This is a genomic window from Streptomyces sp. NPDC029014, assembly GCF_055564695.1.
Genome location: NZ_JBVHVT010000048.1, coordinates 1 through 56506, shown reverse-complemented (window position 1 = coordinate 56506; position 56506 = coordinate 1). Strand labels below are relative to the sequence as shown.

Below are 56506 nucleotides of genomic sequence, written 5' to 3'. Positions count from 1 at the left end.
GCGACCCGGGGCGGGACGGCCAGTAGGCCGGCGAAGGCCTCCGCCGCGCCCGTGAGCGGGACGCGGGAGAAGACGGCGAGGGGCCGGTGCCACGGCGGGTCGAAGGAGAGCAGCGTGCAGTCCTCGCCGAGGGCGCCCCGGGCGGTGTGGGCGGGGGCCATGACGACCCCGGTGCCGGCGGCGGCCATGCGGACGGCGGTGGAGGTGTGCTCGGTGCGCAGCACCGTGCGCGGGGTGAAGCCGACCTTGCCGCACGCCCAGTCGAGGAACGGCTCGCCGTGCACGACCGGTTCCATGGCGCAGCGGATCCAGTCGCGGTCGGCGAGTTCGGCCAGGCGTACGGAGCCGTGGCCGGCCAGCGGGTCGTCGATGGGGACGACGAGGACCAGTTCCTCCCGGCCGGCCGGGACGACGGGGCCGGTCCACTCCTTGGGCTCCGGCCCCACGGCGAGGTCGGCGACTCCGCGGTCCAGCTGTTCCTCCAGGGCCTCGGTGGACGCGTACTCGCGCAGGACGAGCTGGACGCCGGGGTGGCGGCTGTGCCAGCGGGCGGCGACGGCCGGGAGCAGCCCGACGGCGACGGAGTGGACGGTGGCGACGTGCAGTTCGCCGCCGGCGGCCCCGGCGGCGGCGCGGGCCGCGCGGCGGGCCTGGCCGGCGCTGCGGACGGCGAGCTGGGCGTGCGGCAGGAAGGCGCGGCCCATGGGGGTGAGGCGGACCCCGCGCGGCATGCGTTCCAGCAGCGCGCCGCCGACCGACCGTTCCAGGGCCTTGATCTGGTGGGAGAGGGCGGGCTGGGTGACGTGCAGCGCGTCGGCGGCTCGGGTGAAGGAGGACTCCTCCACGACCGCCAGGAAGTACTCCATCTGACGCAGGCTCATGGACGGGAAGCATAAGCGTCCTGCATGGGTCCGAGAAGATCATTGCCTTGGACGGCAGGCGGGGCCGGGCCGCAGGGTGGGGGGCATGAACACCGCAGATGTGATCGTGATCGGCGGCGGCACCGGCGGGTACGGCACCGCCCTGCGCGCCGCGGCCCTGGGCCTGGACGTCGTCCTCGTGGAGCGCGACAAGGTCGGGGGGACCTGCCTGCACCGCGGGTGCATACCGAGCAAGGCCATGCTGCACGCGGCCGAGCTCGTCGACGGGGCCGCCGAGGCGCGGGAGCGCTGGGGGGTGCGGGTGGCGGTGGAGGGGGTGGACTGGCGGGCCCTGACCGCCACCCGGGACGACATCGTCGCCCGCAACCACCGGGGGGTGGAGGAGCACCTGCGGCAGGCCGGGGTGCGCCTGGTGCAGGCCTCGGCACGGCTGACGGGCCCGCGGTCCGTCCGGACGTCGGACGGACGGGAGTTCACGGCGGCGCGCGGCATCGTGCTGGCCACCGGGTCGCGACCGCGCGTCCTGCCGGGGCTGGAGCCCGACGGGCACACGGTCGTCACCAGCGACGACGCGCTGTTCGCGCCGGGGCTGCCGGGGTCGGTGCTGGTGCTGGGCGGTGGGGCGATCGGCGTGGAGTACGCCTCCTTCCACCGGTCGATGGGGGCGGAGGTGACGCTCGTGGAGGCCGCGGAGCGGATCGTTCCGCTGGAGGACGCGGACGTGTCCCGGCATCTGGGGCGGGGGCTGCGCCGGCGCGGCATCGACGTGCGGACCGGAGCGCGGCTGGAGGGTGTCGAGCGGCTCGCGGGCGGGGGCGTGCGGGCCGTCGTGCGCGGTCCGCGCGGGGACGTCGAGGAGGTGGCGGCGGAGCGGCTGCTGGTCGCGGTGGGCCGGGTTCCGGTGACCGACGGGCTGGACCTGGCGGCGGCGGGACTGGCCGCGGACGCGCGGGGGTTCGTGGCGCCCGCCGACTGGTCCCGGCTGGAGACGGCCGTGCCGGGGATCCACGTGGTCGGTGACCTGCTGCCGCCGCCCTCGCCCGGGCTGGCGCACGCCTCGTTCGCGGAGGGGCTGCTGGTGGCGGAGACCCTGGCGGGGGTGCTGGCCGCGCCGGTGGACTACGCGGCGGTGCCGCGGGTGACGTACTCGGCGCCGCAGACTGCCGCCGTGGGGCTGACGGAGGCGCAGGCCCGCGACCTGGCGTACGACGTGGTGGTGGGCTCGATGCCGCTGACGGCAGTCGCCAAGGGGATGGTGCACGGGCAGGGCGGGACGGTGAAGGTGGTCGCGGAGCGGGGCGGGCGGGTGCTGGGGGTGCACCTGGTGGGGCCGCACGTGTCGGAGATGATCGCGGAGAGCCAGCTGGTCGTGGGCTGGGACGCGGAGCCGTCCGACGTGGCCCGCCACGTCCACGCCCACCCGACGCTGTCGGAGGCGGTGGGCGAGGTGTTCCTGACCCTGGCCGGCCGCGGCCTGCACCAGCGGTAGTCGGCGGGATGCCGACCCCCGCGGGGGAGGCTTTGGCCAGGGGATATCGGGAAGTGTGGGGCGCGCGGAGCAGTAGGGGGCGTGCGCGGCGGGCATTGCATCAGACGTGACCCACCTCCGCGATTTGCGCTACCCCACACCGCACGAACTCGCGCTGGCCGCCCGCGCTCTGGCGGACGAACACCCCCGCCGGATCCGACTGCGCCAGATCGGGAGTTCCCGGGGCGGGGAACCCCTCTGGCTCCTGTCCGTGGCTGCCGCGGACGGCGGCCGGCCGCAGGACCGCTGCGTGCTCGTGGTGGCCGGCGCGCACGCCAACGAGCCCGTCGGCGGCGCCACCGCCCTCGCCCTGGCCCGCCGCCTCGCCCCGGCCGGGCAGCCCGGGACGCCCGGGACGCCCGGGACGCCCGGGACGCCGCCGGACGCCGCCGACCGGACCTGGCACTTCCTCCTGTGCGCCGATCCCGACGGCGCCGCCCTGCACCGGACCCCGCGCCCGGACTCCCTGCTCGACTACCACCGGAACTTCTACCGGCCGCCCGGCCCCGAGCAGCCCGAGTGGGCGCCGTCCTTACTGCCCCCGGACCGGCTGCCGCCGGAAACGCGGGCGCTGACCGGCCTCATCGACGAGCTGCGGCCGATGCTCCAGGTCTCCCTGCACGGCACCGACCTCGGCGGTTCCTGGGTGCAGGTCACGCGGAACATACCCGGGCTCGCCGAGCCGTTCGCCAAGTCGGCCGCCGAACTGCGGATCCCCGTGGAGACCGGGGCCTCGGACGCGGTCGGCTGGCCCTCCCCCGGGCCCGGGATCTTCGTGATGCCCCCGCGCGGGCACGACGCGGCCGGGGCGTTCCACCCCGAGGACATCCGGCTCAGCACCTGGTACCGCACCCACCGCTACGCCGGCACCACCGCCATCGTGGAAGTCCCGATGTGGGCCTCCGACCTGGTGGACGACCCGGCCCCGCACCCCGACCCGCGCGGTGCGCTGCGGCTCCTGGCGGACCGGCTCGCCGGGGACGCCGCGCTCGTCTCCGCGGTGCGGGACCGGGCCGCGGACGCACTGCCGGGCGCGGCCCCGGACGCCGCCCCGCTGCTGCGCGCCGTCGACTGGACGCTCGGCCTGATCCCCGGGATCACCGCCGAGTGGACGGGCGCCGGAGCCCCCGCCGAGGCCTCGACGGCCCGCATCGCCAGCATCGACGCCTTCGGGCGGCGGCTGTCCCTGCGCGCGGCCGCGATGCTGCTGCGGGTGCTGCACGCCCAGGACCATCCGGCCGCGCCCGGCCTGGACCGGCTCGTCACCGGCTGGTGCGCGGAGTTCGCCACCCGGTTCCACGCCCGCCGGGTCCCGGTCGCAGACCAGGTGGAGCACCAGACGCGCACCGTCCTGGCCGCGTACGCCCGCCTCGCCGACGCCGAACGCGCCTCCCCGTGACGCCGGCACCGGCCGGCGGGCCGTACGGGTCCGCCGGCCGTACGGGGGCGCGCCGGGCCCTGCGGCCGTACGGGCTCCACGATCCCTACGGTCGCACGGGCCCCGCGGGCTCGACCGGCCCCGCGGGCTCGACCGGCCCCGCGGGCTCGACCGGCCCCGCGGGCTCGACCGGCCCCGCGGGCTCGACGGGCTCGACGGGCAGGGAGTAGCGGCGCTTGGCGAGGCTCCGGGCGCCGAGCCGGTCGTAGAACCGGATCGCGCCCTCGTTCCAGTCGGGAGTCTGCCACTGCACCTGGGTGAGGCCGCGTGCGCGCGCGAGCGCGGCCACACCGTCCATCAGCGCGGCGCCGAGGCCGTGCCCGCGGGCCGCCTCGGCGAGGTAGAGGCAGTCCATGTGGAGGTAGTGGCCCGCGTCCCAGAACGTGAACTCGGCCGAGCAGGCGGCGTATCCGACGACCCGGCCCTCCGGGTCCTCGGCCAGCAGCACCCAGGCCCGCGCGTCCTCGGCGAACAGGTGGGGGCCGAGCCGGTCGGCGAGGCCCGGGGGCCGGGGCGCGGACTTCTCGTAGGCGATGTGCTCGTGGACGAGCTCGACGAGGCGGGGCAGGTCCTCGGGGCGCGCGGGGCGCACGACGGGCGGGTGGGGCGTCTGGGATGCGTCGGGCGTGTGGTCCATGCGCACCATCTTCAGGGGGTGCGCCCCGTTCCGGCGCGCGCCGCCCTTTCCCCGTCCGCCGGTACGGGCTAGACCGTCGACAGGCGGAAGGACATGCGGCCGAAACCGACCTGGTCGCCGTCCCGGACCACGATGGAGCCGGTCACCCTGCGGCCGTTGACGGTGGTGCCGTTCGAGGAGCCGAGGTCGGTCAGGACCCACATCCCGTCGCGCATGCCGAGTTCGGCGTGCACCCGGGAGACGGTCTCGTCGGTGAGGCGGAGCCCGTTGCCCGGGTCGCGGCCGATCCGCAGGGGTTGCGCGCCCGGGTTCGGGAGCAGCAGCTTCGGCAGCCGTTCCGCGTGCCAGGCGCGCCGGACCCCGGCGGACACGGCCGAGACCCGACCCACCCAGCCGAACAGGCGGCGGGTCCAGGCGGCTTCCTTGTCCCGGCCGTCGAGGTCGGCGACGAGGACGGCGAGTTCCTCGGAGCGACGGGCGACGAGGGCGAGCTCCATCCGGCGCAGGAAGGTGTCGTGCGACAGCTTGCCGAGGGCGGCTCCCTCGCGGAGCTTGCCCAGGGCGAGGTCGCGCTCCGCATCGGAGAGGCGCGGCGCGGGGTAGGCGGGGAACTCGAAACTCGACGTCACAGGGTGATTGTCGGCCCGTCAGGGCCGGAGTGTCCAGAAGTGCCCCGGCCACCGGCAATGATGGGTACGACACAAGGCAAAGCTCACGTTCCGGTACCGCCGCAGACGAGGGAGCCGCCCGTGCATTTCGAGGTGTGGGCACCGCAGACAGACCGGGTCGCCCTGCGGCTCGCGCACGCCGGAGCCGGGGCCTGGGCCGTGTACGACATGGAGCGCGATCCCGACCGGGACGGCTGGTGGGCCGTCGCCGCCCCGGCCGCCGACGGGGACCGGTACGGGTTCCTGCTGGGCGACGACCCGACCGTACGGCCCGATCCGCGGGGGCGGCGGCTTCCGGACGGGCCGGACGGCCCCTCGGCCGTCGTGGACGTCGCATCCCTGGCGCCCGGGGCGCCGGCGCCCGGCATCCGGCTGCAGGACGCGGTCCTGTACGAGCTGCACGTGGGGACGTTCACCCCGGAGGGCACCTTCGACGCGGCCGCCGCCCGCCTCGGCCACCTGGTCGCGCTCGGCGTCACGCACGTCGAGCTGATGCCGGTCTGCCCGTTCCCCGGCCGGCACGGCTGGGGGTACGACGGGGTCGCGCCGTGGGCGGTACACGAGCCGTACGGCGGCCCTGCGGGGCTCGCCCGGTTCGTGGACGCGGCGCACGCGGCCGGACTCGGGGTGGTGCTGGACGTGGTCCACAACCACCTGGGGCCGTCCGGCAACCACCTCACCGCCTTCGGCCCGTACTTCACGGACACCCACCACACGCCCTGGGGTGCGGCGGTGAACCTGGACGCGCCCGGCTCGGACGAGGTCCGCGCGTACTTCACCGGCAGTGCGCTCGCCTGGCTGCGCGACTACCGGATCGACGGGCTGCGCCTGGACGCGGTGCACGCACTGGCCGACGGCCGTGCGCTGACCTTCCTGGAGGAGCTGTCCGCGGCGGTGGACGCGCTCGCCGCCGAGACCGGCCGGCCGCTGTTCCTGATCGCCGAGTCCGACCGGTGCGACCCGCGGACCACCGCCCCGCGCACGGAGGGCGGGCAGGGCCTGCACGCCCAGTGGAACGACGACTTCCACCACGCCGTGCACACGGCGCTGACCGGCGAGTCCCAGGCCTACTACGCCGACTTCGCCGAGGCGCCGCTCGCGGCCGTGGCGAAGACCCTGACCCGGGCGTTCTTCCACGACGGGACCTGGTCGGCGTTCCGGGGCCGCACCCACGGCCGGCCGGTCGACCGCCGCCGCACCCCCGCGCACCGGTTCCTCGGCTACAGCCAGACCCACGACCAGATCGGCAACCGGGCGCAGGGCGACCGGCTCGCCGCGTCCGTCTCCCCCGGACTGCTGGCGTGCGCGGCGGCGCTGGTGCTGGCCGGGCCGTTCGTGCCGATGCTGTTCATGGGCGAGGAGTGGGGCGCCGGCACGCCCTGGCAGTACTTCACCGACCATCCCGACCCGGAGCTCGCGGAGGCGGTCCGCACCGGCCGGCGGAGGGAGTTCACCGCCCACGGCTGGCAGGCCGGTGACGTCCCCGACCCGCAGGACCCGGCCACCCGGGACCGGTCCTGCCTGGACTGGGCGGAGCCGGAGCGCGACCCGCACGCGCGCCTGCTGGCCTGGTACCGGACCCTGGTCGGGCTGCGCCGCAGCCACCCTGACCTACGGGACCCGGACCTGGCCTCGGTGCGCGTGGCGTACGACGAGGCGCGGCGCTGGATCACCTTCCGGCGGGGCGACGTACGGGTGGTGGTGAACCTCGCCCCCGAGCCGGCGGTGATCGCCCTGGGCCGCAACGGGGTCCAGGTGCTGGCCTCCTGGGCCCCCGTCGATCCCCCGGACCCGGAGGGCCGCGTCCACGTCCCGGCCGAGTCGGCGGTCCTGCTGGCGCCGTAGCCCCGCCGGTCAGTTCGGGGCCGCGAGCCGGGCGGCCAGGGCGGCGGCCGCGGGCGTGGGCGTACGGGGGGTGAGGAGCTCCGTGCGGTGGACGAGGCGGGGGTCGGCCAGGGGTACGGCCACCCCGGCCGCGGCGGTCACGGCTACCCGGCGGGGCAGCAGGACCAGGCCGTGCCCGGCGGCGGCCAGGGCGCACAGGGCGTGCAGGTCGGTGCCGTCGTAGCGCAGGGCCGGTGCGGTGCGGACGGCGGCGGGCGGTGCGAGGGCGGCGTGCGGGGCGTCGAGCCAGCGGGCGTCGGCGAGGTCGTCCAGGCGGAGGGCGGCCCGCCCGGCGAGGGGGTGCCGGGCCGGGAGGAGGACGGCGAGGGGCTCCTCACCGATGCCGGTGACGGTCAGCGGGGCCACGTCGGGCAGCCGCAGCGGGTCGCTGGCGGCGGCGAGGCCGTCGACGAGCCCGAGGTCGCAGCCGCCGGTGGCGACGGCGGCCGGCACCTGGTCGGGCGGTACGACCCGCAGCTCGACCCCGGTGGCCGGCAGGGCGGCCAGCAGCCTCGGCCCGACGGCGAGCGGCGACACGGCGAGGGTGACCCGGCCGGGCGGGGCCGCGGCCAGCCGGAGCACGTCGGCCCGGGCCGCGTCGAGCCGCAGCAGCAGCGGTGCGGCGTGCTCCAGCAGCCGCAGCCCGGCGGGGGTGGGGGCGACGGGCCGGCGGGTGAGCAGGTCGGTGCGGAGGTCGCCCTCCAGGGCGGCGATGTGCTGGGACACGGCGGACTGGGTGTAGCCCAGCTCGCGGGCGGCGGCGGAGAAGGAGGCCAGCCGGGCCACGGTGACGAAGGTGCGCAGGAGGTGCGGATCCATGGTCATCAGCTTTATCAGCTTTGCTTATGGAGCATCCAGGAACAATCGTTGGTGCTGAAGTGGGGGTCGCCCCCAGGATGATCGCCATGACCAGCAACGGCACGACCGACATCGCCACCGCCACGATCCCCGAGGTGACGCCCGTCGCCCGGATCGCCCTCGTCGGCGACCGCTCCCCGCACGTGACCTCCCACACCCGGATCCCGCTCCTCCTCGACGCCCTCGCCTCCCGCGACGGGCTGGTCCTGGACGCGTACTGGATCTCCACCGCGGAGGCGGAGGCCGAGGCCGCCGCCGGGGCCCTGGCCCGCTTCGACGCCGTCTGGGTGCTGCCCGGCAGCCCGTACGCCAGCGAGGCCGGGGCGCTGGCGGCGATCCGGGTGGCGCGGGAGGAGGGCATTGCGTTCCTCGGGACCTGCGGCGGCTTCCAGCACGCCCTGCTGGAGTACGCCCGCGCCGTCTGCGGGCTGTCCCACGTCGCACACGCCGAGAACGACCCCGGCGCCGAGGACCTCCTCATCGGCCCGCTGGCCTGTTCGCTCGTCGGGCACGAGGGGGTCGTCCGGGTGGAGTCCGGCTCGCTCGCCGAGTCCGTGCTCGGCGCGGAGCGCACCACCGAGCGCTACCACTGCACCTACGGGCCCGCGCCGCGGCACCTGCCGGCGCTCACCGCCCACGGCCTGCGCCTGTCGGGGCACGACGAGGACGGACAGCCGCGGATCGCGGAACTGCCGGGCCACCCGTTCTTCCTGGCCACGCTGTTCCAGCCGGAGCTGTACGGCGACGGCAGCCGGCCGCACCCGATCGTGAAGGCGCTCGCCGCCGCGGCCGTCGCGCACGCCGCCGCCGCGCCGACCGCGTGACAGCGCGGCCGGATATCGCGTCGCAGGACCCCCCGTCTGATCGGCTATGCTGTGCGTGCACATCGAACGGGCGGTCCGCCGCCCGTCGTGGTGGGTGTAGCTCAGTTGGTAGAGCACCTGGTTGTGGTCCAGGTGGCCGCGGGTTCGAGTCCCGTCACTCACCCTTCAGTCCCGTAGGGGCACGAGGTCTTCTCCCTCGTGCCCCTACGGGCTTTTCGTACGTTCCGTATGTTCCGTACGTTCTGCGCGTGCTGCGCGTCGTGCGCTAGGCGTCGCCGCCCCGGTCGGAGCGGAGGAACTCCTCGACCGCTGTGACGAAGGCCACCGGGGTCTCGTGCGGCGGGTAGTGGCCGGCCCCGGGGAGCGGGAGGACCCGGCAGTTCGGGTACGTGACCTGCCAGGTGGCGTGCATCACGTCGGGACTCAGCGCGAGGTCGTACTCGCCCGCGAGGACCAGCACCGGGACGGTGCTGCCCTTCACCGCCGCCGACAGGTCCAGCGACTGCCAGCTCGACAGGTACGCGGCGAAGGCCTCGGGGCGGGAGACGGCGACCGAGTGCGCGACCATCCGGTCCAGCCAGTGCCGGCTCGCGCGGTGGCCGGTGACCAGGTCGAGGATGACCCGCCGGTTCTCCGGACTGGCGGCGGCGCCGTGGAAGAGGGCGTGAGTGGCGTCGTCCATCTCGTACGGGCCCGCCGGGACCGGGTTGACGCCGATCAGCTTCTCGACCCGCTCGGGGGCGCGGGCCAGGACCTGCTGGACGGCCTTGCCGCCCATGGAGTGGCCGATGAGGGAGAAGGTGGCCCAGCCGAGCTCGTCGGCGAGGGCGAGGACGTCGTCGGCGATCTCGGCGAGGTTGTAGCGGCCGGGGACGTCCCGGCGGTCGCCGTAGCCGCGGTAGTCCGGGAAGGCGTACGAGAAGCCCTCCGGGTCGAAGAAGTCCAGCACGGAACCCCAGTTGGCGGAGGTGCCGAACCAGTCGTGCAGCACGATGGCGCGCAGCGGTCCGGTGCCGATCCTGCGGTGGGCGATGGCCAATGCGTTCTCCCTGTGTGACGGAGGTGGCGGAAACCGACGCCGTACGTACTGCCCACCGGGCCCGCGCCCACACCGCTCCGCCGCCGTCGCACGCCGGCAGCCGCCGCCCCGGGACCGTCAGGTCCTTGAGCGGCGGCCGTCGCGCGGTGCGCAGGGCCGGGTCAGACGGTCTTGAGCGCCGGGTCGGAGACGCCCGGGACGCCCGTCTCCACGTGGCCCGCGAAGCGGCGCAGGAACGTGGCGTCGCGGTCCGAGACGACCGTGACGTCGTACCAGCGGGACGAGGACTGCAGGTCCATCGTGTGGGAGACGGTCGCGCCGGCCGCGACCCGGAGGGTGCGGGTCGCCGCGCCGTCGTAGGCGTTGGTCACCGTGAGGTTGACGGCGGCCGTTCCGGAGTTGGTCAGGGTCAGGTTCAGGTTGCCGGTGGCGGCGTCGTGGCGGGTCGTCACCTCGGGGCCGGTCTTCTTCGCCGGGCCCTTCCACGTCCGCAGGAACCCGTTGGGGCCCCAGACCGTGAGGTCGATCGTGTTGCCGGTGGAGCTGCTCGTCGACCAGGTGTCGGACAGGGTCCTGCCCGCCTCCACCGTGTACGGCCACGGCCCGTCCGTACGGTTGCCCGAGGTGCTGTGGAAGTGGGCGCCGAGGGTGGGGCCGGACGAGAAGGTCAGGGTGAACTTGCCGGTGGAGACGGTGGCCCTGCCGTCCACGTACGGGGCGTAGCCCAGGGCGCGGGTCGGCTTGGAGCCGGCCTCCTGCCGCGGCAGGGCGCCGGCCGCCGGCGGGACCGGGTGGTAGGAGGGGTGGCGGTTCTTGTCCGCCGGCACGTACCCGGCCGTCGACGGGAGCGCGGCGGGCGCGGAGTCGGCCCTGGTGAAGTCGAAGGCCGAGGTCAGGTCACCGCACACGGCGCGGCGCCAGGGCGAGATGTTGGGCTCCTGCACGCCGAAGCGCTTCTCCATGAAACGGATCACCGAGGTGTGGTCGAAGGTCTCGGAGCAGACGTAGCCGCCCTTGCTCCACGGCGAGACGACGATCATCGGGACGCGCGGGCCGAGCCCGTACGGTCCGGCCGCGTAGCCCCCGCCGCCCGCGTACAGGTCCCCCGTGACGTCGGCCGTGGACAGGCCCCACGCGGAGGACGCCGGCGGGTACGGCGGGACGACGTGGTCGAAGAAGCCGTCGTTCTCGTCGTACGTGATGAACAGGGCGGTCTTCGCCCACACCGCCGGGTTCGCGGTCAGTGCGTCCAGGACCTTCGAGATGTACCAGGCGCCGAAGTTCGTCGGCCAGTTCGCGTGCTCGCTGAACGCCTCAGGGGCCGCGATCCAGGAGACCTGCGGGAGGGCGCCGTTCACCACGTCCGCGCGCAGCCGGTCGAAGTAGCCTTCGCCCGCCTTGGCGTCGGTGCCGGTGCGGGCCTTCTCGTACAGGGGGCTGCCGGGCTGGGCGTTGCGGAAGGAGTTGAAGTAGAGGAGGGAGTTGTCGCCGTAGTTGCCGCGGAAGGCGTCGTTGATCCAGCCCCAGGAACCGGCGGCGTTCAGGCCGTCACCGACGTCCTGGTACACCTTCCAGGAGATCCCGGCCGCCTCCAGGCGCTCGGGGTAGGTCTTCCAGCCGTAGCCGGCCTCCTGGTTGCCGAGGACGGGGCCGCCGCCGGTGCCGTCGTTGCCGGTGCAGCCCGTCCACAGGTAGTAGCGGTTCGGGTCGGTGGCGCCGATGAAGGAGCAGTGGTAGGCGTCGCACACGGTGAACGCGTCGGCCAGGGCGTAGTGGAACGGGATGTCGTTCCGGGTCATGTACGCCATGGTGGTGGCGGTCTTCGCCGGCACCCACTTGTCGTACTTGCCGTTGTTGTAGGCCTGGTGGCCGCCGGCCCAGTCGTGGTTCAGGCCCTCCAGGAACTGCATGCCGAGGTCCGGCACGTCCGGGTGGAAGGGGAGGACGTCCTTCGTGCCGTTGGACTGGTAGAAGACGGACCTGCCGTTGTCCTGCACGACCGGGCGCGGGTCGCCGAAACCGCGGACGCCCTTCATGGTGCCGAAGTAGTGGTCGAAGGAACGGTTCTCCTGCATCAGCACGACGATGTGCTCGATGTCCTGGAGGGTGCCGGTGGTGCCCTGCGCCGGGATGGCGGCCGCCCTGGCGATGCTCTCGTTCAGCATCGCCAGGGCGGCAGTGCCGCCGGCGATCTGGAGGAACCTGCGGCGGTTGAGTTCAGCCATGGGGATGACGACCTCTACGGGTGAGGGGGACGGGGAGGGGTGACGGGGAGCCGAGGGGCGACCCAAGGACAGCGGCCCCGGGGTACCGGACGGAGAGCAATCCGTGACGCCCCGCCGTACGCCGGGAGAACGCAAAGCCCCCCCGGCCCCGGCGGCCGCCCGGAGCTGCGAACCGGCACCGCCGGGCCGGTCGGCACGGCGCTTCCCTCGGTGGCGTGTCCTACGGGCCAGGGCCTGGCGCCCGTCCAACAGGGCTTCGGGCTTGCGCTTTCCGTTGCGGCAACTTCTACGGTCATGTGTGTGGCCGGAGAGACCGGCCCGGCGAGGGAGGCACCGGCAATGGCCTGGTCGATCGCGGAGGTGGCGCGGATGTCCAAGGTGACGTCGCGGACGCTGCGGCATTACGACGAGATCGGCCTGCTGCCGCCGGCATGGATCGGGAGCAACGGGCACCGCTACTACGAGGAGGCCGATCTGCTGCGGTTGCAGCAGATCCTGCTGATGCGGGAACTCGACCTGGGGCTGCGCGAGATCCAGGCGGTCCTGGACACCCGGCTCGACCAGGTGGCCGTGCTCCGTGAGCACCACCAACGGCTGCTCGCGGAACGGGACCGGCTGGAGACGCTGGCCCGTACGGTCGGCCGCACCATCGCCGAACTGGAAGAAGGTGAGGACAAGGACCACATGACGAAGATCAACAAGCCGGAGAACCTGTTCGAGGGGTTCCAGCCGTCCTCCGAGGCCGAGGCCGAGGTACGGGAGCGGTGGCCGCAGGCGTGGGAGCAGTCCCGGCAGGCCGTCGAGGCGATGACCTCCGAGGACACGGAGCGCTGGCAGCGTGAGGTGACGGCGCAGATGATCCGTATGGCGGAGTTCATGGTGGCCGGCACGCCGGTGTCCGACCCTGCGGTACAGGCCGAGGTGGACGCCAACTACCAGGGCGTCTGCCGGTTCTGGACCCCGACCGCGGCCGCGTACAAGGGAGTGGGCCAGACCTATGTCGACGACCCGCAGATGCGGGCCAACTTCGACAAGATCGCCGACGGTCTCGCCGTCTACCAGCGCGATGCGATGACCGTCTACGCCGATGCCCGGCTGAGCTGAGCGCACGCGACCAAAGGCTGTTCGGCGGGTCACGAGCGCGGCCGGAGGCGAACGGCTGCGACGGCAGTACGCCCTGTCGCCGCTGGGGTGATCAGGCCGGGTGCGCGGGTGACCGCCACCCGGCCGTGAGGCGCGAACGCGGCTCGACGACCGGCATGGACCGGCCGAGAGCCTCGTCGTGGCGATGCTGAGTGGGCGGGGTAGGTTTCCTTGGAATGCGCGGCCGACGCCTTCGAGCCCCGGCGGCATGCTGATGGGCCCGGCAGGTCGTCGCGTCAATGCCGACCATGGTCCAGTCGATACGTTCCTCGGCGTCGGCGTCGGTCTGGACGGCACGCAGGACGTTCTCCCAGGTGTCGTCCGCCGACCAGCGTCGATGCCGGTCGTTATCCGGGCGTTTCGTGTTTCAGCGGGGCAGCGAGTTCGGCGGTGCGACGAGCCGAGCCCGTTCGTACAGTTCGCGCGCCGCGCGATTCTTCAGATACGGACGAATGCGGCTGTACATGGCGGCGACACTCCGGTCGCACTGGCCGGACTGAACGAGTGGGTACATCTCCAATGTCCGCCCCCACGTTTCACAGGCCGCCTCCAAGTGTCCGACCTCCAGTTGCCGTTCGGCCAGTACGGACAGATAGCGAATGCTCGTCCGCCTGAACGTGCCGGGGCGTAGCCGGTCCGATTCTCCGAGCGACTCGATGGAGCCCGCCACGTCGCCCAGTTCGTAACGGACCTGTCCCACGTGATACGCCAGCGAGGAAGGGCTGTAGGACCCGAACGTCTTGTACTGTGACTCGGCCTTGTCCATGGCGACTTCGGCTTCTCTCATGCGCTGCAGGGCGCAGACGCCTATCACCCTCTTGAGCCGCCGCGTGCGCCTGCTGTCCGGTGAGGAACGCTCGTATTCTGGGACCGGCCTGCGGGGAAGCGGAAGCGGCAGCATCAGCAAGTCTCAGCGCCATTCCGTGTACGCCCTCATCGACGGCCATGTACCCCGTGAGGTACAAGAGGTCAGACGCAGCGGCCATCATGGCCTTACGGACCTCGTCCGGAGCGTCAGCGGACAGATACGGGGCAACGGTGTTGACGAGATAGGCGGCAGCCATCGGACGGGCCGTCCGTCCGCCGAATTGGTCGTCAATGTCCGAGAGGCGCTCCGTCATGACGATGACCGACTGAACGTCGGACATCCCGATGCGCCGGGCCTCGCCTTTTCGGACGGCATCCATTCGACCGACCACGTCAGGCCAATTGGGTACGGTGAGGGCAACGGCGAACAGGCCTACTCCGAGCACGCTACGGCGCGAAGGGTCCGTGTCCTGCCTCCCCAGGTCCAGCAATCCTTCCACCGTACCGGGGAGCAGGCAGGACTCCTCGGAGGAAGGTGTCGGGAAACCCGCCTCACTGTTCGTGATGGGGCGGCCCGATTTCCTGGCCAGCGCTTCCAGGATCAGCGGCCGCACGTCGTCTTTGGGCATGTGCCCCTTGAGCCACTGGTGCACCGATGGTTCAGGGTACTTGAGGGGTTTTCCTCGCCCGGTTCCCAGCTGAGTGAGCACGCCGGACGGCCGGGGTCGCCGAGGTAGACGAGGGGACAGCGGGAATGACCAGGACGACCGCGGACACGGACGCACGTAGGGACGAGTACATGACGTTCGCGCCGGCCGGTGAGACGTGCCCCGAGTGCAACGAGCCGATCGGAGGCCTTGAGCCTTGCCGACGGGGAACCGTGGAACGGCAGTCCGGCCCGCCCACGGTCGTCTACCGGCACCGCGAGTGCGCCAGGAAATACCGGCGGACCGCGTGACCCCTGTGAAGCTCGCAGACAGCCCGTACGGCCTGTTTCCGATCCGGAACGGCCGACCCTCGGAGGTCGGACCGCTTGGGATCCCGCCCCTCCCGTGCTGGAAGCCGACACGCGCGATGGGGGGGTGCACGACGGTGCGCGGACCGCTTCCCCGAGGTTCGTCACGTCACGTCACGTCGCGTACACGTCCGCCGAGTGGGCCGACCTGACGGCCGCCGTCAAGGCCGGAGAGTACGACCTGAGCACGTGAGAGCAGGCCCAGTGACGAAGTGCCCCCGCTGTGACGCCGAGTGGGCCGTCGACCCCGAGAACGGGTCGCCGGGGTGCGCGCGGTGCGGGGAGTTCTCCGGCCTCTCGCTGCCCGGCTGCCCGGGCTTGTGGTGGTGGCGCAACGCTGCCACTCGTCGCCCGGTCCGGCGGCGCGAGCACTGAGCGGGACCACTCCGCAACGACCCCGGCCGTGGACCCTCCCCGGATGCACGGGCGGGGCTTCCTGCTGGTCGGACCCGCCCCGTGTTCCGTCCGAGGCGCGGCTCTCCTGCAACAGAGTGACGACGCCCTTGATGTCCTGATGCTGTCGGGGGACGGGGAGCCGAGGGGCGACCCGAGGACAGCGGCCCCGGGGTACCGGACGGAGAGCGGTCCGTGACGCCCCGCCGCACGCCGGGAGAACGCAAAGCCCTCCCGGCGGCCGCCCGGATCTGCTGGAATGACCTTCAGGACACATCGCGCGGGGGGCACGGGGGCATGACGGGGACGGGCACGGGGACCGGCTTCGGGCATGCCCTCGGACTGTCGCGCGCGCTCACCGGCCTGCCGGTGGCTCCGCTGGTGGAGCGGTACGGGGAACTCGCCGCCGCGCAACAGGGGCTCGGTCTCGGCCACTTGGGAGAGTTACTGGTCCCGCCCGGCGGGCGGCTGCGCGTCCTGGACGGGGTCTTCGCCGTCGAAGGCCCGGGCCGGCGGCGGCACGTGGGGGCGGCGGTGTTGCGCGGGCCGGTCGCGGCGCGCGGCGGGCCCGCTGCCGCGGGGCTCGTGGAACGGCTCGCCGCGCTACAGGAACGGGATCCCGCCGCGCTCCGCCGGATCCTGCTCTACCAGCTGGTGCAGCTGCTGCACGACCACCCCCGCGGGAACCGGCCCGAAACTGCCGCCGCCCTCGGGATCGACCCCGCGGAGGCGGCCGCCCTGGCGCAGGCCGCGGCCGGGCGGGCCCGGCTGGACGCGGCCGGACGGGCCGCCGCCGAGGGGCTGGAGGACGCGTGGGCGCAGGGCCGGATCCGCGCCGCCGCCCTGTGCGCGGCCGCACTGCCGCCGGCGGCCGGGGACCGGCTGCTGACGGACCGGCTCACCGGGATCGCCGCGCGGGTGCGGGACGCGGACGCGCTGCTGGAGGAGGCCCGGGCCCGCGAGGACGTCGGGGACCGGGAGGGGGCCGCGGCCCGCTACGGGCGGGCCGCACGGCTGGCCTGGGACTGCCCCCGCGCGGTCCGCGGCCTGGTCCGCACCCACACCCCGTCCCACGGCCGCCTGACGGCCGCCCTCGCCCCGACGGGGGAGGTCGAGCTCCGGCACCTCCCGCCCGTCGAGGACGAACCCCCGGCTGCGGCCGGGCCCGCCGCACCGGTTGACGGCGCAACGGCCGGGGCTGCCGGACCCGCAGGGGCTGCCGGACCCGCAGGGGCTGCCGGGGTGGGCGGGGCTCCTGAGGTGACCGGGGTCCGTGGCTTGTCCGGGGCTTCGTGGCGGGTCGTCAGGCTGACCCGCGGCGAACCGCTCACCGTTCCGCTGACCCAGATCCCCGGCGACCCGGCGGACGGCCCGGTCACCGACCTGCAGGCCCCGCTGACCCGCGAGGTCCGCTACGTGGCCCTCCCGCGCGGAACCACCGCGGCCGAGCGCGGCGCACCATCGGGCGCCGCTCCCGGTCGCGCGACCACCGCCGCGGCCGACGCCGCTGCCGACGGCGCGGCGGCCGGGGAGGTCGGGGAGGTCGGGCCGTTGGTCAGCGCGGTGCTGCTGGTCGCGCCGGAGGTGGGGGAGCTGGTCCTCGCCGACGGGCGCGCCCGGATCGAGGCCTCCTGGTTACGCCCGGCCGGGGCCGTCGGCGTCGAGGTGACCCTGACCGGGCCCGACGGCCGCACCGTGCCGCACGGGCCCGTGATACCCGGCTTCACGGCGGCCGCAGCCACGGCCGCCCGCGCAGCCTCCGGGAACCCCCGGCCGGGCCGCCCGGCTGCGGCTGCAGGCGCCGCCCACGGCTCCGGCGGCGCGGGGGCGGATCCCGCAGCGCCCGACACGCACCCCGGCGGGGGCGGGAGCGAAGGGGTTCGGGTCGGCGGGCTCGCGGCGGGGCCGTACGCCGTGCGGGTCCGGGCGCGGTACGCCGGGGTCCGGGGGGACGTGTCGTCGGTCGGGGTCGAGCGGGACGTCACCGTGCACGCGTGGCCCGAGGCCGTCGTCGGCCTCGGTGCGCGGGCCCGGGACGGCGGCGGGCTGCGGCTCCACTGGACCGGGGGGGCGGGGGCCGACGTACGGATCGTGCAGTGGCCCGGCGCGGCCCCCGCCGAGGGGACCGAGCTGGCCGCCGACGCGCTGCCGCCGGCACTGCCCTGGGTGGACGCGGCCGGGGCCGCGGACCCGCCGCCCGGCACGCTGGCCACCGTCAGCGCCGTGGCCGTGCTCGGCGAACGCGCCCTGGCCGGGCCGAGCACCGCCGTCGAGGCCCCTCAGCCCGTGGTCGGGCTCGCCGCCCACCGGACCACCGCCGGCCGCGCCCGCATCACCTTCGACTGGCCCGAGGACGCGGGCCGGGTCGTCGTCGCCACCGCCCCCGCGGCCGGCGGCGGTCCCGGCGAACCCGCCGAACACCCCGTCGTGCGCGCCGTGTTCCTGCGCGAGGGACTGGAGCTGCCCGTCGGGCCCGGAGCGGTCCGGATCACCGCGTACGCCGCCCCCCGCAGCTCCCTCGCGACGGTGGCCGCCCCCTTCGGCGACGCCGGTCAGGTGCTGCTGGCCGCCGACGTCGCCATCGCCTACCAGGTGCTGCCCGGGCAGCGGCGGATGCTGCGCCGCGGGCCCTCGGTACTCCGCGTCACCCTGCTCGCCCCCGGCGGCGACCCCGGGACAGGCCTGCCCGACTTCGTCCTCGTGGCCGGCGCCGGCGGGGGCACCGCCCGCCCCCACCGGGCCGCCGAGGGCACCGAACTGTGCCGCGTCACCGGCAGCGAACTCGCCGCCGCCGGGACCGTGGAGCGCGAGATCGCCCCCCACCCGCCCGCCGCCGGCCCGTATGCCGTACGCGGTTTCCTCCTCGGCGGCCGTGCCGCCTCCGTCCGGCTCGACGAGCCCTCCCTCACCTCCCTGGTGGTCCGCTGACATGACCTCCGTCGTCTGCCCCTACTGCTTCGACCGCTCCTCCGCCGCCCGGCTGCCGTTCCGCTGCCAGATGTCCGCGACCGGGGTGCGCGGGGGCAAACCCTGCACCGCCGAACTCGACACCGTGTGGGCCGAGTTCATGGGTCCGAGCGTGCCGCCCGCGCTCACCCTGCGCGGCCCCGTCTTCCCCGGCCCGCGCGGCCTCGCCGGCCGTCTCGGCGTCGGCGGCGCCTCCCGCGCGGACTGCCCCCACTGCGGGGTGTCCACCCCGGTCCGCGTCTGCCTGCGCTGCCACAGCGACTTCCCCAGCGACTACTGCGACCAGGACACCCGGATCATCGCCCTGCTCGGCCCGAAGGCCTCCGGGAAGAGCACGTACGTCTCCGTACTGATCAACGAGCTCCGCAACCGGGTCGGCCGGGCGTACGGAGCCTCGATCACCGCGATGGGCGGCGAGACCCAGCGCCGCGACCGGGAGATGGCCGAGGACCTGTACGACCGGCTGCGGCTGCCCGAGGCGACCAGGCCGGCGGCGCTGGGCTTCAACGACCCGCTGCTGTACCGGCTCAGCCTGCCGCTGCGCCGCCGGCTCCTCGGAGACGGCAGCCGGCACACCGCGCTCGTCTTCTTCGACGCGGCCGGCGAGGACCTCGGCAGCGCCGAGGCCATGGACCGCTACACCCACTACCTGGCCGCCGCCGACGGCATCGTCCTGCTCGTCGACCCGCTGCAGATGCGGGCCGTACGGGACCAGCTGCCCGTGGACTCCGGGCTGCCGCTGCCGACCGTGGAGACCCCGCCGCAGCAGATCGCGGCCGACCTCGCGGCGCAGCTGCGCGCCCACGGCCGGGGCAGCAGCCGGGGCCGGGTCACCACCCCGGTGGCCGTCGCCGTCACCAAGACCGACTCCCTGTTCTCGCTGGTGGGCCCGCACTCCCCGCTGCGGCGCAACGCCGACCACTCGGGCGGTGCGGTGGACGACGAGGACCGACTGGCCGTGCACGAGGAGATGCGCGCCCTGCTCGACAGCTGGGACTCGGGGGCGCTGTTCCGGCAGCTGGAGCGGGACTTCGCGCAGCTGTCGCTGTTCGGGATCTCGGCGCTGGGCTCCCCGCCGCCCGCGGGGTCCCCGTCCGACGCCCCCAAGTCCGGTCCGCAGCCGCTGCGCGTGGAAGACCCGCTGCTGTGGCTGCTGGGGCTGGACGGGCTGCTGCGGCGCGCCCCGGCCGCCAGTGGTGCGGGCGTCGGCATCCGGCGTACGGGATCGGGAGGAGAGGCGTGAACCTCGCGCAACTGCACTACACCTCGGCGCCGCCCGGCCCGGACGGCTCGGGCTTCCGGTTCACCGCGGTCAGCCCGGGCGTGCCGGTGTCGCTGCTGCGGGAGGCCGAGCAGCTGATCGGGTACGAGCCGCCCCGGGACGCCCCGCCGCGCCCGGGCCCGGAGCAACTGCTCGCCTTCCCCCAGGCGTTGAGCCTGAACGTGCTCGCCGACGGCAGCCGGCTGCTGGCCCGCTCCGTGTACACCGGCGCGGACTACAGCGGCCGCTGGGGCAACTTCCACGCCCACGCCGTGCACCTGCCGCAGCCCGCCGGTCCGGACCGGCCGGCCGAGGGACCGCTGCCGATCACCTCCTGGGGCTCCCCGCAGTGGGCCGACGAGAGCCCGCCGGCCGGGGCGCCCCTGCCGCCCCTGGCTTCGGTGCCGGCGCCGGGGCCGCTGGACCGGCGGGCGCTGGCGGAGTTCGTGACCGCCCGCGGGCGCTGGCTCGCCGGTTTCTTCGCGGACGTGCGGCGGCTCGGCGAGGATCCGGCGGCCCCGCAGATCGTCGTGGTGGAGCCGGACAGCGAGGCCGCGGCCCGCTGGATCATGCTGGCCTGCAGCGTGCTGCCGCACCAGCGGGGCCAGTGGCTGACCTTCACCACGTACACCCGCCGGCCTCAGCTCGCCCGGCAGCAGATCGTCGGCGTGCTCCCGGACGACGGGCTCGGCCTGGCCGGGCAGGAGCACCGCTACCGGGTGTACGACGCCGCCCGGGCGGCGGGCCCCGCCCCGGCACCCGACGCCTGGGCTCAGACCGCGGCACGGATCTGGCGGGCAGCGCGGCAGGAGCTGTTCGCGGAGGTCCGGCAGCTGTCCGCGGAGCCGTACGCGGCCGGACCGCTGGCCGCGCTCGCCCTGGCGGCGGGGATCGGCCTGGACCCGGCGGGCCGGGCGGCGGCCGCCGACTGGGCGGCGGAGCACCGGGAGGCGTTGGACGGCGGACGGCTCCAGGCACTGGCCGCAGCCCTGGGCGAGCCCGCGGACAGCAGCTGGGACGGGGCCGGGGACGGAGCCGGACGCGGTGGCGCGGGCGGCGGGGACGCGGAAGCTGCGGCCGCCGAGGCCGCCGCGTGCGGACGGCTGCTGGCGGCGCTGGCCGGATGGGCCCCCGTGGCGGTGACGGAGCCCCTCGCGGCGCTCGCCCTGGCCCGGGCGGTGCGCTCCGGAGGCCCCGCCCCGTCGGCCGGGCTGCTGGGCGGACCGGCCCGGTTGCAGCTCGGCGTGGAGCTGGAGCCGGAGCTGCGGGCGGCGCTGGCCGACCCGCAGCGCGGGCCGGCGGACCGGGTGGGCCTGCTGCGGGTCGGCGGCGAGCTCGGCATCGACACCCACGACGTACTGCCGGAGGTGGCCCGGCACCTGGCGCGGGCGCTGCTCGCCGACCCGGAGGGGACGTACGGCGACCCGGTACGGGACGCGCTGGACGAGCTGCCCGGGCTGCGGGCCCTGGTCCTGGACCGGCTGGACCGGCTCGCGGCGGGGGATCCCGCCGCGGCGGCCCGGGTGTTCGCCCGGACCCCGCTACGGCTGGCGACGGCCGACGCCCTCCCGCACCTGCGGATGTGCGCGCGGGGGGCGGAGCCGGGCGGTGACCGGGTGCGGGCGCTGGCCGACCTGGTGCAGGCGGCCGGGGTCCCGCTGGAGGCGGAGCCGCTGGTGCTGCGGACCGCGATGCGACTGGTGTGGCCCGAGGGGGCGCCGGGTGCGCAGGAGGCCTGGCTGCTGCTCACGGCGACGGGCCCCGGCCCCCACCGGGAGTCCGGCACCTGGGAACTCCTCGCGCTGGCCGCGGTGGACGCCCCGGCCGAGGACCGGGCGGCGGAGGAGCTGGCCCCGGAGCTGCTGCGGCACTTCGCGGCCGAACTCCCGCCCCCGCTGCGGCCGTCGCTGCTGATGCTGGAGCTGGCCCGGAACCTGCGCGCGGGCGCGGCCGGCCCGGGCTGGGTGCGGCAGGCCCTGGACCTGGGGACGCTGAAGCCGTCGCCGGCCGCCCGGGACCACGCCTACGGGGCGGTGGCCGGGCGGCTGCTGGCCGCCGAGGGCCGGCCCGACAGCGAGCTGCGGGCCCTGATCGAGAGCAACGACGCGGTGCTGCTGGCCGCGTACCGGCGGGCCGCGCGCGAGCCGCGGGTCGTGGACCGGCTCCGCCTCGACCCGCACTACGCGGCCGAGTGCTTCGCGACCTGGTCCTCGCAGCCGCAGGGGGGTGCGGTGTGGCAGGAGGCCCGCACGGACCTGCTGGACGGGGTGCTGCGGCCGGTGGTGCGGGGCCTGCCACCGGACGGGCTCGCGGCCCTGGAGGAGGAGCTGGGCCGCCTGGGCGGGCGCTGGGCGCAGGAGTTCCGCGGCTGGCAGCGGCCGGGCGCCTTCGGGCGACTGCGGGACCGCTTCACCGGGGCGGGCCGGGGGGCCGGCCGCGCCACGGGCCGCCGCGCGGCGAAGGGCGGCGGCCGGGGCGGTGCCCCCGCCGATCCGCCGCCCCGCGGCGGCAGCGGCGGGCCCGTCGATCCCGGGCGCCCGGCCGGGCCGCCCGATGCCGCCGACCGGGACCCCGACCGGAACGCCTACCGGCACGCCGGCCGGGACGTCGACGGGAAGGGCGGGCGGCCGTGAGCCCCGAGCTGGGCCTGGAGATCCTCCTGTACGCCTCCGGGGCCATCGGGGTGCTGGTCTGCCTCGGGTACGGCCTGTGGCGGTTCCTGGGCCTGGCGGTACAGGCCGCCGCGTCCGCGTTCGGGCCCCGCACCCCCGGCGCCCCGGACCCGCGGATCACCGCCCCGCAGCCCGGGGCGGAGCCCGCCCACCTGGCCTACTGGGCGCTGCAGATGTGGACCGACGCGGCCGGGGCCGCGCGGGCGGCCGCCGGGCTGGTGTGGTACCTGCTGACCCGGCACTGGCTGGACGAGATGGTGCGGGGCAGGCTGCTGCGCGGGTGCAGCGGCTACACCGGGGAGGAGGCCGAGCACTGGATCGGCCGCCTGGTGCTGCGGCTGATCGCGCCCGGGATGGCGCTGGCGGCGGTGCTGTCCGCGCTGCTGTCCTGGGTGCTGCTGGCCGGGATCGCGGTCGCGTTCGCCGCGCAGCTGGTGCTGGTGACGGCGGTCGTCCTGGTCGGGGTGCTGGCCGGGCGGGGCGCGGACCGGCTGTGGAAGCTGGTCCGCGGCATCCGGATGAAGTGCCCGTACCCCGGCTGCTACCGGCCGTTCCCGCTGGCCGTGTACGTGTGCCCGGGCTGTGGCGCCGCCCACCGCGAGCTGCGGGCCGGCCGGTACGGGGTGGTGCGGCACGTCTGCCGCTGCGGGCGGGCGCTGCCCACGACCGCGCTGGCCGGGCGGAGCGGACTGGCCGCGCGCTGCCCGCACTGCGACCAGGGGCTGCCGCAGGCCGTCGGCACGACGCGGGTGGTGCACCTGCCGTTGGTCGGGGGCACCTCCGCCGGGAAGACGATGCTGCTGGCGGCCGTGCTGGACGGGCTGACGGCCTGGTCGCACCGGTCCCGCCTGACCGTCGACTACGCCTCCCCCGCCGACCGGCACGACGGCACCACCCTCGGCCGGCAGGTGGACACCACCGGCTGGGCGCTGAAGACCCAGGGTGGGCAGCCGCGCGCGCTGATGCTGCTGGTGGGCAAGGGGCGCGGGCGGCTGCGGCGGCAGCGGCTGCTGTACGTGTACGACCCGATGGGCGAGTCCCTGCGGGACGCGGACACCACCCGCCGCCAGCAGTACCTGGCGCACGCCGACGGGGTGCTGCTCGTCACGGACGTGCTGGCCTCGCCCGTGGTACGGCGCTCCCTGCGCGCGGGCGACGGCCAGCTGGCGGTGGCCGCCCGGCCCGCCGACCTGGGCCCGGTGGAGACGTACGCGGGGTTCACCGGGGAGCTCCAGGGCCTGGGCGGCCGGCGCCGGCGCCTGGGCGTGGCGGCGGTGGTGACCAAGCGGGACGTGCTGGACCGGCTGGACTCGCTGCCGCGGCCCGGGGACGGGCCGGTGGACGCCTGGCTGGAGGACATCGGACTGGGCGACCTGGTGCGGTCACTGGGCCACGACTTCGCGGCGGCCCGCTTCTGGGCGGTCAGCGCCCGCGCGGCCACCGGGGCGGGGGCCCTGGAGTCCGAACAACTGCGGGCGGCGGAGCCGGTGCTGTGGCTGCTGGCGCGGACGGGGCTGCGGGTCGGCGGTCCGACCGGCGGACCCGGCGGTCCCGACGGCCCGGCCGGCGGGGGGCGGCCGCCGGGCCGGCAGCGCATCCCGCGGCTGCCCCGACCGCGTGGTTCCGCCGGCCGCGGCACACCGGATCGATCAAGCCTGTGACGAGGGCCGGGGCGACTGGTTAGGGTCGCGGAGAGGAGCAACACCCCATGGTGACACCGCAGATCACGCGGGGCCGGCGGCTGATGCTGGCCCTGCTCGTGGTGGCGGTCGCGTTGACGGCGGCCGCCGCACTGGCGGCGCTCGTGCAGTACGTACCGCAATGGCTTTGGGAGTTGAAGGAGATCAGCAGTGAGTGACATCCCCGGCGGGCCGATGGCGAACCGGCCGGTCCACTTCATCTGGCTGCTCGACTGCTCGTACTCGATGCAGGGCGAGAAGATCGGCCAGCTCAACTACGCGATCAGAGAGGCCGTTCCGGAGATGCGCTCGGTGGCGCAGGACAATCCGGCGGCCCAGCTGCTGCTGCGGACCATGACGTTCTCCACCACCGCGCGCTGGCACCACCAGGACCCGGTGCCGGTGGAGAACTTCACCTGGCAGGACGTCCAGGTCGACGGCATGACCAACCTGGGCGATGCGCTCCAGCTGGTCGCCCGGGAACTGGACACCCCGCCGATGCCGCAGCGCGCGCTCAAGCCGGTCCTCGCCCTCGTCTCCGACGGGGTGCCGACGGACGACTGGAAGGCCGGCCTGCGGGCGGTGGACGCGACCCCGTGGGGGCGCAAGGCCGTCCGGGTGGCCATCGCGATCGGCGCGGACGCGGACCGCACCGTCCTGCAGGAGTTCCTCGGCAATCCGGAGCTCCAGCCGCTCGACGCGAACAGCCCCAAGCAGCTCGCGGCGGCGATCCGCTGGGCGTCGACGGCGGCGGTCAAGGCGGCCTCCCAGCCGGTGGCGGGCGGCGACGGCATGGTCAAGCAGCCGCCGTACGCCCCGCCGGTGCTCGACGACGACGATGACGACGTGTGGTGAGCGGCCCCGTGTCACCCGAGCCGTCACCCGGGCCACCGTCCGAGCCGTGGCCCGAGCCGCCGTCCGAGCCGTGGCCCGGGCCACCGTCCGAGCCGCCGTCCGAGCCGTCACCCGAGCCGTCGTCCGTGTCACGGCCCGTCCCGGCCGTGACGTCGGCGCCGGCGCCGGCGCCGTGGGAGACGCTGCGGCAGAGCGTGCAGGGCGTCAACAAGACCCGCAACCAGGACTACTGCGACGCCCTGGGACGCGGGACCGCCGAGGAGCCGCTGATCCTGGCCGTCGCCGACGGCCACGGGTCGGCGGTGCACGCCCGCAGCCACCTGGGCTCCCGGTTCGCGGTGGACCTCTTCGTCGAGCAGGCCCGGCAGTTCGGTGAACTCGCCCGGCCGCGGGGCGACGAGCGGCCGCCGAGCCTGGCCTGGCTGATGCACTACGCCGAGCACACCTTCCCGCGCCAACTGGTCAGCGCCTGGCGGGAGCGGGTGCTCGGCAACTGGGCGCGGACCAGCTCCCACGAGGAGCCGGGCCTGACCGACGAGGACAAGCTGCTGCTGTACGGGAGCACGCTCGTCGGCGCCGTGCTCACGCCCCGCGTGTTCGCGGCCTGGCAGCTCGGCGACGGCGAGCTGACCGTGGTGGGGGACGACGGGCGGGTGAGCGTGCCGCTGGCCCCCGTGGAGGCCGACCTGGGCGACGAGACGGAATCACTGTGCACCCCGGAGGCCTGGCTGCGGGTCCGGACCCACTGGGCGCCGGTCACGGCCCCCTCCCGGACGCCGCGGCTGGTCGCGGTGTCCACCGACGGGCTGTCCAAGAGCTTCGCCTCGGACCGGGGGTTCCTCCAGTTCATGGCCGGGCTGGACGACCGGCTGTCGGCGGAGGGCGCCGCCACCGTCCGGGCCCTGCTGCCCGCATGGCTGGGCAAGGCCTCGCAGCACTCGGGCGACGACACCACGCTGGTCGCCGCCTGGAACACGGCCGCGGCGGCCGGCAGCGTACCGGAACCGGCGCCGCCGCTGCCGCCACCTCCTCCTCCGACGCCCCCCGCGACGCCCGCCGGGGCGGCGGACGCGGCCGCGACCGCGGGCACGGCCGAAGGCCTGACCGGCTCCGGTCCCGTGGACCACGGCCCCACCGGCTACGGCGGCGTCGCGGACGCCGGCCCCGCGGCGACCGGGCTCGACACGACGACAGACCCGCACGGGAGTGGAACATGAGCGGCATGCTCGACAGCGGTACCCGGCTGACGACCGACGGCGGCCTGGCCGTGGACGTCTTCGACCTGCTCGGCGCAGGAGGCCAGGGCGAGGTCTACCGGGTCCGGACCCCCGCCGGGGACCAGGCCCTCAAGTGGTACTACCCGGCCTGCGCGACACCCGAGCAGGAGGCCATCGTCCGCCAGCTGGTGGGCCGCGGTTTCGACGACGACCGCTTCCTGTGGCCCCTGGACTTCGTGGCCGACGGGCGCGGCGGCTTCGGCTACCTGATGGACATCCGGCCGGACCGGTTCAAGGGCCTGCCGCTGCTGTTCCGGCGGCAGCTGCGCACCTCGACGCGGGCCCTGTTGAAGGCCTGCCTGTACACGGTCGAGGCGTACCAGGCGCTGCACTCGCGGGGGATCGCGTACCGGGACATCTCCTGGGGCAACATCTTCTTCGACCCGGCCACGGGGGACGTGCTGGTCTGCGACAACGACAACGCGGTGGTGGAGGGCGACAGCACCGGCATCTCGGGGACCATGGAGTTCATGGCACCCGAACTGGTGCGCGGCGACCGGGGGGCCACCCCCGGCACGCAGAGCGACCTGCACTCGCTGTCGGTGCTGCTGTTCATGCTGCTGATGAACCACCACCCGCTCAAGGGGCGGCGCGAGCTGGCGATCCACTGCCTGGACGAGGCCGCCGAGCGCAAGCTGTACGGGAAGCAGCCGCTGTTCGTCTTCGACCCGCAGGACCGCTCCAACGCCCCCGACCCGGCCGAGCAGCAGACCGTGCTGGCCACCTGGGCGGCGGCCCCGGACTCACTGCGGGACCTGTTCACGAAGAACTTCACCACGGGCCTGCACGACCCGGCCTCCCGGGTCCGCGAGGGCCAGTGGCGGGACACCCTACGGGCGGTGTACGACGCGGTGGTGGAGTGCGCGCACTGCGGGCGGCAGAACATGACCGAGCCCCGTTCGGCAACTCCGGGGGCCTGCTGGGGCTGCGGGAACACGCTGGTGCTGCCGCCCCGGCTGGTGCTGACCACTCCCCCGCCGCGCACCGAGCACCACATCCTGCTGCACCGGTCTTCGCGGGTGCAGGCGCACCACCTGGCCCCCGAGCCGGTCCGGCACGACTACGGCGACACGACGCTGGTGGCCCAGCTGACCGAACACCCGCAGAAACCGGGCCGGTTCGGGCTGGCCAACCGGTCGGCCGACACGTGGACCGGCACCCGGGCGGACGGCACCACCCAGCGCATCGACCCGGGCCAGACGGTTCCGCTGCGCTCGGGCCTGGAACTGGACTTCGGCGGCGCCCGCGCCGTCGTCCGCGCGAAGTAGCCGCCCCCCCGGGCCGGGGGGCGGGGCGGGGCGTGGCGGGTTCAGCCGCCGGCGACGAGGCGGCCGATCTCCTGGGCCAGGGCGAGGCCGCCGCTGCCCGCACCCAGGCCCAGGGTGATGGTCTCCAGGGAGCGGCGGATCAGCCCCGGCTCGGCGGGACGGCGTTCCTGCGCGGCGCGGTCCAGTTCGCCGCGCAGGACCTCCGCCGCCTCGATCCGGGCCGGGGCGGCGCCCTGGTCGCGGAGCCACTGGGCGAGCTGGGTCGCCAGCCGGAGGGTCTCGGCGGCGCCGTCCTGCTGTCCGACGTTGATGACGCCGTTGTCCCCGAAGTTGGCGGGGCCGTTGATGTTCCCGTTGAAGGTGTAGTTGCCGCCCATGCGGTCCTCCTCGCGCTGTGGGTGTCGGGGGCCGGCTCAGGGGTGCGACGGGCCCTGGGCGGCGCCCGACGGGTGCGCTCCGGCCCCCGCCCCGTGGCCGTTGATGGTGCCGCCGGGGCCGTAGTTGCCGGGGCCGTGGATGTCGCCCTGGAAGTTGTAGGTGTGGGTGTTGATGACCTGCTGCGCCTGGTCGTAGGAGCTGGTGTCGACGTTGTGGTCCTTCAGGAACCGCTCCGTCGCTATCAGCACGCCCTGCTGGAGCCGCTGCAGGAAGTCCTGCGAGTCGGTGCGTTCGGAGAAGCCCAACTGCTTCCAGTCGGAGACCCGTTCGCGGATGCTGTCGACGGCCCCGTAGTCGTACAGCAGGTGCCGCTTGTCGATCTCGCGGCGCCACTTCTCCAGCCCCCTGGCCCGCCGGCGCCGGTCCGCGGACCGGCGCGAGGCCCGCCGGGGCGCACCGAGCAGCAGGGACAGGGTGGCGCCGGTCGCGTACGAGACCAGGCTCCACCAGCGTTCGAACCCGTCCACCGGCAGCTGGTTCACCCGGTCGAAGCGGGCCTGCAGCGGGGGGATCCCGTACGCCGACACCTCCCAGGTGAGGCTCGGGTGCTGGAGCCGGGCCCGCAGGTGCATGGAGACGATGGCCCGGCCGCCCTCGCCGGCGCGCTCCAGGCTCAGATAGGTGCGCATGCCCGCGCCGGACTGGACCAGGCCGGCCTGGACGAGCTGCTTGGGGATCTGGGAGCGGGGCCTGCGCAGCCGGTCCGGGAGCAGTTCGGGGCCGACGTACGGGACGTGGTTGCCGATCACGTACAGCCGGTTGCGGGCCCGCAGTCCCTTGAGGCCGGCGATGTTCTCCATCTCGCGGGCGACGAAGGTGTGCAGGTCGATCGCGTCGAACGGCTTGATGGTCAGCTTGCCGCCGCCGCCCGCCGGGTCATCGGCGGGCCGGCTGACGTCGATGGGCTGCCACACCATCTCTTTCAGCTTCGAGCCGCTGCCGACGAAGGGATTGGTGCGTTCGGCGCTCGCCGTGTACGGGACGACGTTGGCCTTCTTCTGTTCGAGGAGCCGCTGCTCCGCCTCCGGTTCGACGGGCGGCGCGAGGTCGGCGGCCCGCTCGGAGCCGTGCTCGACGGCGAGCGCCGCGCCGCGGGCCCCGCTCTCGGTGCGGTGGACCAGCCACCAGGCGGCCGCGTACCCGAGGACGATCGCCGCGCCGGCGGTGTAGCCGAGCCCGGTCGGGCCGGCGGCGGCCGCGTACAGCAGGGTCGGCACGGCCGCCCACACGCAGACGGCGCATATCCACGTCAGGTACAGGTCGCGGAGGTCGATCCGGCGGACCGCGGCGCGGGCGTGGCGGGCGAGCGCGATCAGGTCGATGCCGAGGGTGAGGCCGATGGCGTTCAGCCGGTCCTCGGTGAGCTCGGTGTCGACGTCGCGGGCGAAGTCCTCGTCGAGGTGGGCGCCCGCGCACAGGTGGCGGGTCACACCGTCGGTCCGGTACTGCGCCAGCGTCGGTAAGCTGCGTGCTGCCATGCGGCCCCTCCCCCGTGGTCTGCCCTCACCCTACGTAAACGGGCCCCGCCTGTCGCCCGGTTGGGTGCGATCAGCGGGTCGTCGTACTCATCCGGGAGCGTGCGCACGCGCGTGCGATCTGAGCATCCGTACTCAGGCCCGGGCCGCGGGCGCCTTGCCATCGTGAGGACATGTTCCTTCAGTCGCACGAACCGCAGCCCCGGGCCGCCGGCATCACCGCCGTCGGCAGCGTGCTGCCCGAGGAGGTCCTGACCTCGGACTCCCTCCAGCAGGAGGTGGCGCGGCGCAGCGGCCTCGCGCTGCCGCCCAGGCTGCTCACGCAGGCCACCGGGATCCGCTCCCGCCGGATCGCCGGCCCCGGCGTGTACGCGTCCACCCTCGCCGTGGGCGCGGCCCGCCGGGCGCTGGACGCCGCCGGGCTCACCGGGCCCGACATCGACCTGCTGCTGTTCGCGTCCGCGTCCCGCGACATGGTCGAGCCGGCCACCGCGCACATCGTGCAGGCGGAGCTGGGGACGCGGGCCCACGCCCTGGACGTCACCAACGCCTGCAACAGCTTCATCAACGGCATCGACCTCGCCCGGGCGATGGTCCTGGCCGGCCGGGCCCGGCGGGCCCTCGTCGTCACCGGCGAGACCCCGAGCCGGGCCGTGCAGTACGCGCCGGGCAGCCCCGCCGAACTCCGCGACGGATTCGCCGGCTACACCTTCGGCGACGCGGGCGCGGCCGTGGTCGTGGAGGCGGTGGAGCGCGGCGGGATCCTCGACGTGGACACCGAGACCCACTCGGAGCACTGGGAGGTCGGGGGCATCCCGGGCGGCGGGTCGCGGCACCCGCGCGGGGACGCGTACACCTACTTCCGCGGTGACGGGCACGAACTGCGGGGCGTGTTCGAGAAGGTGGGCACGGCCGTCATCGACCGGACGCTGCACCGCACCGGCCTGGACTGGGACGGGGTCGCCAAGGTGCTGGTGCACCAGGTCACCGTGCCCTACCTGGAGCGGTTCGCGGAGCTGACCGGGGTGCCGGACGGCAAGCTGGTGGTGACGGTGCCCGAGCTCGGGAACATCGCGAGCGCCAGCATCGGCGTGCAGCTGGACCGGGTGTTCACGGAACTCGCCCCGGGCGAGCGGGTGCTGTGCGTGGGGCTGGGCGGCGGCATCAGCATCATGACGATGGTCTGGGAGAAGTCGTGAGCGGCGGGCACCCGCTGTGGGTGGTGCTGCCCGCCCACCAGGAGGAGGCCCGGCTGCCCGACACCCTCGCCGCGCTCGCCGCGCAGCGGGACCGGGACTTCACGCTGCTGGTCGTCGACAACGCCTCCACCGACCGTACCGGGGACATCGCCCGGGAGTTCGCGGCGGGCGCGCCGTTCCCGGTGCGGGTCCTGGTGGAGCCGGAGAAGGGCGTCGGGTCCGCCGTGGACACCGGCTTCCGGTACGCGATCGGGCAGGGCGCCACCCTCCTGGCCCGGACCGACGCCGACTGCCTCCCCCGGCCCGGCTGGGCGGGGGCCGCGCGGGCGGCGCTGACGGCCCGCCCGGGCCTGGTGTGCGGGCGGATCACCGCCCGGCGCGACGAACACGGCCCGCTCGGCAGGGCCGGGTTCACCGCCCTCGTATCCCTCGCGGCGCTGTTCGGGCGGCTGCGGCCGCAGCACGTGCGGCGCGGCGAGTTCCGGGCCCCGTACCGCATGCACGCCGGGAACAACATGGCCGTCACCGCCGAGCTGTACCTGGCGGTCGGCGGCATGCCGCGCCGGCCGTCGCCCACGGACCGGCTCTTCCTGAACGCCGTACGCCGCCACACCGACCGGATCAGCCGCTGCCGGTCCATGGTCGTGGAGAACTCCACCCGCCGGCTGCGGGCGTACGGGATCCTCGGCACCGCCCGCTGGTACCTCGACCAGGGCAGCGGCCCGCACGGAACGGACGACCCCCGCTGATGCTCGACCGACTCGACCACGCGCTGCGCAGCCGCCCCGAGCGGCCCGCCGTCCTGACCGCCTCCCGCACGGGCGCACCCCGGGTCCGGGCCCGGTGCGGCGAACTCGCCGACCTGGCCGACGCGTACGCCGCCGCCCTGCACGCGCGGGGGCTGCGTCCCGGGGACACCGTCGGCGTCGCCGTCCGGCCCGGGCCGCGCGCCCTGGCCGTGCTGCTGGCCCTGTGGCGGCTCGGGCTGCGCGGGGCCGTCCTCGACCCCGGCGCCGGGCCCGACGTGCTGCGGGCCCGGCTGGCCCTGGCCCGGCCCTCGCTGGTGCTGGCCGACGCGGCCGCGCAGGCCGTCGCCGGGTGGGCCCGGCCGCTGGCCCGCAGGGCCCGGCTCGAACTGCCCGACCTGGCCGGGCTCGGCGGGCCGGTGGCCACCGTCGGGCCGCGGCTACCGGGGTGCGCCCCGACGCTGGACCGGGCCGCGCCGCGGCCGGGGGCCGGGGCGGGGGCCGGGGCCGCGGGGGCCATCGACGCCGACGCCGACGCGGTGATCGTCTTCACCTCGGGGACCACCTCGCAGCCGCGGGCCGTGGTGCACACGCGGGCGAGCCTGGCCGCCGGCATGGAAACGGTGAGCACCCTGTTCACGGGGGCCGGGGAGCCGACGGGGGCCGGGGGGCTCAGGGGGCTCGGGGGCGGCGGGGGGCTCGGGGGCGGCGGGGGGCTCGGGGGCGGCGGGGAGGACCGGCCGGTGCTCGGGGGCACGTTCTTCGTGCTCGTACCCGCGCTCACCCGCGGCGCCCCCGTGGCCCTCCCCGCCCGCTCCCCGCGGGTCCTGGCCCGCCAGCTCCACCGCCTGGAGCCGGCCGACACCTACCTGACGCCACCCCGAATACGCGACGCCCTGGCCGCGGGAGCCCGGTTCCACGGCCGCGTGTGGACCGGCTCGGCCCCGGCCGGCGCCGAACTGCTGGGCCGCGTACGGGAGGCGGGCGCCGAACAGGCCTGGGGGGTGTACGCGCTGACCGAGCTGTTCCCGGCGGCCGCCGTCGAAGCGCGGGAGAAGGCCGCGTACGAGGGCCCCGGCGACCTGGTCGGCGCCCCCCTGCCCGGCGTGGCGGCGAAGACCGACGAGGACGGGCAGCTGCTCCTGTCCGGGCCGGCGGCCCGACACCGCTACCTGGGCGAGGAACCCGACCCGTGGGTGCGGACGGGCGACCGCGCCCGACTGGACGGGACGGGACGCATCGTGCTGGAAGGAAGGACGAAGGACATGGTGCTGCGCCGCGCCGAGAACATCTACCCCGGCCTGTACGAGCCCTCGCTGCACGTGCCGGGCGTGGAGCTGGCCGTGCTCGTCGGCGTCCCGGCCGGCTCAGCCGCGGAGACGGCGGGCGACGAACGGCTCGTGGCCGTCGTCCAACCGCGGCGCGGCGCCACCGAACCGCAGCTGCGGGCCGCACTGGCCGACCCGCTGCGGCGGATGGGCTCCGCCCGCCCCGACGCGGTCGTGTTCGCGGAGGTCCCGCTCGCCGGCCGGTCCCGCAAACCGGACCGCGCGGCGACCGCGGCCCTGGCCGCCACCCGCCTCGGGGCCCGGCGATGACCGCCCCGGCGGCCCGCCCGACACCGGCCGCGGGAGCAGCGGCACACGCGGCCCGACCCCCCGCCGCCACGGCGACGACGGCGTCCCCGGCCCCCGGGCCGGTACGGGACACGCCCCTCCCGGCCGTGCCGGGACCCGCAACGCCGCACCGCGCCGCACCCGGAGCCACCTCCCTCCCCGCAGCGGGGTGCCCGCTGACGGCCGCGGGCCCGGCGACGACCACGGGCCCGGCGACACCGAACACCCCGCCGGAGCCTCAGCCCGAGCCGACGGGCACGGACGCAGGCGGAGAGCGCCCCGCGAAGCCCCGGCCCGCAGCGGCGGACCGCCCCGCGGAGCCCCGCCCTACGGCGGCGGACGCCGACACGACGCCCCGCACTTCGACGGAACCGCAGCCCGGAACGGCGGGCACGACCGCGGGCGCGGCAGGGGCTCGTACCGGCACGGACGGCGGGGGCGTGTCGGCGGCGGCCCGGCGGGCGCGGCGGGCGCGGCGGCGGGACCGTCAGGTGTACCTGCGGAGCCATCCGCTGCTGTTCGGGCTGCTCGCCGCCACGCGGGGCGGGCGCGGGGTGCGCCGGCTCGGGCGGACCCTGCTGGTCCACGACCCGGCCGCGTACCGGGAGGCCCTGACCCGGCTCCCGCTCGACCGTACCGCCACCGGCACCACGGGTGGCGCGGCGCGCGAGGCGCTGGCGGGGTCCGGTTCCCCCGGCGGCGGCGTGCTGTTCGACCAGGAGGGCAGCGCCCACCGGGCGGACCGGCGCGCCCTGGCCGACGGGCTCGGCGCGGCCGGGGTGGAACGACTACGGGCGGGATGGCGGCCGTTGCTGGCGCGGCGGCTCGCGCCCCTCGCCTCGGGCGGCGAGGTGGACCTGGTGGCCCTGGCCCGGGAGCTGTCCGGGACGGTGGTCCGCGACCTCCTGGGCACGGACGCGGAACCGGTGGCGGTGGCCCGCGCGGCCGCCGACGCCGCGGCGGCCTCGGTCCGCGACCACCTCCCGGGGCTCCCCCGCCCCGGCGCGTCGGCGGCCGCCGCCCGCACGACCCGCACCCTGCGCGACCTGCTGGACGGAGGCGGAGCCACGGCCGGCGGCGGGCACACCCCGCAGGCCCCGCCCCGGACGGCAGCCGAATCCGGCCCGGCCGCGGGCACGCACAAGGGTCCGAGCACCAGCACGGGCACGATCACGCCCACGCAGCCCGTGCCCGCCACGGACACGGGCCCGACCCCGGGAACGAGGCCGGGCACCGGCCCGTACGCGGGCGCGGGCCCCGGCACGGGTCCGGGCGCGGGTCCGGCTGCGGCGGCGCACACCGGCACCGGCACCGGCGCGGGAGCACCAGAGGTGGACGGGGCGCTGGCGGCGATGGTGGCGGTGGCGGCCGTGAACACCACCGTGGCTGCGCTGCCCCGGGCCGTGGCCTGGTGTGCCGATGCCGGGCTGTGGGAGCAGGCCGCCGACCCGGAGCTGCTGCCGCGGCTGGTCGACGAGTTGCTGCGGGTGACCGCGGCTTCGCCGGTGCTGCCGCGGGTGGCCGCCGACGGCGGCAGCGTCGGCGGCTGCCCGGTCCGCGGCGGCGACCGGCTGCTGCTGGTCGCCCGGCACGCCGCCGCCGCGCACCGGCGCGACCCCGACGCCCTGGATCCGGCCGCCCCGGCCGACGCCCGCCTGGTGTTCGGTGCGGGCCCGCACGCCTGCCCCGGCGCCCGGCTGGCCCGGGCCCAGCTGGCGGACGTACTGGCGGTGCTGGCCCCGTACCGGCCGCAGGTCGTCCGGGCCCGGGTGGACCGGCGGGCGGCCCTGCCCGGCTGGCGGGTCCTCACCGTGAAGGGGGCGGGCGCGTGATCCGGATCGCGGTCACGGGGGCGAGCGGCTTCTGCGGCGGGCACGTGGCCCGGGCGGCCGCCGCCCGCGGGGCGCAGGTGGTGTGCGTGGGCCGGCGGCCCGGACCGGTCGGGGAGCACCGCTTCTGGGACGCCGCGAGCGAACTGCCGGACCTGGCCGGGGCGGACCTCGTCGTGCACTGCGCGGCGGCGGTCGGCGACCCGGCCCCCGGCTCACCGGCCGAGGCGGAGATGCACGCGGTCAACGTGGGCGGCACCGAGCGGCTGCTCCGGGCCGCCGGCGGCAGGCCGGTGGTGTGGGTGAGCAGCGCGAGCGTGTACGACCCCCGCCCGGACCGCAGCCTGGTCGGCGAGGACCATCCGCGCACCGGCCAGCTGAACGCGTACGGGCGGACCAAGGCGGAGGGCGAGGCGCTGGCCCTCGCCGCGGGGGCGGTGGTGCTGCGGCCGCGGGCCGTGTACGGCCCGGGGGACACGACGCTGCTCCCCCGCATCGTGTCCCGGGTGCGGGCGGGCACCCTGTTCCTGCCGGGCCCGGACGTCCTGCTCAGCCTGACGGCGGTGGAGAACCTGGCCGACGCGGCGTTGGCGGCGGCCGGCTGGACGCCGGGCGCGTACAACGTGGCCGACGCGCAGCCGTACGCCCGCGACGCCACGGTGCTCCGGGTGCTGCGCGCCCACGGCATCACGGCCCGCATCCGCCACCTCCCGCCGGGCCTGGCCCGTACGGCCGCCCGCGCCGCGGAGGCCCTGGCCCGCGGCGGCGAACCGCTGCTGAGCCGCTACGCGGTGGACCAACTGGCCCACTCCGTGGTCCTGGACCTCACCCGCGCCCACACCCAGGGCTGGACCCCGCACCACACCCTGGACCACTACCTGTCGACCCTGCCGGTGACTCCGGGGTGACGTCGGATCGGGTGATCGCCCGTGTGAGGATCGTGCCGTGTGCGCTGCGTCCTGCGCAGTGGCGCGCGTGACGCCGCACGAGCGAGGGGGTCCGGATGTTCGCGGGGAGAACGGCGAGGCTGGTGGTCAGCAACGACGGCGAGGAGCTGCTGGAGCTGACCGTGGAGCCCTGGGCGGACGTCCACCGCATCCGGCCGGAGGAGACCTGCGTCGTGGTCACCCACTCGCCCGCGGGTGACGGGCCGTGGAGCGGAACGTACGACGACGAACCGTTCGAGGTCGAGCACCGGCCCGGTTCGGTGACGGTGTGGGCCAACGGCCACTGCTTCCACCTCAGCGACAGGGCGGACAACCCGATCTTCGCGAACACCTACGGGGACGGTTGCCCTGCCGAGGGCCCGGCCACCTGAAGGAGTACGTGACCCGACGTCGTCGCCATGGGCGCCGCCGGCCGCTGCCCCGCCCGGAGCCCGTGCGGGACGGGCAGCGGGCGGGGTCCGGGGACGCGGCGGGCGCGCCGGAGGAGGGCGGGGCCGCCGCCCGGGCGGGCGACCCGCTGGGGGCGCGGATCCGTGCGGGCCTGCGGTAGGCCTTAGAAGACCCCCGGAGGGGCCCGATGTCGTCCTGGTCGCCGCCGGGTTGACCCCCGCCGGTGCGCTGCACGCGATCGCGGCCGGCGCCCGCGGGCTGCTGCGCCGCCGCGAGGCGGACGCCGCCGGGCTGGCGCGGGCCGCACTGGCCGCGTCCCGCGGAGACTGCACCCTGCCCCCGGACCTGCTGGACCGGCTGCTGGAGCGCTCGGCCCCCGACGGCCGGGCGGCCGCGGACAGACCGGCGGGTCCGGAGGCCACGGCCTGGCTGACCGGACGCGAGCGCAGCGTGCTGCGGCTGGTCGCCGACGGCCACGAGACGAACGAGATCGCCGAGCAGCTGTGCTGCTCGCCGCGGACCGTGACGACCGTCGTGCACGACATCACCCGACGGTTCCGCCTGCGCAACCGCGCCCACGCGGTGGCCTACGCCCTCCGGGTGGGCCTGCTGTGACCGCCGTGGCGGTACGGCCCCGCACCGCCGGACCCCGGGCGGCGGGGGCCGCCGCGGACGTGCCGCGGCTCACGGCCCGCCAGCCGGCGGTGCTCACCCTGATGGCCGAAGGCCACGGCAACGCCGTGATCGCCAGCACCCTGTCCTGCTCGGAACACACCGTCAAGAACGTGATCTACGAGCTGCTGGGCCGCCTCCAGGCCCGCGACCGCGCCCACGCGGTCGCCCGCGCCGTCCGCCACAGCCTGATCTGACCCCGCCGGGGGCGACGGGCGTCGGCCCTCGTCCGGGGTCAGCCCTCGTCCGGCGTCAGGCGCAGCGAGATCGAGTTGATGCAGTAGCGCTGGTCCGTGGGGGTCGGATAGCCCTCACCCTCGAACACGTGGCCGAGGTGGGAGCCGCAGCGGGCGCAGAGGACCTCCGTACGGACCATGCCGTGCGAGGTGTCCGCCCGCAGCTCGACCGCGTCCGTGTCCTTCGGGTCGTAGAAGGACGGCCAGCCGCAGTGCGACTCGAACTTCTCGGTGGAGCGGAAGAGCTCGGCGCCGCAGGCCCGGCAGCTGTAGACGCCGGACGTCTTGGTGTCCGTGTACTCGCCGCGGAACGCCGGCTCGGTGCCCGCCAGCCGCAGGACCTGGTACTCGGACGGCGTCAGCTCCGCCTGCCACTGCTCGTCCGTCTTCTCGACCTCGTACGCCATGACTCTTCCGCTCCCTCTTCCTGCCGTGTCCCTCGTGTCCGGCCCGTCAGCCGGACAGGCGGGCCAGGATCGCCGGACCGAGGTCCGTGACGTCTCCCGCGCCCATCGTCAGAACGAGATCACCCGGCTTCGCCATTCCCGCGATGACCTCGGCGACGGCGGCCTTGTCGTGCTCGGCGGTGACGTCGGCGCCCGCGGCGCGCGCGGCCGCGATGATGATCTCGCTGGTGACGCCCGGGATCGGGTCCTCGCGGGCCGGGTAGATGTCCAGGACCACGGCGGAGTCGGCGAGGGCGAGGGACTGGCCCATCTCCTTGCCCAGCTCCTGCGTGCGCGAGAACAGGTGCGGCTGGAAGACGACCAGGATCCGGGAGTCGCCGGCAGCGCCGCGGATGGCCTCCAGGTCGGCGGTCATCTCGGTGGGGTGGTGCGCGTAGGAGTCGATGACCTGCACGCCGGCGGCCTCGCCCTTGAGCTGGAGGCGGCGCTTGACGCCGGTGTACTTGCCGAGCGCGGAGGCCAGGTCCTCGGCCGGGATGCCGAGGGCCACGCCGGCGGCGAGGGCGGCGACGGCGTTGTGCGCGTAGTGGCGGCCGGGCACGGAGACGGTGAAGACGATCTCGCGGCCGTCGATGACGACCGAGACCTCGCTGGTCAGGCCGCGGGGGGTGATCTTCCGGATCAGGACGTCGGAGCCCTCGTCCTCACCGTACGTGGTGATCACCAGCTGGGGGTTGCCGCTGACGCGGGCGGCGATCTCGGCTGCGCCGGCCTGGCCGTGGGCGACGACCAGGGTGCCGCCGGGCACGATCTTGCCGACGAAGGTCTCGAAGGACTCGTAGATCTCGTCCATCGACGCGTAGTTCGCGTGGTGGTCGAGCTCCGCGTTCAGGATGATCGCGACCTGCGGCGTGTACTTGTGGAAGCTGCGGTCGCTCTCGTCCGCCTCGGCCACGAAGATGTCGCCGGTGCCGTGGTGGGCGTTGGAGCCCGGGGCGTCGAGGTCGCCGCCGATGGCGTACGAGGGGTCCAGGCCGAGGGCCGACAGGGAGACCGCCAGCATCGAGGTGGTGGTGGTCTTGCCGTGGGTGCCGGCGACGGCGATCGGCCGGAGGCCGTCCATCAGGGCGGCGAGGGCGTCGGAGCGGTGCACGACGGGGACGCCGAGCTCGGCGGCGCGGGCCAGCTCGGGGTTGTCGGCGCGGATCGCGCTGGAGACGACCACGCAGGTGGCGTCGTCGGCGAGGTGGCCGGCGGCGTGCCCGATGTGCACCGTCGCACCGTGGGCGCGCAGCGCCCCGGCGGTGTCGGAGTCGCGGGCGTCGCTCCCGGCGACGCGGGCGCCGCGCTGGGCGAGGATCTTCGCGATGCCGGACATCCCGGCGCCGCCGATGCCGATGAAGTGCGGGCGTTCCATGGCGTTCGGCAGGCCGGGCGGCGGCGTCATATCGGGGCTCCCCAAGGTGCGGGTCGGGCGGTACGGGCGGTACGGGCGGATGGTCCGTGCGTGCCGAGCGGGTCTGCCGGACGGCCCGCGGTACGGGCCGGCCCGACGGGCTCGACGGGTGTGTCGGACGCCAGCCTATTCGTTGTGGGCGAAGAGCTTGAGCACGGGAACCCCGACCTTGTGGCGGGCGCGGGAGGCCCAGTCCCGGTGGAAGAACTCCTCGACGAAGTGCGGGGCGGTCAGAACGATCACCTCGTCGGCGTTCGAACCCTCGACGACCTCGCGCAGTTTGTCGAGCGGGTGGTGCTCCACGATCTGCCCGTCGGCCCGGGCCCCCTTTCTCCGCAGGACCTCCAGGGAGTGGGCGAGGGCCTGCTCGGCGGGGCCGAGCGCGGCGTCCCCCTCGGGGATGTCGGCCTCGTGGATCGCCTCGGGCAGCTCGCCGAGGGCGACGTCGTCGATGGCGCGCAGCAGCCGGTCCTGATCGCCCCTGGGCTGCATGAGCACGATGAAGGAGACCGGGTCGTCCCCGTGCAGGGTGGTGACGAAGTCCGCGTCGACGGCGGTCAACGGCTGCTCGATCATCAAAACGCTCGTGAACACGGACGCCCTCTCCTCCATGGGCCGCGACCGGGCGGCCGCGCCCTGCGGAAACCATCCTGCCCCGCTCTCGCACGGGGCGTGCGCAGATATATGTGCCCAGCGGAAGTGGAGCGGAACGAGGAATTCCGCTTTTGTCAGATCCGACGGTAGCTGGTGAAGAGGAACCCGGCCTCCTCCAGCACGGAGGCCGGCGCGAGCCGGTGCGGCACGGCCACCGCGGGCCCTCCGGCGATGCGCTGGGCGTCACCGGCCGTGAGCATCGGGGAGATCGTCAGGCACAGCTCGTCGAGCACGTCCGCGGCCACGAACTGGCCCAGCAGCCGGGGCCCGCCCTCGGTGAGCTGGCGGCGCAGCCCGCGGTCCGCGAGCTCCCGTACCGCACGGGCCGGATCCACGGCGGCCCCGTCCCCGGCGACGACGATCTCGACCCCGGCCTTGGCCGCGGCGGCCACCTTGTCGGAGGGCGCGCCGGCACCGGTGACGAGCAGCGTCGGCACCAGCGGGGAGGTGAACAGCGGCAGCGAGTAGTCCAGGTCCGCCCCGGCCGTGACCACGGCGATGGCGGGCGCGGGCCCCTGCCCGGCGGCCGCGCGGCGCGCGGCGAAGGCCTCCCGCGCCCGGGCCGGGCGGTAGCCCTCCTGGCGAACCGTTTCCGCGCCGGCGATCACCACGTCGGCCAGCCCCCGCAGGGTTCCGAAGATCCGCATGTCGGTCTCGCCGGAGATCGGCTGCGAGCGGCCGTCGTGCTGGGCGGCCCCGTCCAGGGTCGACACCATGTTGGCCCGCAGCCAGTGGCCGTCCGGCCCGATCTCGGGGTACGCGTAGGCCTCCGCCAGCTCGTCCAGCGACCACTCGCGGTCCTCGGAGTGCGCGGGGAGGGGGGCGGAGCCGTCCGTGGGGCGCGCCGCGGAACGGGCCGCGGGGCGGTCAGCGGGGCGGTCAGCGGGGCCGGGTGTCTGATCGGTCACAGGGAACAGGCGTCGCATCGGTGCAGTGTGCCACGCCGCGTACAGTGAGGAGCTGTGCCAACATCACTCTCCGCCTCCGGTTCCACCCACGGGCGATCCCCGATAGCCGACGCGGGCCCGCAGTCCCTGTGCGCCCGCGAGCCCCGGGTGCCCGCCGAACGGCTGGTGGCCGAGATGGTGCCCCCGCCGCGCTTCGACTCGGTGCGCTTCGACACCTACGTGCCCGACCCCACCCAGCCGAGCCAGACCGAGGCGGTCACCGTCCTCAGCGGCTTCGCCGCCGGGCTGGGCGGCGCGCACGCCACCGGCTCCGGCAAGCGCCGCTGGTTCTCCCGCACCCCGAAGGCCGCGGCCCCCGCCGCCCCCCGCGGGGTGTACCTCGACGGCGGCTACGGCGTCGGCAAGACCCACCTGCTGGCCTCCCTGTGGCACGCCACCCCGGCCGAGCCCGCGTTGAAGGCCTTCGGCACCTTCGTGGAGCTGACCAACCTGGTCGGCGCCCTCGGCTTCCAGCAGACCGTGGACACCCTGGGCGGGCACCGGCTGCTGTGCATCGACGAGTTCGAGCTGGACGACCCGGGCGACACCGTGCTCGTCTCCTCGCTGCTCAGCCGGCTCGTCGAACGGGGCGTGGCGCTCGCCGCCACCTCCAACACGCTGCCCGGCAAGCTCGGCGAGGGCCGGTTCGCGGCCGCGGACTTCCTGCGCGAGATCCAGGGCCTCTCCGCCCACTTCCGGCCGCTGCGCATCGACGGCCAGGACTACCGCCACCGCGGGCTGCCGGAGGCGCCGGCGCCGTTCTCGGACGAGCAGGTGGCGAAGGCCGCGTACGCCACCGAGGGCGCGAGCCTCGACGACTTCCCCGGCCTCCTCGACCACCTGGCCAAGGTGCACCCGAGCCGGTACGGCGCCCTCACCGACGGCATAACCGCGGTCTGCCTCACCGACGTGGTCCCGGTGCCGGACCAGTCGACCGCGCTGCGGCTCGTCGTGCTCGCGGACCGGCTGTACGACCGTGAGATACCGGTGCTCGCCTCGGGCGTGCCGTTCGACGCGCTGTTCAGTGAAGAGATGCTGAACGGCGGCTACCGCAAGAAGTACTTCCGCGCCATATCCCGGCTCACGGCCCTGGCGCGCGACGCGAAACCCCTGGTCTGCCAGTAGGTTTGGGGGCGCCGGGCCGCATTCTTCACGGGCGGACCGGCCGTTCACCGAATTTCCTGCGAAGGGATACCGCGATCATGGCCACCACCCGTCACGCACACACCGTCTGGGAAGGCAACCTGCTGGAGGGCAAGGGTGTCGTCACCCTCGACTCCTCGGGCATCGGGTCGTACGACGTCTCCTGGCCCTCGCGCGCGGAGGCGGCGAACGGCAAGACCAGCCCGGAAGAGCTGATCGCGGCCGCGCACTCCAGCTGCTTCTCGATGGCCCTGTCCCACGGCCTCGCCGGCGCGGGCACGCCGCCGGAGCGCCTGGAGACCAAGGCCGACGTCACCTTCCAGCCGGGCGAGGGCATCACCGGCATCCACCTGACGGTGGAGGGCGTCGTCCCCGGGCTGGACGAGGCGGCCTTCCAGGCCGCGGCCGAGGACGCCAAGAAGAACTGCCCGGTGAGCCAGGCCCTGACCGGCACGACCATCACCCTGAGCGCCAACCTCGCCTGACGCCCCACCACGGCCCCGGCTACCCGCCCGGGGCCGCCCCCGGGCCGCCCTGGCGCCCTGCCCGGGCCTCCCCCGCGTCCCGCACCCGCCCGGTACGACACCTCCGTACCGCCGGGGCCGTGCCGGGTCCCGCTACGAGCGCCCGGCGCGGCCGCGCGGGACGTCCGACCGGGGCGCACCCGCGTTCCGTCCGCGCCCTGCCCACGTCCGCGCCTACCCGGCGCGGCACCTGGGTCCCGCCGGGACCCGCCCGGGCCCGCCCGCCCGCGCCGTGACCCCGTCGAGCGGCAGGGCCCGCGCCGGTTCCGGCGGACCGGCCCGGATACACGGAGTCGTGGCCCGGGCCCGGTCCGCCGCCCGGCCTCGACCCGGGCCCACCGGACGAGCCGGACGAGCCGGACGAGCCGGACGAGCCGACCCGCTGCGCCGGCCGTCCTGGCCTGCCCGGCCCCCGCAACCCCGCAATCCCGGCCACGGGTCCGGATCCGCCCCGAGCTACGGCGTGCCGCGTCGGCGCTACGGGTGGAGTGTTCGATGCGGCGCCGGAGTTCCTGGCGCGGGGCGGGGTTCGGGCGCGGGGCGGGGGTCCGGGCGCGGCGCGGGGGTTCGGGCGGCCGGTGGGGGGGTCGGGCGGCCGGTGGGGTGAGGGGGCGGCGGGGTGCGCGGGGGTGGGGTGGCGGGCGTGGTACCACGGGCCGGTCAACTGCCGCCCTCGCCCCGGGAACCGCCATGTCCCTCTCCCGCCGCAGTCTGCTCGCCGCCGCCGGCATCACCCTCGCCGGGAGCATCGGCGTGCTCCACGCCGCCGACCCGCGCGCCGCCGCCCGGGCCCGGGCCGGGTACGGGCCCCTCCTGCCCGACCCGCACGGCCTGCTCGACCTCCCCGCCGGGTTCACGTACCGCGTGCTGTCCCGCGCCGGCGACCCGCTGCGCTCCGGCGAGGGCACCGTGCCCGCCAACTGCGACGGCATGGCCGCCTTCGCCGCCGGCGCCGCCGGCGGGGTCCGGCTCGTCCGCAACCACGAGAACCGGACCACCGCCTCCGTGCGCGTCCCGGCCGTCGACGGCCTGACCTACGACCCCGCCGCCCTCGGCGGTTGCACCCTCCTCGACCTCGACCCGGCCGGCGCCGTCACCACCGAGCGCGTCGCCCTCGCCGGCACCGCCGTCAACTGCGCGGGCGGCCGCACCCCGTGGAACACCTGGCTGAGCTGCGAGGAGACCGAGGACCGGGCGGGCACCTCCGGCTACACCCGGGACCACGGCTACGTGTTCGAGGTCGACCCGGCCGACCCGCACCGCTCCGGCGCCGTCCCCCTGACCGCCCTGGGCCGCTTCGCGCACGAGGCCGTCGCCGTGGACCCGTACCGCGGCACCGTCTACGAGACGGAGGACGCCTTCGTCGAACCGTTCGGGCTCTTCTTCCGCTTCCTGCCCGCGCAACCCCTCGGCGGCCCCGGCTCCCTGCGGGCCGGCGGGCGCCTGGAGGCGCTGCGCGTGCCGGGCGTGCCGGACCTGTCCGTGGTCACCGAGCCCGGCGCCGAGTTCCCGGCGCAGTGGGTCCCCGTACCCGACCCCTCGGCGGCCGGCACCCCGATCCGCTTCCAGGACTTCGGGCCGGGCGGCATCACCCACGCCCAGAAGCTGGAGGGCTGCTACTGGGGCGACGGCGGCGTCCACTTCGTCTCCAGCTACGCCCGCAGCAGCGAGGGGTCCGCGGCCGACCACCACGGCCAGGTGTGGTTCCACGACCCGCAGCGGGGCACCGTCCGGCTGGACGTCGTCTTCGGACCGGCCACCGACGTCCAGCTGCCCGGCGACTCCCCCGACAACATCTGCCTGGCCCCCGACGGCGGCCTGATGGTGTGCGAGGACGGCGGCGGCGCCCAGTACGTGTTCGGGGTCACGCCGGGCGGCGAGGTCTACCCGGTGGCCCGCAACGCCGACGACCTCGGCGGGCCCGGGGCCCCGGAGTACGGCGAGTTCGCCGGGGTGACCTTCTCCCCGGACGGACGCACCATGTACGTCAACGCCTACACCCCCGGCACCACCTTCGCCGTGACCGGCCCCTGGCACTGACCCGGTCCGGGCCCGACCCGGGCCCGGACCGGCACCCCGGCCCTCCGCCCTCCGCGTCCCCGCCGACGTGGCGCCCACCGCCGACGCCGCTGCCCGCGCCGGACGGGGGATTGGCCTGCCCACCCCCGTGCCGCGAACATCTGTCGATCAGATCGTCATATATTTTGCCTGCGTGACCCTTTCTGTGCGCAATGCGGTGGCCACGGCCGCCCTCGGTGCCGCGCTCTGCACCGCCCTCGCCGGATGCGGAGGCGGTGGCACCCCCTCCGGCCAGGGCGGGCAGGCCCGTCTGGGCACCCCCGCCGCCCCCGCGCCGGCGGCGTCCTCCCCCCACACCCCCGAGTCCGCCCCGTCCGCCGCACCCGGTCCCGGCGCCGGCCCCGGCAAGGCTGCGATGCTCCCGCTCGGCCCGAACGGCCTCACCCCGGTCTTCGAACGCGCGAAGCAGCAGACCGACAAGACCGTCGCCCTGACCTTCGACGCCGACATGACCTCGGACCAGGGGCCGCGCGCCGCCGGCGGCGAGCACTTCGACAACCCCCAGCTGATCTCCACGCTGCGGACCCTGAAGGTGCCGTCCACGATCTTCATGACGGGCCGCTGGGCCGAGGAGTACCCCGACCAGGCGAAGGCGATCGGCACCGACCCGAACTTCGAGATCGCCAACCACTCCTACAGCCACCACGCCTTCAAGTCCCCCTGCTACGGGCTCCCCGCCCTCGACGCCGCGGCCGCCCGGGCCGACGTGGACCGGGCCTTCGCCGCCTTCCGCACGGCGGGCGCCGTCAACACCGTCCCCTACTTCCGCTTCCCCGGCGGCTGCTACGACGACCAGGCGCTGCGGGCCCTGTCCACGGCCAAGGTCACCGCGGTCCAGTGGGACGTGGTCAGCGGGGACGCCTTCGCGAAGGACCCGAACGCGGTGGCGCAGCAGGTGCTCGCCGGGGTGAAGCCGGGCTCGGTGGTGGTCATGCACTGCACCCGCAGCGCCGCCCCGGTCACCGAGGAGGCCATCCGCAAGATCGTCCCGGAGCTCCGCAACCGCGGCTACCGGTTCGTGAAGGTGTCCGAGCTCATCGGGAAGTAACGGCCGGGCCGGGCCTGCTCAGCCGCGCCGCCGCGCGACCAGGCAGGCCACCGCCCCCGCCCCGCACGCGAGCAGCAGCGCCGACGCGGCGGCCGCCGCCAGCCCGCCCGACGCCACCGTGCCCGTACGGGATCCCACCACCAGGGCCGTCACCGCGATGCGGGCCGGGGATCCGGGCAGGCCCAGGGCGGCCAGCGAACCCAGGCCGCCGGCCAGGACCGCGAAGCCCGTGGGGCGCACCAGCGGCCGGCTGGCCAGCGCCCCTGCCGCCGTGCCGACCAGCGCACAGGCCGACACCGCCAGGGCCGCGGCGGCCTCGGCCGTCCCGGCCGGCACCCCGGCGCGCCCGCCGACCAGCAGCACCGCCGCGGCGGCCGCCGCCCCGGCGAGCAACGCCCCGCCCAGGGCGGTCAGCAGGGCCGCCGCGTGCACCCGTACGGGACCTGCCGCGGCGGCGGCGCAAGCGCGCGCGGCGTCGGGCTCGCCGGTGACGCAGACCCGGACCAGCCAGGCGGCGACGGGCACCAGCCCGGCCGCCGCCCAGCCCAGCGCGTCGAGCACCGGCTCCCCGGGCCGGACCCCGGCGGCCACGAAGGCGGCGTAGAGCAGCAGCGGCCCGAGCCACCGCTGCGAGCGCAGCAGCAGCGCGCTCTGGTAGCGGACCAGCCCGGGGAGCGGGGCCCGCCCGGCGAAGACGGTCATGACAGTTCCTCCACGCTGCGGACGTGCCAGGGCGGCGTCGCCGTGAGCAGGGCGTGCAGCACGGCGTCGGACCGGTCCTCGGCCACCGTGACCAGCAGGTTCCCGTCGGGCGTGAGCGAGGCGGTGTCCAGCCCCGGCGGCGGCGCCGCACCGACCGCTTCGGCCGCCGCCCGGATCCGCACCCGTGTCTGCGGCCGGGGCCAGGCTCCGGCCGCCCCGTACACGCTCTCCAGTGCCGGGACCTCCGGGACCACCGGGACCTCGGGGACCGCCGGGACCTCGGGGACCGCCGGGGCCACCAGAACCTCCGGCACGGGGACGAGTCCGGTCCCCTCCACCCGGTGCCGGGCGCAGTGCGCGCCCGCGAGCCGCGCCGGGTCGTGGTCGACGAAGACCACCGCCCCGCCGGCGGCCGTCCGCTCGGCGACGGCCCGGTCCAGCTCGACGCGGGCGGGCGCGTCGAGGCCGGTCCAGGCCTCGTCGAGGACGAGCAGACCCGGCTCGGGCAGCAGGGCCTGGGCGACGGCGACCTTCTGGCTGCTGCCCTTGGACAGTTCGGCGAGCGGGGTGCGGGCGTGCCCGCCGGCCCCGAACCGCTCCAGCCAGTACGCGGCCCGGCGCGCGGCCTCGGCTCGCGGCAACCCGTGCACCCGTCCCATGTGGGTGAGGTAGGAACCCGCGGTGAGCGGCAGGACCGCCGGAAAGCGTTCGGGCACGAAGGCCGTGCGGCGCGGACGGCCGGTGACCCGCCCCTCCGTCGGGGCGTCGATCCCGGCGATGATCCGCATCAGCGTCGATTTGCCGCCGCCGTTGCGGCCCTCGATGCGCACCAGCGCCCCCGGCGGCAGCTCCAGGCAGACGCCGCGCAACACCCAGGGCCGCCGGGGCCCGTGGCGGCGTCCGACGCCGGTCAGCTTCAGTGGGCGGCCGCCGTCGCCTCGGTGACCTCGCTGGGCCGGACGATGACGAAGCCCTCGCCCGACAGCTTCAGCTGGACGGCCTCGCCGGAGCCGCCGCGCAGCATGGAGCCCATGGACTGGGAGCGGTGCAGGTGGGTCTCCAGCTGCGCGCTCCAGCCGACCACCGCGTCCGTGTCCACGTACACCGGGGACTGCGCGGTGACGGGTATGACGATCGGGTGGCCGTCGCAGACCACGGCGAGCTTGCCGGTGCCGGTGAAGAGGCTGTTGAAGAGGCCGCCGCCGGTCATGCCGGAGCCCTTCATCATCTTGATCTCGTAGGCGAGGGTGGAGTCGAAGCACAGGACGTTGCGCCCGTTGAGGGTCAGGGCGTCGCCCGGTTCGAAGTCCACGATGAAGCAGTGGCCGGCCTGGTGGGCGAACCAGGCCTCGCCCTGGCCCCGTACGGACATCAGCGGCAGGCCCTCGCCGGTGACGGCACGCTTGAGCATGCCTCCTATGCCCTGGCTCTTGCGCTCGAACTGGAGGTTGCCGCGGAAGGCGACCATCGAGCCCTGCCGGGCGAACATCTCGCCGTTGACGGCGTACTTCACCGACTTGGCGTTCTGCAGGGACATGCCGGAAGCGTCCGCGGGCCGGACGAGATTCTCGGACGAGAAAAGGTCGCTCTTCATGAGCCCGATCCTCACCCGGCCTGCACCCCCTCGGCATCATCCTGGAGGCGGAACCTGGCATCCTTGGCAGGATGAGCAGCCAGGACACGCACCACACTTCACACGTACCCGCCGTGGGCGCCGACAGCCCGTTCCGGCAGGGGCGCATCGCCCGCGACGATGCGCCGCAGTTCGTGCTGCCCCTGGTCGTACGGATCGAGAAGGCCGAACCCCCGGCCCGCACGGACGCGTTGGAGACGGCGGCCCGCGCGGTGCTGGTCCTGCTGTCGGACGAGCGGGCGGACGGCGAGGGCGAGTGGGCCGCGGCGGTGCGCGACTGGCAGGACGCGCGGATCCGGAAGGTGGTGCGGCGGGCGCGCGGCGCGGAGTGGCGCAAGGCCGGCACCCTGCCCGGCATCACGGTGCACGGCGCAGCGGCGGAGGTACGGGTCTTCCCGCCGATCCCGCTCGACGGCTGGCCCAAGGAACTGGCCAAGCTCCAGGTGTCCGGCACCGACCTGGACGACCAGGCCCCGCCCGCCCCGCCCACCCCGGAGGTCCCGGTCCTCTGGCTCAACCCGGACCTGGAGATGTCCGCCGGCAAGGCCATGGCCCAGGCCGGCCACGCGGCCCAGCTCGCCTGGTGGGAACTGACCACCGCGGAACGGGCGGCCTGGCAGCGGTCGGGCTTCCCCCTCCAGGTCCGCACGGCGGACCGCGCCGCCTGGCCCACCCTGACCGCGAGCGGCCTCCCCCTCGTCCGTGACGCGGGCTTCACGGAGATCGCCCCCGGCTCGGCCACGGTCATCGCCGACCACCCGTCCCTCCGCTCCCGCCCGACACCCCACTGACCCCGGCCCCCGCCCGCCCACCGCGTTCTGGCGGCCACGCGGGACATCAGCGGGTCGCGCACGGTGCTGCTGCGGGCCTGGTCCTCATGCCCGCCGGCCGAACCCGCCCGTGGGTCGGGTGGGGAATCGGGGGGCCGTGGCTGGAACCTCAAATGTTGCTCTGAACGTCCCCTTCCCGTGGTTGGCCCTGCTCCGGCGGGGTCATGACACCGGCACACGGGCCCGTACGCGGACCGCTGAGAGGGGGCAAGGGGACATGAAGCCCATGGCACGACTGGGGGTGGGCATCGGCTGGCGGCCTGAGATCGCCGACGCGATCGAGCGGCTGCCCGGCCTGGACTGGGTCGAGGTGGTGGCCGAGAACATCTGCCCCGGCCACCTGCCCGACCCGTTGCTGCGGCTGCTCGACCGCGGGGTGCGGGTCGTGCCGCACGGGGTCTCGCTGGGCCTCGGCGGAGCCGACCGGCCCGACGCGCAGAAGCTGGCCGCGCTGGCCGAGCGGGCGGCGGCCCTGGGGGCGCCGCTGGTCACCGAGCACATCGCGTTCGTACGGACCTCCTCGCCGGCGCTGGAGGCCGGCCACCTGCTGCCGGTGCAGCGGACCCGGGAGGCCCTCGACGTGCTGTGCGAGAACGTCCGGATCGCGCAGGACGCCCTGCCGGTGCCGCTCGCGCTGGAGAACATCGCCGCGCTCGTCCGCTGGCCCGGCGAGGAGCTCACGGAGGCGCAGTTCCTGACGGAGCTCGTCGAGCGGACCGGGGTCCGGCTGCTGATCGACGTCGCCAACCTGCACACCAACCGGATCAACCGCGGCGAGGACCCGGCCGCGGTGCTGGACGGGATCCCGTTGGAGGCGCTGGCGTACGTGCACGTCGCCGGGGGCGTCGAGCGGGACGGGGTGTGGCACGACACGCACGCGCACCCGGTGCCGCCCGCCGTGCTGGACGTCCTGGCGGAGCTGGGCCGGCGGACGGCCCCGGCGGGGGTGCTGCTGGAGCGCGACGACGACTTCCCGGCGGAGGAGGAGCTCGCCGCCGAGCTGGACGTCATCCGCGCGGCCCTCGACACCGCCGCGCAGCCGGCCCCGCCCGTCGCGGGCGCGGGCGGCCCCGCGGTGGCGGACCCGGGCGCCGCCCGGATGCGGGTCGGGCTGGAGCAGGCCGCGCTGCTGTCCGCGCTGGTCGCCGGAACGCCCGTACCCGAGGGCTTCGACCGGCAGCGCGTACGGGTGCAGGCGCGCGCCCTGGCCGCGAAGCGGGCCGACGTCGTCGCGAAGATCGCCCCCGAGCTGCCCGGGATCCTGGGCGGGCGGGCGCCGTTCCGCACGGCCTTCCTCGCGTACGCCCGCACCCGCCCCATGACCGGCGGCTACCGCCGGGACGCCCTCGACTTCGCCGAGGACCTGCTGATCCGGGACCTGCCCGCCGACCCCGCCGCCCGGCGCCGGCTCACGGCCTGGTGGCAGGAGCGGGCCGGGGCGAGGCCGCCGCGGCGCATCGTGCGCTGGGCCCGCACCCTGCTGGGGAGGGCCGCGTGAGCTCCTTCGTCCTCGGCCTCTGCATCGCCGTCCTCGTCTCCTCGCTGCTGCTCGTCTCCGGGCTGCGGCGCGGCCGGCCGCGTACGACGGACCCGGCTCCGCGGCTGCACGACCTGTCCGAGGCCGCGTTCCTCACCGGCGGGCCGGGCGGGGTCGTGGACACCGCGCTCGTCTCGCTCCTGTGCGACGGCCGGATGGCCGCGGGCGGACCCGGCATCGTCCAGGTCCGGCCCGGGGCCCGGGCCGCCGACCCGGCCGAGCGGGCCGTGCTCCAGGCGTACGCGCAGGCCCCGTCCGGTTGGCTGTACCAGGTGCGGTACGCCGCCATGATCGACCCCTCTGTCCAGGAGACCGGCGACGTCCTGGCGCACCGCGGGCTGCTCGCCCCGCCCGGCTGGGGGCGCACGTGGCGGCGCTGGGGCCGGATCCAGGCGGTCGTGTGCGGGGTCCTGCTGTTCCTGTCGGTGCCGATGTTCCTCTTCGCGGTGACGGTGGGCTCCGCCTCCGCGGCCCCGGCCTTCCTCGGCCTGTACCCGGCCCTGATCATCGGCCTCGTCGTGGGCGCCGTGTGCGCGTCACGGGCCAAGCGGCGCATCACCGCGGCCGGGCAGCAGGCCCTGTCCGGGATGCGGGTGCTGTACGGGGGCGACGGCAGCCCGCAGGTGCGGACCGCCCTGTTCGGGCTGGGCGGCCTGCAGGACCCGTACCTGAAGTCCCTGCTGGTCCCGGCCGCCCGGGACACCCGGCTGGCCGCGGCCCAACACCGCTCCCGCCGCGCCGGATCCGTCGGCTCCGGGGCCACCGGCAGCCCCCGCCGCTCCGGTTCGGACGACGGCTGCGGGTCCTCCGCCCCGGACGTGCTGCCGGTCGTCTGGTGCGCGGGCAGCGACACCGGCGGGTCCGGATCAGGCTCGGGCTGCGGCAGCAGCGGGTCGAGCTGCTCCGGCGGCTCGGGCTGCGGCAGCAGTTCCAACTGCTCCAGCGGGTCGAGTTGCTCCAGCAGTTCGAGTTGCTCCAGCAGCTCCAGTTGCTCCAGCAGTTCCAGCTGCAGTAGTAGCAGCTCCTGACGCTCCCTCAACCGGGCGACGGGCGGCCGACACCCGGCGGGGGTCCTGTACAACCACCCGCCCGGCACATCTCATCGGATGATCCGAGGATGAAGGGCGGGCCGTCATGGGGACCACGAGGACCACCGGGACCACGAGGGCCACGAGGGCCACGAGAGCCACGAGAGCCACGGGGACCCTGCTCGGCCGCCGGCATGCCGCCGCCGCGGCCCTGCTCTGCCTCACCACCCTGGGCAGCCCGCCCCCGGCCCACGCCACCCCCGCCGCCCCGCCCGCCGGCGGGGACGCCGCCCGCCGGGCCGCCGCCGCGGACGCCGGGGCCGAGGCCGTGGCCCGGCGGCTGGCCCTCCGGCCGGCCGGCGCCGGGCTGGCCTTCGGCCCCTGCCCGGCCGCGGAGGAACTGCCCTCCCCCGTGCGGTGCGCGACCCTCCGCGTCCCCCTCGACTACGCCCGCCCCGACGGCCCGCAGATCCCGCTCACCGTCAGCAGGGTTCCCGCCACCGGCCGCGGCGGCGCCACCCGCCAGGGCGCCCTCGTCTACAACCCCGGCGGCCCCGGCGCCTCCGGGCTGTTCTTCCCCCTCGTCGCCGACCTGCCCGAATGGGAGCGCATCGGCGCCGCCTACGACCTCGTCGGCTACGCCCCGCGCGGCGTCGCCGGCCCGGCCCCGCTGTCCTGCGAGGACCCGGCCGCCGCCGCCCAGGCCGGCCCCACCCGGCTCCCGGCCGAGCCCTCGCCCGCGGACAAGCGCGCCCGCATCGCCGCCGCCCGGGCCTACGCCCGCGGCTGCGCGCAGCGGTCGGGGGCGGCGCTGGCGTATTACTCGACCCTCGACAACGTCCGCGACCTGCACGTGCTGCGGGCGGCGCTCGGCGAGCCGAAGCTGACCTTCATGGGGGCCTCGTACGGCACCTACCTGGGCGCGGTGTACGCCACCCGCCACCCGGGCCGGGTCCGCCGGATGGTCCTCGACTCCGCCGTGAACCCCGACCCGCGCCGGATCTGGTACCGCAACAACCTCGACCAGGGGGCCGGCTTCGAGCGCCGTTGGCAGGACTTCCGCGCCTGGGCGGCCCGCCACCACGCGGTGTACGGGCTCGGCAGCACGCCGGGGGCCGTGCAGGCGAGCTACGAGCGGGTACGGGACGCGGTCGCCCGCACCCCGGCGGGCGGGGTCGTCGGGACGGGCGAGCTGCAGTCGGCGTACCTCCGGGCCGCGTACTACGACGAGGTGTGGCCGGAGCGGGCGGCGGCGCTGTCGGCGTTCCTGGCCGGGGACGCGGGCCCGCTGACCGAACAGGCCCGGCCGGACCCGGCGTCGGCGGTCGCCCGGGAGAACTCCCGGGCCGTGTACACGGCGGTGATGTGCAACGACGCGCCCTGGCCCGCGGACTGGGCGGTCTGGGACCGCGACAACACGCGGCTGGCGCGCCGGGCGCCGTTCGAGACGTGGGCGAACGCCTTCCTGAACCTGCCGTGCGCGTACTGGCCGGTCCGCGAGCGGCAGCAGCCGGTGGCGGTCGGCGCGCGGTCGGCGGCGGTCCTCGGCGAGCAGCCGGCCGCGCTCCCCGGCACGCTGGTGGTCGCGGCCGAGCGGGACGGGGCGACCCCGTACCCGGGGGCCCTGGAGCTCCAGCGGCGGCTCGGCCGGCGGTCGTCCCTGGTCACGGAGGCGGGGGCCGGCACCCACGGGGTGGTCGGCGGCCGCAGTGCGTGCGTGGACGGGCACGTGGAGCGGTACCTGCTGACAGGGGCCACCCCCGGGTGGCGTGTCACGTGTGCGCCGCATCCGGAGCCCGCACCGGTGTCGCTGGACGACCGGGCAGCAGGGCCCGGGAAGGTACCCGCGGTACCCAGGGCTCTGCTGCCGCCGGTCGTCTGAACTTCCGGGGCGGGATCTCCGGCTGCGTCGTTTCGGGGGCAGTGCCTCCCGATCCGCCGGAGGAGGTCAGTCCTCCGGCCGTTCCCCCCTGGGGAGGTCTCAGGCGAGCCCGGCCACCAGATCGGCGACGGACTTGCGGCGCCCGGTGAAGAACGGAACCTCTTCACGGACGTGCATACGGGCCTCGGAGGCACGCAGGTGGCGCATGAGGTCCACGATGCGGTAGAGCTCGTCGGCCTCGAAGGCCAGCAGCCACTCGTAGTCGCCCAGCGAGAAGGAGGCGACGGTGTTGGCCCGGACGTCCGGGAAACCGCGGGCCATCTTGCCGTGGTCGGCGAGCATGCGGCGGCGGTCCTCGTCCGGCAGCAGGTACCAGTCGTAGCTGCGCACGAAGGGGTACACGCTGACGTAGTCGCGGGCGACCTCGTCGGCCAGGAAGGCCGGGATGTGCGACTTGTTGAACTCGGCCGGGCGGTGCAGGGCCATGTTCGACCACACCGGCTCCAGCGCACGGCCCAGCTTGGTGCGGCGGAACAGGTTGTACGCGGTCTGCAGCTCGTCGGCGGTCTCCGCGTGCCACCAGATCATGACGTCGGCGTCCGCGCGCAGACCGGAGACGTCATAGGTGCCGCGGACGGTGATGTCCTTGGCGGCCAGCTGGTCGAAGAGCTCCTGGACCTCGTCCGCGTACCCGGAGCGGTCCTCGGGGAGGACGTCCTTGAGCTTGAAGACGGACCACAGGGTGTAGCGAATGACCTCGTTGAGGTCCTTCGCCTTCTTCCCCGCGTTGGGAATCTTCTCTGGTGCAGTCATGTGTCCATTGTCCCGTGTGCTGATCAGTGGTCGGCGCCAGGGGTGCCCAACGTGGCGATCACCACGTCGGCGGCCTTCCCGGCGCTCGCGATGCACGCCGGGATGCCGACGCCGTCGTACAGGGCGCCGCACACGGCGAGGCCCGGCAGGGCCGCGACGGCCGTGCGGATCCGGTCCACCCGGGAGAGGTGACCGACCGGGTACTGCGGCAGGCCGCCGTCCCAGCGGGTGACCGTGGAGGCCACCGGGCGGGCGGCGAGGCCGACCGCCTCGCCGAGGTCCCGCAGAGAGACGTCGACCAGCTCGGAGTCCTCGCGGCCCAGGTCGGCCTCGTCGGCGTAGCGGCCGACGGAGGTGCGCAGCAGGAAGAGGTCGGGGTCGGCGCCGGCCCAGGACCACTTGCTGCTGGAGAAGGTGGACGCCTTGATGGTCCGCCCGTCGACCGGCGGTACGAGGAACCCGCTGGCCCGGCCGTCGGTGATCGGGGCGGGCAGCTCGGAGCGCCGGAACGCCAGGGTGACCAGCGCCATCGACGCGTACTCGACGGTGCGCAGCTCGGCGGCCGCGGCCGGGGCGAGCCCGTCCAGCAGCCGGGCGGCCGGCTCCGCCGGGACGGCCAGCACGACGGCGTCGGCGGCCACGGTGCCGGTGTCGGTGACGACCTGCCAGCCCCCGGGGGTCCGGCGGAGCCCGCGCACCGGGGTGTCGGTGCTGATCCGGGCGCCGGCGGCCCGGCAGGCGTCGGCCACGGCCTGCGGGAGCCGCCCGATGCCGCCCTCGATGCCCGAGAAGACGGGGCCGGCCTGCTGCGGCTGCTCCGCGGCCCGGCGCTGGACGTCCCGTACGGCCTCGGCGAGCGAGGCGTGCGCCCGGGCGGCCGCGAAGAGCTGGGGCACGGCGGCGCGCATCGACAGGCGGTAGGCGTCACCGGCGTAGACCCCGCCGAGGAGGGGCTCGACGAGCCGGTCGACGACCTCCCGGCCGAGGCGGGCCGCCACGTACGCGCCGACGGCGACGTCCTCGCCGATCTCGGCGGGCGGCAGGTCGCGTTCGGCCTCGATCCGGGCCAGGCCCTCCGCGGACAGCACCCCCGACTCGGCCAGCGGCGCCAGGTCGCCGGGGACGCCCATGACGTGACCGCGCGGCATGGGCCGCAGCGCGCCACGGGTCCACAGGTGCGCGGTGGTGGTGGCCGGCGGCTGCAACGCCCCGCCGAGGCCGACGGCCCGGGCCAGTTCCAGGGCCTCGGGGCGGCGGGCCAGGACGGATTCGGCGCCGAGGTCGACGGGGGCGCCGGCGAGCTCGCCGGCGTACAGCTTGCCACCGAGCCGGGGCCCGGCCTCCAGCAGGGTGACGCCGACGCCCGCGCCGAGCAGCCGGTGGGCCGCCGCGAGGCCGGCGATGCCGCCGCCGATGACGACGGCGTGGCGGGCCCCGGGCGCCGCCGGGTCCGTACGCATGTCCGCTTCGTGCATGGACACATCGTCTCAGACCGATCAACGGGCGATCACCGAGGCCGGACCGTGACCGCATCGGGACCGTCCCGGGACCGCGGGAGCGAAACCCGTGGGGCGACGGTGGACGTCGAAACGGCACAGCGGCAGCAACCCTTGGGGGGACAGCAGTGCAGACTCAGAACCACCCGGACGGCCCGGTCGGCCCGGCCCGCCCCGACGGCCCGCGCGCCAGGGGCCGTTCACGCACCGGGCGTGCCACGGCGGCGCTGGCCGGCCTCGGCCTGACCTGCGCACTCGCACTCACGCTCACCGGATGCGGCGCCGACGGCCCCGGCACGGCCTCGGCGGACAAGGCGGCCGTGGCCCCGCAGGGCCCGGCAGCCCAGGGCAAGCCGGGCGCGGGCGCGGGCGCGGCCGCCCCGGCACCGGCGGAGGGCGCGGCCGGGAGCCAGAAGGCACCGGCCGCGGTCCGCCCGCAGGTCATCCGGACCGCGAACGTCGGCATCGAGACGCAGGACGCGGCGAAGGTGCTGGCGTCGGCCCGTACGGCGGCGGAGGGCGCGGGCGGGTACGTGGGCAACGAGTCCACGCAGCGCGGCGAGAACGGTCGGATCAGGTCCACGCTGACCCTGCGGGTGCCCGCGGACCGGTTCGACGCGGTGCTCGGTGCGTTGGAGGGCAGCGGCAAGCTGCTCCACCGGAAGGTAGAGGCGCAGGACGTGACCGAGAAGGTCGCGGACGTCGACAGCCGGGTCAAGTCGCAGCAGGCGAGCGTGGCGCGGGTGCGGGAGATGATGGAGAAGGCCACCGCGCTCGGCGACGTGGTGATGCTGGAGGGCGAGCTCTCCAAGCGCCAGTCGGACCTGGAGGCGCTGCTCGCCCAGCAGAACGCACTGCGGGACCAGACCTCGATGGGCACGATCACGGTGGAGGTCTCCGAGCCGGCGGACGAGCCGGCGCAGGAGAAGGAGGACGCGCCGCCGTCCGTCACGGGCGCCCTGGCGGGCGGCTGGAAGGCCTTCACGACCGTCCTGCGGTACGTGGTGCTGGTGGTGGCCGTGGTGCTGCCGTTCGCGGTGACGGCCGCGCTGGGCGCGCTGGCGTTCCGGCTGTACCGGCGACTGCGCCCGCCGGCACCGAAGTCGGGGCTCACGCCGACCGCCCGCCCGGTCCCGGCGCAACCCCGCCCACCGGCCCCGAACCCGGACCCGAACCCGGACCCGGACGCGGACCCGACCCCGGACCCGGACGCGGACCCGACGGAATCACCGCGCATGGCGGACTGAACACCCGTACGCCCGTAGCGTGTTCCCCAGGAACGGCTGTGGAGGGACGGTGCGGACGATGGCAGCGGAACGACTGGTGGTGATCGGCGGCGACGCGGCGGGGATGTCCGCCGCGTCGCAGGCCCGGCGGGCTGAGGGGCAGGCGGAGGGGGGGGTCAGCACCTTTTAGGGGGGGGGCTTCCCACCTTCACCTCTCTTGAGGAGTCCATTCTG

At 75.7% G+C, this 56506-nt stretch carries 50 protein-coding genes, 1 tRNA gene and 2 pseudogenes (2 of these 53 running past the window's edge); 34 read left to right on the top strand and 19 right to left on the bottom strand.

The genetic code is table 11. The features are described from left to right. On the top strand, positions 1 to 26 hold the end of the coding sequence (gene treY / locus ACZ4VL_RS25145; RefSeq protein WP_468204068.1) for a malto-oligosyltrehalose synthase. Its footprint begins 2398 nt before the window's first position; 26 of the gene's 2424 nt are visible here — the last part of the coding sequence; the start codon falls outside the window, past its left edge; the stop codon is at positions 24 to 26. Here the strand turns inward: treY and ACZ4VL_RS25140 are convergent. Beyond that, positions 1 to 881, bottom strand: partial view of a LysR family transcriptional regulator gene (locus tag ACZ4VL_RS25140; protein WP_468204066.1) — the 5' portion only. Its footprint begins 70 nt before the window's first position; only the first 881 of its 951 coding nucleotides appear in the window; it begins with the start codon at positions 879 to 881; its stop codon lies off the left edge, out of view. The genes treY and ACZ4VL_RS25140 overlap by 96 nt on opposite strands. Before the next feature lie 85 nt (positions 882 to 966). Between ACZ4VL_RS25140 and lpdA the strand changes: the two genes are divergently transcribed. Both lpdA and ACZ4VL_RS25130 read left to right on the top strand, forming a co-directional pair. Next, positions 967 to 2370 (top strand): dihydrolipoyl dehydrogenase, encoded by a 1404-nt coding sequence (gene lpdA / locus ACZ4VL_RS25135; protein ID WP_468204063.1) that lies wholly within the window; start codon positions 967 to 969, stop codon positions 2368 to 2370. Between the two features lie 106 nt (positions 2371 to 2476). Then, positions 2477 to 3808, top strand: coding sequence for a M14 family zinc carboxypeptidase (locus ACZ4VL_RS25130; protein WP_468204061.1), 1332 nt, complete (start codon positions 2477 to 2479; stop codon positions 3806 to 3808). Positions 3809 to 3893: 85 nt separating this feature from the next. Here the strand turns inward: ACZ4VL_RS25130 and ACZ4VL_RS25125 are convergent, their stop codons facing one another. Further along, the gene (locus tag ACZ4VL_RS25125; protein ID WP_468204059.1) at positions 3894 to 4484 is read right to left on the bottom strand and encodes a GNAT family N-acetyltransferase; all 591 of its coding nucleotides are present in this window, start codon (positions 4482 to 4484) and stop codon (positions 3894 to 3896) included. A gap of 68 nt (positions 4485 to 4552) precedes the next feature. After that, a complete protein-coding gene (locus tag ACZ4VL_RS25120) occupies positions 4553 to 5113 on the bottom strand; it encodes a DUF1707 and FHA domain-containing protein (protein ID WP_468204057.1) in 561 nt (186 codons plus the stop codon). 120 nt (positions 5114 to 5233) lie between these two features. On the opposite strand from ACZ4VL_RS25120, the gene treZ reads away from it, so the two are divergent. After that, positions 5234 to 6997, top strand: a complete 1764-nt coding sequence (gene treZ, locus ACZ4VL_RS25115) for a malto-oligosyltrehalose trehalohydrolase (protein WP_468204055.1) — start codon at positions 5234 to 5236, stop codon at positions 6995 to 6997. 9 nt (positions 6998 to 7006) lie between these two features. Here the strand turns inward: treZ and ACZ4VL_RS25110 are convergent, their stop codons facing one another. Beyond that, positions 7007 to 7855, bottom strand: coding sequence for a LysR family transcriptional regulator (locus ACZ4VL_RS25110; RefSeq protein ID WP_468204053.1), 849 nt, complete (start codon positions 7853 to 7855; stop codon positions 7007 to 7009). An 86-nt stretch (positions 7856 to 7941) separates the two neighbouring features. Here ACZ4VL_RS25110 and ACZ4VL_RS25105 point away from each other — a divergent pair, with 86 nt between their 5' ends. Both ACZ4VL_RS25105 and ACZ4VL_RS25100 read left to right on the top strand, forming a co-directional pair. Further along, positions 7942 to 8718 carry a CTP synthase C-terminal region-related (seleno)protein gene (locus tag ACZ4VL_RS25105; RefSeq protein ID WP_468204051.1) on the top strand — a complete coding sequence of 259 codons (777 nt, stop codon included), beginning with the start codon at positions 7942 to 7944 and terminating at the stop codon, positions 8716 to 8718. A 90-nt stretch (positions 8719 to 8808) separates the two neighbouring features. Continuing rightward, positions 8809 to 8881 (top strand) — tRNA-His (locus ACZ4VL_RS25100). A 102-nt stretch (positions 8882 to 8983) separates the two neighbouring features. Here the strand turns inward: ACZ4VL_RS25100 and ACZ4VL_RS25095 are convergent. Both ACZ4VL_RS25095 and ACZ4VL_RS25090 read right to left on the bottom strand, forming a co-directional pair. Beyond that, positions 8984 to 9757 carry an alpha/beta fold hydrolase gene (locus ACZ4VL_RS25095; protein ID WP_468204050.1) on the bottom strand — a complete coding sequence of 258 codons (774 nt, stop codon included), beginning with the start codon at positions 9755 to 9757 and terminating at the stop codon, positions 8984 to 8986. A gap of 161 nt (positions 9758 to 9918) precedes the next feature. Further along, positions 9919 to 11982 (bottom strand): phosphocholine-specific phospholipase C, encoded by a 2064-nt coding sequence (locus tag ACZ4VL_RS25090; protein ID WP_468204047.1) that lies wholly within the window; start codon positions 11980 to 11982, stop codon positions 9919 to 9921. Positions 11983 to 12321: 339 nt separating this feature from the next. Between ACZ4VL_RS25090 and ACZ4VL_RS25085 the strand changes: the two genes are divergently transcribed. Continuing rightward, positions 12322 to 13086, top strand: coding sequence for a MerR family transcriptional regulator (locus ACZ4VL_RS25085; RefSeq protein ID WP_468204044.1), 765 nt, complete (start codon positions 12322 to 12324; stop codon positions 13084 to 13086). 157 nt (positions 13087 to 13243) lie between these two features. Here ACZ4VL_RS25085 and ACZ4VL_RS25080 read toward each other — a convergent pair. Both ACZ4VL_RS25080 and ACZ4VL_RS25075 read right to left on the bottom strand, forming a co-directional pair. Then, a pseudogene (locus ACZ4VL_RS25080) lies at positions 13244 to 13471 on the bottom strand (IS5/IS1182 family transposase); the annotation flags it as partial. A 21-nt stretch (positions 13472 to 13492) separates the two neighbouring features. Beyond that, positions 13493 to 13891 (bottom strand): tetratricopeptide repeat protein, encoded by a 399-nt coding sequence (locus ACZ4VL_RS25075; RefSeq protein WP_468204041.1) that lies wholly within the window; start codon positions 13889 to 13891, stop codon positions 13493 to 13495. 1123 nt (positions 13892 to 15014) lie between these two features. Here ACZ4VL_RS25075 and ACZ4VL_RS25070 point away from each other — a divergent pair. From ACZ4VL_RS25070 to ACZ4VL_RS25030, 9 genes are all read left to right on the top strand, one after another. Next, a complete protein-coding gene (locus ACZ4VL_RS25070; protein ID WP_468204039.1) occupies positions 15015 to 15140 on the top strand; it encodes a hypothetical protein in 126 nt (41 codons plus the stop codon). 497 nt (positions 15141 to 15637) lie between these two features. Then, positions 15638 to 18268: a hypothetical protein gene (locus ACZ4VL_RS25065; RefSeq protein WP_468204038.1), complete on the top strand. Its 2631-nt coding sequence runs from the start codon at positions 15638 to 15640 to the stop codon at positions 18266 to 18268. A gap of 1 nt (position 18269) precedes the next feature. Beyond that, positions 18270 to 19550: a TRAFAC clade GTPase domain-containing protein gene (locus ACZ4VL_RS25060; protein WP_468204036.1), complete on the top strand. Its 1281-nt coding sequence runs from the start codon at positions 18270 to 18272 to the stop codon at positions 19548 to 19550. Next, a complete protein-coding gene (locus tag ACZ4VL_RS25055) occupies positions 19547 to 22201 on the top strand; it encodes a GTPase-associated protein 1-related protein (protein ID WP_468204034.1) in 2655 nt (884 codons plus the stop codon). The genes ACZ4VL_RS25060 and ACZ4VL_RS25055 overlap by 4 nt, the downstream gene beginning before the upstream one ends. After that, entirely contained in the window at positions 22198 to 23901 is a 1704-nt protein-coding gene (locus ACZ4VL_RS25050) for a TRAFAC clade GTPase domain-containing protein (RefSeq protein ID WP_468204032.1), read from the top strand. Before ACZ4VL_RS25055 ends, ACZ4VL_RS25050 begins: the two co-directional genes overlap by 4 nt. Positions 23902 to 23948: 47 nt before the next feature. Next, on the top strand, positions 23949 to 24098 hold the full coding sequence (locus ACZ4VL_RS25045) for a hypothetical protein (protein WP_361089640.1): 150 nt from the start codon (positions 23949 to 23951) through the stop codon (positions 24096 to 24098). Positions 24099 to 24114: 16 nt separating this feature from the next. Continuing rightward, positions 24115 to 24774, top strand: coding sequence for a vWA domain-containing protein (locus tag ACZ4VL_RS25040; RefSeq protein ID WP_468204079.1), 660 nt, complete (start codon positions 24115 to 24117; stop codon positions 24772 to 24774). A 146-nt stretch (positions 24775 to 24920) separates the two neighbouring features. Then, on the top strand, positions 24921 to 25991 hold the full coding sequence (locus ACZ4VL_RS25035; RefSeq protein ID WP_468204030.1) for a PP2C family serine/threonine-protein phosphatase: 1071 nt from the start codon (positions 24921 to 24923) through the stop codon (positions 25989 to 25991). Then, entirely contained in the window at positions 25988 to 27319 is a 1332-nt protein-coding gene (locus ACZ4VL_RS25030) for a protein kinase domain-containing protein (RefSeq protein WP_468204028.1), read from the top strand. Before ACZ4VL_RS25035 ends, ACZ4VL_RS25030 begins: the two co-directional genes overlap by 4 nt. A gap of 41 nt (positions 27320 to 27360) precedes the next feature. Here ACZ4VL_RS25030 and ACZ4VL_RS25025 read toward each other — a convergent pair whose 3' ends face one another. Together ACZ4VL_RS25025 and ACZ4VL_RS25020 are read right to left on the bottom strand one after the other, a co-directional pair. After that, positions 27361 to 27696 carry a hypothetical protein gene (locus ACZ4VL_RS25025; protein ID WP_468204026.1) on the bottom strand — a complete coding sequence of 112 codons (336 nt, stop codon included), beginning with the start codon at positions 27694 to 27696 and terminating at the stop codon, positions 27361 to 27363. Positions 27697 to 27732: 36 nt separating this feature from the next. Beyond that, the gene (locus ACZ4VL_RS25020) at positions 27733 to 29235 is read right to left on the bottom strand and encodes a hypothetical protein (RefSeq protein ID WP_468204025.1); all 1503 of its coding nucleotides are present in this window, start codon (positions 29233 to 29235) and stop codon (positions 27733 to 27735) included. A 170-nt stretch (positions 29236 to 29405) separates the two neighbouring features. Between ACZ4VL_RS25020 and ACZ4VL_RS25015 the strand changes: the two genes are divergently transcribed. The 9 genes and pseudogenes from ACZ4VL_RS25015 (at position 29406) to ACZ4VL_RS24975 (ending at position 36828) form a co-directional block, all read left to right on the top strand. Beyond that, positions 29406 to 30431, top strand: coding sequence for a 3-oxoacyl-ACP synthase III family protein (locus ACZ4VL_RS25015; protein ID WP_468204023.1), 1026 nt, complete (start codon positions 29406 to 29408; stop codon positions 30429 to 30431). Beyond that, entirely contained in the window at positions 30428 to 31180 is a 753-nt protein-coding gene (locus ACZ4VL_RS25010; protein WP_468204020.1) for a glycosyltransferase family 2 protein, read from the top strand. Before ACZ4VL_RS25015 ends, ACZ4VL_RS25010 begins: the two co-directional genes overlap by 4 nt. Further along, the gene (locus ACZ4VL_RS25005; RefSeq protein WP_468204016.1) at positions 31180 to 32775 is read left to right on the top strand and encodes an AMP-binding protein; all 1596 of its coding nucleotides are present in this window, start codon (positions 31180 to 31182) and stop codon (positions 32773 to 32775) included. Before ACZ4VL_RS25010 ends, ACZ4VL_RS25005 begins: the two co-directional genes overlap by 1 nt. A 509-nt stretch (positions 32776 to 33284) precedes the next feature. Then, on the top strand, positions 33285 to 34625 hold the full coding sequence (locus ACZ4VL_RS25000) for a cytochrome P450 (RefSeq protein WP_468204013.1): 1341 nt from the start codon (positions 33285 to 33287) through the stop codon (positions 34623 to 34625). Further along, positions 34622 to 35530 carry an NAD-dependent epimerase/dehydratase family protein gene (locus tag ACZ4VL_RS24995; protein ID WP_468204010.1) on the top strand — a complete coding sequence of 303 codons (909 nt, stop codon included), beginning with the start codon at positions 34622 to 34624 and terminating at the stop codon, positions 35528 to 35530. Before ACZ4VL_RS25000 ends, ACZ4VL_RS24995 begins: the two co-directional genes overlap by 4 nt. A gap of 95 nt (positions 35531 to 35625) precedes the next feature. Then, on the top strand, positions 35626 to 35940 hold the full coding sequence (locus ACZ4VL_RS24990) for a hypothetical protein (RefSeq protein ID WP_468204008.1): 315 nt from the start codon (positions 35626 to 35628) through the stop codon (positions 35938 to 35940). Between the two features lie 8 nt (positions 35941 to 35948). Continuing rightward, entirely contained in the window at positions 35949 to 36119 is a 171-nt protein-coding gene (locus ACZ4VL_RS24985) for a hypothetical protein (RefSeq protein WP_468204006.1), read from the top strand. Positions 36120 to 36142: 23 nt separating this feature from the next. After that, a pseudogene (locus tag ACZ4VL_RS24980) lies at positions 36143 to 36574 on the top strand (helix-turn-helix transcriptional regulator); the annotation flags it as partial. Further along, complete coding sequence (locus tag ACZ4VL_RS24975) at positions 36571 to 36828, top strand: response regulator transcription factor (RefSeq protein WP_468204003.1); 258 nt, start codon at positions 36571 to 36573, stop codon at positions 36826 to 36828. The pseudogene ACZ4VL_RS24980 and the gene ACZ4VL_RS24975, both read left to right, overlap by 4 nt. A 38-nt stretch (positions 36829 to 36866) precedes the next feature. On the opposite strand, the gene msrB is transcribed toward ACZ4VL_RS24975, so the two are convergent. The 4 genes from msrB to ACZ4VL_RS24955 form a co-directional block, all read right to left on the bottom strand. Continuing rightward, the gene (gene msrB / locus ACZ4VL_RS24970; protein WP_468204001.1) at positions 36867 to 37274 is read right to left on the bottom strand and encodes a peptide-methionine (R)-S-oxide reductase MsrB; all 408 of its coding nucleotides are present in this window, start codon (positions 37272 to 37274) and stop codon (positions 36867 to 36869) included. Positions 37275 to 37320: 46 nt separating this feature from the next. Beyond that, positions 37321 to 38721 (bottom strand): UDP-N-acetylmuramate--L-alanine ligase, encoded by a 1401-nt coding sequence (gene murC / locus ACZ4VL_RS24965; RefSeq protein WP_468203997.1) that lies wholly within the window; start codon positions 38719 to 38721, stop codon positions 37321 to 37323. A gap of 135 nt (positions 38722 to 38856) precedes the next feature. Beyond that, a complete protein-coding gene (locus ACZ4VL_RS24960; protein WP_468203995.1) occupies positions 38857 to 39324 on the bottom strand; it encodes an indole-3-glycerol phosphate synthase in 468 nt (155 codons plus the stop codon). 134 nt (positions 39325 to 39458) lie between these two features. Beyond that, complete coding sequence (locus tag ACZ4VL_RS24955; RefSeq protein WP_468203993.1) at positions 39459 to 40310, bottom strand: pyrimidine reductase family protein; 852 nt, start codon at positions 40308 to 40310, stop codon at positions 39459 to 39461. Positions 40311 to 40346: 36 nt separating this feature from the next. Between ACZ4VL_RS24955 and zapE the strand changes: the two genes are divergently transcribed. The 4 genes from zapE to ACZ4VL_RS24935 all read left to right on the top strand — a co-directional run bounded on the left by zapE (position 40347) and on the right by ACZ4VL_RS24935 (position 45125). Then, positions 40347 to 41456: a cell division protein ZapE gene (gene zapE, locus ACZ4VL_RS24950; protein WP_468203991.1), complete on the top strand. Its 1110-nt coding sequence runs from the start codon at positions 40347 to 40349 to the stop codon at positions 41454 to 41456. Positions 41457 to 41533: 77 nt separating this feature from the next. Beyond that, positions 41534 to 41959 (top strand): OsmC family peroxiredoxin, encoded by a 426-nt coding sequence (locus ACZ4VL_RS24945; protein WP_468203989.1) that lies wholly within the window; start codon positions 41534 to 41536, stop codon positions 41957 to 41959. A 729-nt stretch (positions 41960 to 42688) separates the two neighbouring features. Beyond that, the gene (locus ACZ4VL_RS24940; protein ID WP_468203987.1) at positions 42689 to 44038 is read left to right on the top strand and encodes an alkaline phosphatase PhoX; all 1350 of its coding nucleotides are present in this window, start codon (positions 42689 to 42691) and stop codon (positions 44036 to 44038) included. 172 nt (positions 44039 to 44210) lie between these two features. Beyond that, positions 44211 to 45125 carry a polysaccharide deacetylase family protein gene (locus tag ACZ4VL_RS24935; RefSeq protein WP_468203985.1) on the top strand — a complete coding sequence of 305 codons (915 nt, stop codon included), beginning with the start codon at positions 44211 to 44213 and terminating at the stop codon, positions 45123 to 45125. Positions 45126 to 45143: 18 nt separating this feature from the next. On the opposite strand, the gene ACZ4VL_RS24930 is transcribed toward ACZ4VL_RS24935, so the two are convergent. From ACZ4VL_RS24930 to ACZ4VL_RS24920, 3 genes are read right to left on the bottom strand one after another with little or no spacing between them, the layout of a single operon-like run. Then, positions 45144 to 45827, bottom strand: a complete 684-nt coding sequence (locus ACZ4VL_RS24930) for an ABC transporter (RefSeq protein WP_468203982.1) — start codon at positions 45825 to 45827, stop codon at positions 45144 to 45146. After that, positions 45824 to 46747, bottom strand: a complete 924-nt coding sequence (locus ACZ4VL_RS24925; protein ID WP_468204077.1) for an ABC transporter ATP-binding protein — start codon at positions 46745 to 46747, stop codon at positions 45824 to 45826. Before ACZ4VL_RS24925 ends, ACZ4VL_RS24930 begins: the two co-directional genes overlap by 4 nt. After that, positions 46744 to 47421: an AIM24 family protein gene (locus tag ACZ4VL_RS24920; protein ID WP_468203980.1), complete on the bottom strand. Its 678-nt coding sequence runs from the start codon at positions 47419 to 47421 to the stop codon at positions 46744 to 46746. The genes ACZ4VL_RS24925 and ACZ4VL_RS24920 overlap by 4 nt, the downstream gene beginning before the upstream one ends. Before the next feature lie 71 nt (positions 47422 to 47492). On the opposite strand from ACZ4VL_RS24920, the gene ACZ4VL_RS24915 reads away from it, so the two are divergent. The 4 genes from ACZ4VL_RS24915 (at position 47493) to ACZ4VL_RS24900 (ending at position 52737) form a co-directional block, all read left to right on the top strand. After that, the gene (locus ACZ4VL_RS24915; protein WP_468203978.1) at positions 47493 to 48251 is read left to right on the top strand and encodes an aminoacyl-tRNA hydrolase; all 759 of its coding nucleotides are present in this window, start codon (positions 47493 to 47495) and stop codon (positions 48249 to 48251) included. 265 nt (positions 48252 to 48516) lie between these two features. Further along, positions 48517 to 49788 (top strand): MbnB/TglH/ChrH family RiPP precursor modification enzyme, encoded by a 1272-nt coding sequence (locus ACZ4VL_RS24910; RefSeq protein WP_468203975.1) that lies wholly within the window; start codon positions 48517 to 48519, stop codon positions 49786 to 49788. Continuing rightward, entirely contained in the window at positions 49785 to 50855 is a 1071-nt protein-coding gene (locus ACZ4VL_RS24905) for a TIGR04222 domain-containing membrane protein (protein WP_468203973.1), read from the top strand. The genes ACZ4VL_RS24910 and ACZ4VL_RS24905 overlap by 4 nt, the downstream gene beginning before the upstream one ends. A gap of 106 nt (positions 50856 to 50961) precedes the next feature. Further along, positions 50962 to 52737, top strand: a complete 1776-nt coding sequence (locus ACZ4VL_RS24900; RefSeq protein WP_468203970.1) for an alpha/beta hydrolase — start codon at positions 50962 to 50964, stop codon at positions 52735 to 52737. Positions 52738 to 52836: 99 nt separating this feature from the next. Here the strand turns inward: ACZ4VL_RS24900 and hemQ are convergent, their stop codons facing one another. Both hemQ and hemG read right to left on the bottom strand, forming a co-directional pair. Then, positions 52837 to 53550 carry a hydrogen peroxide-dependent heme synthase gene (hemQ, locus tag ACZ4VL_RS24895; RefSeq protein WP_361089588.1) on the bottom strand — a complete coding sequence of 238 codons (714 nt, stop codon included), beginning with the start codon at positions 53548 to 53550 and terminating at the stop codon, positions 52837 to 52839. Positions 53551 to 53573: 23 nt separating this feature from the next. Beyond that, complete coding sequence (gene hemG, locus ACZ4VL_RS24890) at positions 53574 to 55025, bottom strand: protoporphyrinogen oxidase (RefSeq protein ID WP_468203967.1); 1452 nt, start codon at positions 55023 to 55025, stop codon at positions 53574 to 53576. A 149-nt stretch (positions 55026 to 55174) separates the two neighbouring features. Between hemG and ACZ4VL_RS24885 the strand changes: the two genes are divergently transcribed. Continuing rightward, entirely contained in the window at positions 55175 to 56293 is a 1119-nt protein-coding gene (locus ACZ4VL_RS24885) for a DUF4349 domain-containing protein (RefSeq protein WP_468203965.1), read from the top strand. The last annotated feature ends 213 nt before the right edge of the window (positions 56294 to 56506 follow it).

Bases quoted from the DNA above. Each gene is read 5' to 3' on its own strand.
- ACZ4VL_RS25075 (WP_468204041.1), bottom strand. From the start codon at position 13,891: ATGGACAAGGCCGAGTCACAGTACAAGACGTTCGGGTCCTACAGCCCT.
- ACZ4VL_RS25085 (WP_468204044.1), top strand. From the start codon at position 12,322: ATGGCCTGGTCGATCGCGGAGGTGGCGCGGATGTCCAAGGTGACGTCG.
- ACZ4VL_RS25025 (WP_468204026.1), bottom strand. From the start codon at position 27,696: ATGGGCGGCAACTACACCTTCAACGGGAACATCAACGGCCCCGCCAAC.
- ACZ4VL_RS24910 (WP_468203975.1), top strand. From the start codon at position 48,517: ATGGCACGACTGGGGGTGGGCATCGGCTGGCGGCCTGAGATCGCCGAC.
- ACZ4VL_RS24990 (WP_468204008.1), top strand. From the start codon at position 35,626: ATGTTCGCGGGGAGAACGGCGAGGCTGGTGGTCAGCAACGACGGCGAG.
- ACZ4VL_RS25020 (WP_468204025.1), bottom strand. From the start codon at position 29,235: ATGGCAGCACGCAGCTTACCGACGCTGGCGCAGTACCGGACCGACGGT.
- ACZ4VL_RS24920 (WP_468203980.1), bottom strand. From the start codon at position 47,421: ATGAAGAGCGACCTTTTCTCGTCCGAGAATCTCGTCCGGCCCGCGGAC.
- ACZ4VL_RS25060 (WP_468204036.1), top strand. From the start codon at position 18,270: ATGACCTCCGTCGTCTGCCCCTACTGCTTCGACCGCTCCTCCGCCGCC.
- ACZ4VL_RS25125 (WP_468204059.1), bottom strand. From the start codon at position 4,484: ATGGACCACACGCCCGACGCATCCCAGACGCCCCACCCGCCCGTCGTG.
- msrB (WP_468204001.1), bottom strand. From the start codon at position 37,274: ATGGCGTACGAGGTCGAGAAGACGGACGAGCAGTGGCAGGCGGAGCTG.
- ACZ4VL_RS25045 (WP_361089640.1), top strand. From the start codon at position 23,949: ATGGTGACACCGCAGATCACGCGGGGCCGGCGGCTGATGCTGGCCCTG.
- hemQ (WP_361089588.1), bottom strand. From the start codon at position 53,550: ATGACTGCACCAGAGAAGATTCCCAACGCGGGGAAGAAGGCGAAGGAC.
- lpdA (WP_468204063.1), top strand. From the start codon at position 967: ATGAACACCGCAGATGTGATCGTGATCGGCGGCGGCACCGGCGGGTAC.
- ACZ4VL_RS25030 (WP_468204028.1), top strand. From the start codon at position 25,988: ATGAGCGGCATGCTCGACAGCGGTACCCGGCTGACGACCGACGGCGGC.
- ACZ4VL_RS25110 (WP_468204053.1), bottom strand. From the start codon at position 7,855: ATGGATCCGCACCTCCTGCGCACCTTCGTCACCGTGGCCCGGCTGGCC.
- murC (WP_468203997.1), bottom strand. From the start codon at position 38,721: ATGACGCCGCCGCCCGGCCTGCCGAACGCCATGGAACGCCCGCACTTC.
- ACZ4VL_RS25090 (WP_468204047.1), bottom strand. From the start codon at position 11,982: ATGGCTGAACTCAACCGCCGCAGGTTCCTCCAGATCGCCGGCGGCACT.
- ACZ4VL_RS24900 (WP_468203970.1), top strand. From the start codon at position 50,962: ATGGGGACCACGAGGACCACCGGGACCACGAGGGCCACGAGGGCCACG.
- hemG (WP_468203967.1), bottom strand. From the start codon at position 55,025: ATGCACGAAGCGGACATGCGTACGGACCCGGCGGCGCCCGGGGCCCGC.
- ACZ4VL_RS25065 (WP_468204038.1), top strand. From the start codon at position 15,638: ATGACGGGGACGGGCACGGGGACCGGCTTCGGGCATGCCCTCGGACTG.
- ACZ4VL_RS24930 (WP_468203982.1), bottom strand. From the start codon at position 45,827: ATGACCGTCTTCGCCGGGCGGGCCCCGCTCCCCGGGCTGGTCCGCTAC.
- ACZ4VL_RS24940 (WP_468203987.1), top strand. From the start codon at position 42,689: ATGTCCCTCTCCCGCCGCAGTCTGCTCGCCGCCGCCGGCATCACCCTC.
- ACZ4VL_RS25105 (WP_468204051.1), top strand. From the start codon at position 7,942: ATGACCAGCAACGGCACGACCGACATCGCCACCGCCACGATCCCCGAG.
- ACZ4VL_RS25015 (WP_468204023.1), top strand. From the start codon at position 29,406: ATGTTCCTTCAGTCGCACGAACCGCAGCCCCGGGCCGCCGGCATCACC.
- ACZ4VL_RS24955 (WP_468203993.1), bottom strand. From the start codon at position 40,310: ATGCGACGCCTGTTCCCTGTGACCGATCAGACACCCGGCCCCGCTGAC.
- ACZ4VL_RS24915 (WP_468203978.1), top strand. From the start codon at position 47,493: ATGAGCAGCCAGGACACGCACCACACTTCACACGTACCCGCCGTGGGC.
- ACZ4VL_RS25040 (WP_468204079.1), top strand. From the start codon at position 24,115: ATGGCGAACCGGCCGGTCCACTTCATCTGGCTGCTCGACTGCTCGTAC.
- ACZ4VL_RS24945 (WP_468203989.1), top strand. From the start codon at position 41,534: ATGGCCACCACCCGTCACGCACACACCGTCTGGGAAGGCAACCTGCTG.
- ACZ4VL_RS25005 (WP_468204016.1), top strand. From the start codon at position 31,180: ATGCTCGACCGACTCGACCACGCGCTGCGCAGCCGCCCCGAGCGGCCC.